The 52,027-nt window shown below is 69.9% G+C and carries 52 protein-coding genes and 2 pseudogenes; 31 read left to right on the top strand and 23 right to left on the bottom strand.

The genetic code is table 11. From position 1 onward, the window contains the following. Positions 1 to 210: pseudogene (locus VJ693_RS01225) on the top strand (HNH endonuclease); the annotation flags it as partial. Between the two features lie 11 nt (positions 211 to 221). Here VJ693_RS01225 and VJ693_RS01220 read toward each other — a convergent pair. Next, a pseudogene (locus VJ693_RS01220) lies at positions 222 to 545 on the bottom strand (sigma 54-interacting transcriptional regulator); the annotation flags it as partial. A 335-nt stretch (positions 546 to 880) separates the two neighbouring features. Between VJ693_RS01220 and VJ693_RS01215 the strand changes: the two are divergent. Then, positions 881 to 1,219: a hypothetical protein gene (locus VJ693_RS01215; protein WP_324151638.1), complete on the top strand. Its 339-nt coding sequence runs from the start codon at positions 881 to 883 to the stop codon at positions 1,217 to 1,219. 140 nt (positions 1,220 to 1,359) lie between these two features. On the opposite strand, the gene VJ693_RS01210 is transcribed toward VJ693_RS01215, so the two are convergent. After that, positions 1,360 to 5,412, bottom strand: coding sequence for a HEAT repeat domain-containing protein (locus VJ693_RS01210; protein WP_324151637.1), 4,053 nt, complete (start codon positions 5,410 to 5,412; stop codon positions 1,360 to 1,362). Positions 5,413 to 5,785: 373 nt separating this feature from the next. Between VJ693_RS01210 and VJ693_RS01205 the strand changes: the two genes are divergently transcribed. Then, positions 5,786 to 6,073, top strand: a complete 288-nt coding sequence (locus VJ693_RS01205) for an EthD family reductase (RefSeq protein WP_324151636.1) — start codon at positions 5,786 to 5,788, stop codon at positions 6,071 to 6,073. Positions 6,074 to 6,091: 18 nt separating this feature from the next. Here the strand turns inward: VJ693_RS01205 and VJ693_RS01200 are convergent, their stop codons facing one another. The 8 genes from VJ693_RS01200 to VJ693_RS01165 all read right to left on the bottom strand — a co-directional run bounded on the left by VJ693_RS01200 (position 6,092) and on the right by VJ693_RS01165 (position 12,095). Beyond that, positions 6,092 to 6,649: an AAA family ATPase gene (locus VJ693_RS01200; RefSeq protein ID WP_324151635.1), complete on the bottom strand. Its 558-nt coding sequence runs from the start codon at positions 6,647 to 6,649 to the stop codon at positions 6,092 to 6,094. A 58-nt stretch (positions 6,650 to 6,707) separates the two neighbouring features. Beyond that, positions 6,708 to 7,103: a GFA family protein gene (locus VJ693_RS01195; RefSeq protein WP_324151634.1), complete on the bottom strand. Its 396-nt coding sequence runs from the start codon at positions 7,101 to 7,103 to the stop codon at positions 6,708 to 6,710. A gap of 53 nt (positions 7,104 to 7,156) precedes the next feature. Beyond that, the gene (locus VJ693_RS01190; RefSeq protein WP_324151633.1) at positions 7,157 to 7,546 is read right to left on the bottom strand and encodes a nuclear transport factor 2 family protein; all 390 of its coding nucleotides are present in this window, start codon (positions 7,544 to 7,546) and stop codon (positions 7,157 to 7,159) included. A 100-nt stretch (positions 7,547 to 7,646) separates the two neighbouring features. Next, complete coding sequence (locus VJ693_RS01185) at positions 7,647 to 8,063, bottom strand: RidA family protein (RefSeq protein ID WP_324151632.1); 417 nt, start codon at positions 8,061 to 8,063, stop codon at positions 7,647 to 7,649. Between the two features lie 97 nt (positions 8,064 to 8,160). Continuing rightward, positions 8,161 to 9,414 (bottom strand): dienelactone hydrolase family protein, encoded by a 1,254-nt coding sequence (locus VJ693_RS01180; protein ID WP_324151631.1) that lies wholly within the window; start codon positions 9,412 to 9,414, stop codon positions 8,161 to 8,163. A 26-nt stretch (positions 9,415 to 9,440) separates the two neighbouring features. Next, entirely contained in the window at positions 9,441 to 9,977 is a 537-nt protein-coding gene (locus tag VJ693_RS01175) for a flavin reductase family protein (protein ID WP_324151630.1), read from the bottom strand. A gap of 2 nt (positions 9,978 to 9,979) precedes the next feature. After that, positions 9,980 to 11,257 carry a styrene monooxygenase/indole monooxygenase family protein gene (locus VJ693_RS01170; protein WP_324151629.1) on the bottom strand — a complete coding sequence of 426 codons (1,278 nt, stop codon included), beginning with the start codon at positions 11,255 to 11,257 and terminating at the stop codon, positions 9,980 to 9,982. Positions 11,258 to 11,306: 49 nt separating this feature from the next. Beyond that, positions 11,307 to 12,095 (bottom strand): SDR family oxidoreductase, encoded by a 789-nt coding sequence (locus tag VJ693_RS01165; protein WP_324151628.1) that lies wholly within the window; start codon positions 12,093 to 12,095, stop codon positions 11,307 to 11,309. A 199-nt stretch (positions 12,096 to 12,294) separates the two neighbouring features. Here VJ693_RS01165 and VJ693_RS01160 point away from each other — a divergent pair, with 199 nt between their 5' ends. Further along, positions 12,295 to 13,383 carry an AraC family transcriptional regulator gene (locus tag VJ693_RS01160; RefSeq protein ID WP_324151627.1) on the top strand — a complete coding sequence of 363 codons (1,089 nt, stop codon included), beginning with the start codon at positions 12,295 to 12,297 and terminating at the stop codon, positions 13,381 to 13,383. 180 nt (positions 13,384 to 13,563) lie between these two features. Here VJ693_RS01160 and VJ693_RS01155 read toward each other — a convergent pair whose 3' ends face one another. After that, the gene (locus VJ693_RS01155; RefSeq protein WP_324151626.1) at positions 13,564 to 14,028 is read right to left on the bottom strand and encodes an Lrp/AsnC family transcriptional regulator; all 465 of its coding nucleotides are present in this window, start codon (positions 14,026 to 14,028) and stop codon (positions 13,564 to 13,566) included. Positions 14,029 to 14,121: 93 nt separating this feature from the next. Between VJ693_RS01155 and VJ693_RS01150 the strand changes: the two genes are divergently transcribed. Beyond that, a complete protein-coding gene (locus VJ693_RS01150; RefSeq protein WP_324151625.1) occupies positions 14,122 to 14,754 on the top strand; it encodes a LysE/ArgO family amino acid transporter in 633 nt (210 codons plus the stop codon). A gap of 12 nt (positions 14,755 to 14,766) precedes the next feature. Here VJ693_RS01150 and VJ693_RS01145 read toward each other — a convergent pair whose 3' ends face one another. Continuing rightward, on the bottom strand, positions 14,767 to 15,618 hold the full coding sequence (locus tag VJ693_RS01145; protein ID WP_324151624.1) for a hypothetical protein: 852 nt from the start codon (positions 15,616 to 15,618) through the stop codon (positions 14,767 to 14,769). Positions 15,619 to 15,738: 120 nt separating this feature from the next. On the opposite strand from VJ693_RS01145, the gene VJ693_RS01140 reads away from it, so the two are divergent. Further along, complete coding sequence (locus tag VJ693_RS01140; RefSeq protein WP_324151623.1) at positions 15,739 to 16,860, top strand: FAD-dependent oxidoreductase; 1,122 nt, start codon at positions 15,739 to 15,741, stop codon at positions 16,858 to 16,860. A 14-nt stretch (positions 16,861 to 16,874) separates the two neighbouring features. Here VJ693_RS01140 and VJ693_RS01135 read toward each other — a convergent pair whose 3' ends face one another. Then, positions 16,875 to 17,759: a LysR family transcriptional regulator gene (locus VJ693_RS01135; RefSeq protein ID WP_324151622.1), complete on the bottom strand. Its 885-nt coding sequence runs from the start codon at positions 17,757 to 17,759 to the stop codon at positions 16,875 to 16,877. 93 nt (positions 17,760 to 17,852) lie between these two features. On the opposite strand from VJ693_RS01135, the gene VJ693_RS01130 reads away from it, so the two are divergent. Next, positions 17,853 to 18,461 carry a glutathione binding-like protein gene (locus VJ693_RS01130; RefSeq protein WP_324151621.1) on the top strand — a complete coding sequence of 203 codons (609 nt, stop codon included), beginning with the start codon at positions 17,853 to 17,855 and terminating at the stop codon, positions 18,459 to 18,461. A gap of 4 nt (positions 18,462 to 18,465) precedes the next feature. Here the strand turns inward: VJ693_RS01130 and VJ693_RS01125 are convergent, their stop codons facing one another. After that, the gene (locus tag VJ693_RS01125; protein ID WP_324151620.1) at positions 18,466 to 20,115 is read right to left on the bottom strand and encodes a rhodanese-like domain-containing protein; all 1,650 of its coding nucleotides are present in this window, start codon (positions 20,113 to 20,115) and stop codon (positions 18,466 to 18,468) included. A 246-nt stretch (positions 20,116 to 20,361) separates the two neighbouring features. On the opposite strand from VJ693_RS01125, the gene VJ693_RS01120 reads away from it, so the two are divergent. The 4 genes from VJ693_RS01120 to VJ693_RS01105 are packed head-to-tail and all read left to right on the top strand — an operon-like array spanning position 20,362 to position 23,974. Then, the gene (locus VJ693_RS01120) at positions 20,362 to 21,945 is read left to right on the top strand and encodes a hypothetical protein (RefSeq protein ID WP_324151619.1); all 1,584 of its coding nucleotides are present in this window, start codon (positions 20,362 to 20,364) and stop codon (positions 21,943 to 21,945) included. 13 nt (positions 21,946 to 21,958) lie between these two features. After that, entirely contained in the window at positions 21,959 to 22,507 is a 549-nt protein-coding gene (locus VJ693_RS01115; RefSeq protein ID WP_324151618.1) for a hypothetical protein, read from the top strand. A 33-nt stretch (positions 22,508 to 22,540) separates the two neighbouring features. Further along, complete coding sequence (locus tag VJ693_RS01110; RefSeq protein ID WP_324151617.1) at positions 22,541 to 22,936, top strand: hypothetical protein; 396 nt, start codon at positions 22,541 to 22,543, stop codon at positions 22,934 to 22,936. Positions 22,937 to 22,963: 27 nt separating this feature from the next. After that, the gene (locus VJ693_RS01105; protein ID WP_324151616.1) at positions 22,964 to 23,974 is read left to right on the top strand and encodes an XdhC family protein; all 1,011 of its coding nucleotides are present in this window, start codon (positions 22,964 to 22,966) and stop codon (positions 23,972 to 23,974) included. Between the two features lie 12 nt (positions 23,975 to 23,986). Here VJ693_RS01105 and VJ693_RS01100 read toward each other — a convergent pair whose 3' ends face one another. The 3 genes from VJ693_RS01100 to VJ693_RS01090 form a co-directional block, all read right to left on the bottom strand. Then, on the bottom strand, positions 23,987 to 25,069 hold the full coding sequence (locus VJ693_RS01100) for a hypothetical protein (RefSeq protein WP_324151615.1): 1,083 nt from the start codon (positions 25,067 to 25,069) through the stop codon (positions 23,987 to 23,989). Beyond that, positions 25,066 to 25,443 (bottom strand): hypothetical protein, encoded by a 378-nt coding sequence (locus VJ693_RS01095; protein WP_324151614.1) that lies wholly within the window; start codon positions 25,441 to 25,443, stop codon positions 25,066 to 25,068. The genes VJ693_RS01100 and VJ693_RS01095 overlap by 4 nt, the downstream gene beginning before the upstream one ends. Positions 25,444 to 25,565: 122 nt before the next feature. Then, complete coding sequence (locus VJ693_RS01090; RefSeq protein WP_324151613.1) at positions 25,566 to 26,687, bottom strand: substrate-binding domain-containing protein; 1,122 nt, start codon at positions 26,685 to 26,687, stop codon at positions 25,566 to 25,568. 216 nt (positions 26,688 to 26,903) lie between these two features. Here VJ693_RS01090 and VJ693_RS01085 point away from each other — a divergent pair, with 216 nt between their 5' ends. The 10 genes from VJ693_RS01085 to VJ693_RS01040 all read left to right on the top strand — a co-directional run bounded on the left by VJ693_RS01085 (position 26,904) and on the right by VJ693_RS01040 (position 34,324). After that, positions 26,904 to 27,380 carry a 4Fe-4S dicluster domain-containing protein gene (locus VJ693_RS01085; protein ID WP_324151612.1) on the top strand — a complete coding sequence of 159 codons (477 nt, stop codon included), beginning with the start codon at positions 26,904 to 26,906 and terminating at the stop codon, positions 27,378 to 27,380. Between the two features lie 19 nt (positions 27,381 to 27,399). After that, positions 27,400 to 29,247 carry an aldehyde ferredoxin oxidoreductase family protein gene (locus VJ693_RS01080; protein ID WP_324151611.1) on the top strand — a complete coding sequence of 616 codons (1,848 nt, stop codon included), beginning with the start codon at positions 27,400 to 27,402 and terminating at the stop codon, positions 29,245 to 29,247. Between the two features lie 9 nt (positions 29,248 to 29,256). After that, the gene (locus VJ693_RS01075; RefSeq protein WP_324151610.1) at positions 29,257 to 30,534 is read left to right on the top strand and encodes an NAD(P)/FAD-dependent oxidoreductase; all 1,278 of its coding nucleotides are present in this window, start codon (positions 29,257 to 29,259) and stop codon (positions 30,532 to 30,534) included. Continuing rightward, positions 30,534 to 30,788 (top strand): sulfur carrier protein ThiS, encoded by a 255-nt coding sequence (thiS, locus tag VJ693_RS01070; protein WP_324151609.1) that lies wholly within the window; start codon positions 30,534 to 30,536, stop codon positions 30,786 to 30,788. The genes VJ693_RS01075 and thiS overlap by 1 nt, the downstream gene beginning before the upstream one ends. A gap of 5 nt (positions 30,789 to 30,793) precedes the next feature. Then, positions 30,794 to 31,099, top strand: a complete 306-nt coding sequence (locus VJ693_RS01065) for a hypothetical protein (protein ID WP_324151608.1) — start codon at positions 30,794 to 30,796, stop codon at positions 31,097 to 31,099. 123 nt (positions 31,100 to 31,222) lie between these two features. Continuing rightward, positions 31,223 to 31,702, top strand: coding sequence for a YbaK/EbsC family protein (locus VJ693_RS01060; protein ID WP_324151607.1), 480 nt, complete (start codon positions 31,223 to 31,225; stop codon positions 31,700 to 31,702). 7 nt (positions 31,703 to 31,709) lie between these two features. Next, a complete protein-coding gene (locus tag VJ693_RS01055; protein WP_324151606.1) occupies positions 31,710 to 32,462 on the top strand; it encodes a Mut7-C RNAse domain-containing protein in 753 nt (250 codons plus the stop codon). Between the two features lie 126 nt (positions 32,463 to 32,588). Continuing rightward, a complete protein-coding gene (locus VJ693_RS01050) occupies positions 32,589 to 32,924 on the top strand; it encodes a hypothetical protein (protein ID WP_324151605.1) in 336 nt (111 codons plus the stop codon). A 102-nt stretch (positions 32,925 to 33,026) separates the two neighbouring features. Next, positions 33,027 to 33,893 carry a hypothetical protein gene (locus VJ693_RS01045; protein WP_324151604.1) on the top strand — a complete coding sequence of 289 codons (867 nt, stop codon included), beginning with the start codon at positions 33,027 to 33,029 and terminating at the stop codon, positions 33,891 to 33,893. An 11-nt stretch (positions 33,894 to 33,904) separates the two neighbouring features. Beyond that, positions 33,905 to 34,324: a hypothetical protein gene (locus VJ693_RS01040; protein ID WP_324151603.1), complete on the top strand. Its 420-nt coding sequence runs from the start codon at positions 33,905 to 33,907 to the stop codon at positions 34,322 to 34,324. Positions 34,325 to 34,369: 45 nt separating this feature from the next. Here the strand turns inward: VJ693_RS01040 and VJ693_RS01035 are convergent, their stop codons facing one another. Together VJ693_RS01035 and VJ693_RS01030 are read right to left on the bottom strand one after the other, a co-directional pair. Beyond that, positions 34,370 to 36,967: a LuxR C-terminal-related transcriptional regulator gene (locus tag VJ693_RS01035; RefSeq protein ID WP_324151602.1), complete on the bottom strand. Its 2,598-nt coding sequence runs from the start codon at positions 36,965 to 36,967 to the stop codon at positions 34,370 to 34,372. Between the two features lie 36 nt (positions 36,968 to 37,003). Beyond that, positions 37,004 to 37,876: a hypothetical protein gene (locus tag VJ693_RS01030; protein ID WP_324151601.1), complete on the bottom strand. Its 873-nt coding sequence runs from the start codon at positions 37,874 to 37,876 to the stop codon at positions 37,004 to 37,006. A 307-nt stretch (positions 37,877 to 38,183) separates the two neighbouring features. On the opposite strand from VJ693_RS01030, the gene VJ693_RS01025 reads away from it, so the two are divergent. Both VJ693_RS01025 and VJ693_RS01020 read left to right on the top strand, forming a co-directional pair. After that, on the top strand, positions 38,184 to 39,218 hold the full coding sequence (locus VJ693_RS01025) for an ABC transporter substrate-binding protein (RefSeq protein WP_324151600.1): 1,035 nt from the start codon (positions 38,184 to 38,186) through the stop codon (positions 39,216 to 39,218). 1 nt (position 39,219) lies between these two features. Continuing rightward, positions 39,220 to 42,000, top strand: coding sequence for a response regulator (locus VJ693_RS01020; protein ID WP_324151599.1), 2,781 nt, complete (start codon positions 39,220 to 39,222; stop codon positions 41,998 to 42,000). Here the strand turns inward: VJ693_RS01020 and VJ693_RS01015 are convergent. The 3 genes from VJ693_RS01015 to VJ693_RS01005 are packed head-to-tail and all read right to left on the bottom strand — an operon-like array spanning position 41,936 to position 45,148. After that, positions 41,936 to 43,465 (bottom strand): amidase, encoded by a 1,530-nt coding sequence (locus VJ693_RS01015; protein ID WP_324151598.1) that lies wholly within the window; start codon positions 43,463 to 43,465, stop codon positions 41,936 to 41,938. The two genes, VJ693_RS01020 and VJ693_RS01015, sit on opposite strands and share 65 nt — an antisense overlap. A gap of 7 nt (positions 43,466 to 43,472) precedes the next feature. Continuing rightward, positions 43,473 to 44,465: a tripartite tricarboxylate transporter substrate binding protein gene (locus VJ693_RS01010; RefSeq protein WP_324151597.1), complete on the bottom strand. Its 993-nt coding sequence runs from the start codon at positions 44,463 to 44,465 to the stop codon at positions 43,473 to 43,475. Continuing rightward, a complete protein-coding gene (locus VJ693_RS01005) occupies positions 44,462 to 45,148 on the bottom strand; it encodes a TetR/AcrR family transcriptional regulator (RefSeq protein ID WP_324151596.1) in 687 nt (228 codons plus the stop codon). The genes VJ693_RS01010 and VJ693_RS01005 overlap by 4 nt, the downstream gene beginning before the upstream one ends. 163 nt (positions 45,149 to 45,311) lie before the next feature. On the opposite strand from VJ693_RS01005, the gene VJ693_RS01000 reads away from it, so the two are divergent. After that, the gene (locus VJ693_RS01000; RefSeq protein WP_324151595.1) at positions 45,312 to 45,641 is read left to right on the top strand and encodes a hypothetical protein; all 330 of its coding nucleotides are present in this window, start codon (positions 45,312 to 45,314) and stop codon (positions 45,639 to 45,641) included. 35 nt (positions 45,642 to 45,676) lie between these two features. Continuing rightward, positions 45,677 to 46,279, top strand: coding sequence for a DUF938 domain-containing protein (locus VJ693_RS00995; RefSeq protein WP_324151639.1), 603 nt, complete (start codon positions 45,677 to 45,679; stop codon positions 46,277 to 46,279). Positions 46,280 to 46,402: 123 nt separating this feature from the next. On the opposite strand, the gene VJ693_RS00990 is transcribed toward VJ693_RS00995, so the two are convergent. Continuing rightward, on the bottom strand, positions 46,403 to 47,020 hold the full coding sequence (locus VJ693_RS00990) for a YdeI/OmpD-associated family protein (protein WP_324151594.1): 618 nt from the start codon (positions 47,018 to 47,020) through the stop codon (positions 46,403 to 46,405). 278 nt (positions 47,021 to 47,298) lie between these two features. Here VJ693_RS00990 and VJ693_RS00985 point away from each other — a divergent pair, with 278 nt between their 5' ends. The 6 genes from VJ693_RS00985 to VJ693_RS00960 form a co-directional block, all read left to right on the top strand. Further along, positions 47,299 to 47,859, top strand: coding sequence for a hypothetical protein (locus VJ693_RS00985; protein WP_324151593.1), 561 nt, complete (start codon positions 47,299 to 47,301; stop codon positions 47,857 to 47,859). A 15-nt stretch (positions 47,860 to 47,874) separates the two neighbouring features. Further along, positions 47,875 to 48,375: a hypothetical protein gene (locus VJ693_RS00980; RefSeq protein WP_324151592.1), complete on the top strand. Its 501-nt coding sequence runs from the start codon at positions 47,875 to 47,877 to the stop codon at positions 48,373 to 48,375. An 81-nt stretch (positions 48,376 to 48,456) separates the two neighbouring features. Next, positions 48,457 to 48,744: a ferritin-like domain-containing protein gene (locus VJ693_RS00975; protein WP_324151591.1), complete on the top strand. Its 288-nt coding sequence runs from the start codon at positions 48,457 to 48,459 to the stop codon at positions 48,742 to 48,744. Between the two features lie 36 nt (positions 48,745 to 48,780). Then, the gene (locus VJ693_RS00970; RefSeq protein ID WP_324151590.1) at positions 48,781 to 49,248 is read left to right on the top strand and encodes a hypothetical protein; all 468 of its coding nucleotides are present in this window, start codon (positions 48,781 to 48,783) and stop codon (positions 49,246 to 49,248) included. Positions 49,249 to 49,406: 158 nt separating this feature from the next. After that, positions 49,407 to 51,473: a PAS domain S-box protein gene (locus tag VJ693_RS00965; protein WP_324151589.1), complete on the top strand. Its 2,067-nt coding sequence runs from the start codon at positions 49,407 to 49,409 to the stop codon at positions 51,471 to 51,473. Continuing rightward, positions 51,470 to 52,027: response regulator transcription factor (locus VJ693_RS00960; RefSeq protein ID WP_324151588.1), on the top strand; the 558-nt coding region annotated here is incomplete at its 3' end. The genes VJ693_RS00965 and VJ693_RS00960, both read left to right, overlap by 4 nt.

Genomic DNA, 52,027 nt, shown 5'->3' with positions numbered 1-52,027 from the left:
CGCTGGACCTGGATGAACCTGGTCAGCGCCTGCGGTGCGTGCAACGGCCGCAAGGCCGACCGCACGCCGGAGGAAGCAGGCATGCCGCTGGTGTACCTGCCGTATGTGCCAAGCCGTTTCGAGGACTTTCTGCTCGAAGGCCGGCCCATTCGCGCCGACGTGCACGAGTGGCTGGCCGCGCGGCTGCCAAGGAGTTCTCGGCTGAGCTGACACATGGGAAGCGATGTGATGCGCCCGCCATCGGCGAGCGTCGCCAGGCGCGTCACGCTCGCCGAGAGGTCGCGGAAGTTGCCGCTCCACACCGCGTCGCCCGACTGGGCGAAGCGCAGGTACTGTGCTTTCGCTTCGGCATTGAAGCGCACCGAGCGGCCCAGTTCGACACTGGCGCGCGAGAGCAGGTGCCCGACATTCGGTTCCAGGTCTTCCGTGCGCTGCGACAGACCCGGCAGCGTGCAGGACCAGAGGTTGATCCGCGCGTAGAGATCTTCTCGGAAGCGGCCCTGCGCCACGTCGAGACGCAGATCGCGATTGGTGCCGACGATCATCGGGCGGGCCCTTGTCCGTGGATCTCCGTGTCCGCATGGCCGCCAAGCGCCGTGCCTGCTGCGTGACGGGGCTTCACGGACGACTGGTCGGTGGCCGTCGTCGACGTGCGCGACGAAGGGGCCGCGGCGGGCAGCGCGACCGAGAACACCCGCGCACCGCGACGCACCCAGCCGCAGCAGCCGCAGTGCAGGTCGCCGATGCAGTCACCAGATACTCCGTCGGCGTGGCGACTTCGACGGCCATCGTCGGCTCCAGCAGACCTTGACGCACCGGGCCCGCAGGGTTGGCGATTGTGGTGATGGCCTTCTCGGCTTGCCGGAAAATGCAATCCGCGATGGCCACCCGCAAGACCGCCCGCCACCATCACCACGTCTATGTCGTGGAGCTGTCGGATCGCGTGTGGAACCTGCCAGTGTTTCGCAGGGCCAATCCCGATCACGTTCTTGGCAAGCCATTCGTCTATGTCGGCATGACCGGTCTCGATCCCGACCTTCGCTTCGACCGGCACAAGGCGGGCGTGCAGGCCAATCGCTTCGTTTTGGAGTACGGCCTGCGGTTGATGCCGGAGCTCTACGAGGTCTATAACCCGATGCCTTACGAGGCCGCGCGCGAGATGGAAGTCGAGCTGGCCATCGGCTTGCGCGAAGCCGGCTATGGGGTCTGGCAGGCGTAACCCGCATGATCGACATCAGGTGGTTCTGCAGGTCTTGGGACCGTCTGACAGCCACCTAAGCGTTCACGAACAACGCCAGCACTCAGGCAGATGACGGGTGTCCCGCCGCCGGGGCGATGCGGCCCGCTGGTGCGACGGTCTCAGGCCGGCGCCAACGCCGCGGCGCGCCGGACACGCCGCCATGCGGACCACGCCGCCTGGCGCTCGTTGCCGTCGCGTGCGGCGTGAAGCAGGTCCTCGATTGCCGGCAGCGCCGTCGGGTCACCGATGGCGCCGAGGGCCTCGATCGCCGCGACCCGCAGCCGCTGGTCGTGCGCGACCAGCTCCAGCAGCTTCGGCACCGCCGTCGCGGCGCCCGCGCCGATGCTGCCCAGCGCGGCCACGGCAGCCGCCTGCACATCGGCGCGGCGGTCGTGCAGCAAGTCCGCGAGCCTGGGCACGGCCGCCTCAGCCGCGGGGCCGAGGCGGCCCAGCACGGGGATGACGAACCGACAGCGCACAGGATCGCCCAGGCCGGCGATCAGCGGCGCCAGGGCCGGTGCGCCGATGCCGGCCAGCGCCTCGATGGCCGCGTCGCGGGCGTCGAAGGAGGAGTACCCGAACGCCATCTCCACCAGCTTCGGGATCGCGGGCGCCGCCAGCGGGCCTAGGCCGCCGAGGGCACGGGCGGCGGCCTGGCGGACGGCGCTCGATACCTGCTCGGTGCGGAAGCTCGACCGTTCCTGCATCTGCTGCAGCGCGAGTTCATCCCTGTAGCTGGGGGAATAGCCGTCAAGCGGCGCAAACACCGGCTTGTAGGCGAAGTCGAGCATGGCGAGCAGCGGCGCGACGGGGTCCTCGGCGGTGCGCCAGATCGCCAGCAGGCCCTGCAGTGCTTCCGTGCGCTTGTCGTCGTCCGGCTGCTGCAGCAGCCGCTGCAGCATCGGTACGGCCGCCGGCGTGCCGATCCTGGCCATGGCACGAACCACCTCCAGCCCCATGTAGGACGTGGTGTAGCCCTCCAGCCGTGGCAAGGCCGCCGCAGCCAGCGAGCCCATCTCGCCCAGGGCTTGTGCAATGGCCGGGTCGGTGATCGGGCCGTGCCCGATGGCGAAGGCGTCGAGCAGTGTCTGCACGGCGCCTATGCGTGCCAGGGCATGGGCGGCCGTCCGGTCGTCCTCACTGTGGTTCCAGCGCCGTATCAGCGCCGCCAGCGCCGGCGCCGCGCGGGCCGCAGCCGGGCCCATCAGGCCGATGGTGCGCGCGGCCGCCTGCCGCAAATCGGCATTCGGGCACGCCAAAAGAGGCAACAGACTGTCCAGGGCCTGCACGCCCGGCGCGACGCCTGCCAGGGCGCCGATCGCGGCCAGCACGAGGCCGTCGTCGTCACTCGCCAGCATCGCAATCAGCGGCGCCGTGGCTGGCGCGGCGGCAGGCCCGATCGCGGCGATCACGCGCGCGGCGGCCAGGCGCACGCCGACCTGCGCGTGCGCCAGCAGCGCCACCAGCTGGTCCACGGCCGGCAGGGCTGCCGGGCCCACCGCCCGCAGGGCGTCGACGGCGCCGGCACGCACCGGCTCGGCGGCATCCGTCAAACATGACGCCAGGTTTGGCGCCGCCGTCGCGGCCGCGGCACCGATGCTGCCCAGTGCCTGCACCGCCGCCCGCCGCACCGCTTCGTGCGGGCTGCGCAAGAGTTCGACGAAGGCGGGCAGGTCGGCGGCGGAGGCTTGGCCGAGATGCACGATGGCGTCGGCCGCCGCGGACCGCACGCCGGGCTCGTCGTCGGCCAGCCGCGGCACGAGCGCCGGCAGCGCACACGCCGCGGCGACACCGACTCGCGCCAGGGCCGAGGCGGCAGCAGCGCGCCGGGTGGCGTCTCGATGGGCGAGCAAGCCCCCGAGGGCCGGGACGGCCGCTGCCGCCGCAGTGCCCATGCCTGCCAGGGCCGCCGCCGCGGCCACGCACACCGGCGTCGGCTCGTCGCCCAGCAGACGGGCCAGCTCGGGGACAGCGGCATTCGCCGACGCGCCCATGCTGGCGAGCGCCGACACCGCGGCCAGTCGCGTCGTCGTGTCCGCGTCGGCCAGATGGCCGATCAAGCCGACCAGGCAGTCGGCGGGCGGCATGCCGAGCCTGCCCAGCGCGAGGCCGACCTCGTGGCGCAGCGAGTCGCTGCCCTGCGCCAGCAGGGCGACGAGGTCCGGCGCACAGCGGGCCGCAGGCGGGCCGATCGCGGCCAGCGCCTTGACGGCGGCACTGCGCAAGCCCTGGCCAGGGCCCGCGAGCAGCTCGAGCAGGCGCGGCACGCTCGCCCCGGCGGCCGGACCGGCGCGTGACAGGCTACTCACGACGGCGGCGCGCACGGCCTCGTCGTCGAGCAGCAGCAGTTCGACGAGGGACGGCAGATCCGCCGGTGCAGGCGCCGTGCCGCCCAGCGCCTGCACCGCGGCCTGCCGCACCGCCGGATCGGCATGCGCCAGCAGTCCGATCAGTTGGGCGACGGGAACGGCACCCGAGCTGCCGATCTGCGCCAAGGCATCAGTCGCCGCGGCACGGACCTCGCCAAGCCCGTCCGCCAGCAAGGCGATCAGGGGCGGTACGGCCGCGGCGGCGGGCGCGCCGATCGACCCCAACAAGCGGGCGGTGTCGATGCGCACGCCCGGATCGGCGTGCGCCAGCAGCCTGATGAACCGTCCCGCGTCCGCGGCCACTGCCGGCGCCACCGTCTGCAGGACGGTCGTCAACTCCTGTCGAACCTCCGCGCCCTGGCTGCCCAGGAGCTCGACGCAACGTGGCAGGCCGGCGGCAAGCGGGGCACCGATGTTCTCGAGCACGATCGCCGCGGCGCGACGCAGGCCCGCGTCGGTGCTGGTCAGCAGTTCGATCAGCCGCGGGATCGCCGTGGCGCTCGATCCGGGGATCTGGCCGAGCGCTTCGAGCGCCGCGACGCGCACGGCGGGGTCGGCGAGCAGGTCCGTCAGTGCGGGCACGGCTGCCGCGCCCGGCGCACCGAGGCTGCCGATCACCTGGCAGGCGGCGGCGCGCACGGCGGCTTCGTCGTGCGCCAGCAGTGCGTTCAGCCGGGGCAGGGTCGGGACGCCTGGTGCGCCAATGTTCGCCAATGCCGTGTGGATGGCCGCGCAGCGCACGGCATCCGGGTGGGCGAGGCTTTGCACCAGCGCCGGTACGGCGTCGCCGGCCACCGGACCCAGGCGTCCCAGCGCCGTCACGGCAGGCACGCCGACGATCGGATGCTCGATCAGCGCGACGAGGTCCGGCAGCGCGCCGGTGGCGCCCGCGCCCAGGCGAGCGAGTGCGTTCACGGCCGCGATCCGCGCGCGATCGTCATCGTGCTTCAGCAGGCCGGTGAGCGCCGCTGTCGCGCTGGCGGCCGTCGGGCCGATCGCGCCGAGCGCGCCCGCCGCGGCGATGCGCACATCGGCGTTGTCGTCCACGACCAGGGCGACGAGCCTGGTCAAGGCAACGGCGGCGCTGCCGCCCAGGCGCCCAAGGGCGCCCGCGGCGGCCGCTCGGGTGGCGCTCGAACTGTCCGACAGGCGAGCCGTCAGCTGCGCGACGGCCTTGGCCACGTCCGGCTCGGGCACGATGGTGATGCGCCGGTGCATCGGCACACCGGCGATCCGCGCGTGGAAGGTGACGCCGAACGGCGCCAGGTCGGCGTCGGTGCGCTCGTAGCGAAACAGGCCGGTCGTGCCGTCGAAGGCCACGGCGCCGGCCGGTGCCGGCTCCAGTGCGAGCAGGAGCTTGTGTGCAAGCAGACCCGCGAGCTCGGCGACGGCCGCCGGGATCGACTTCGAGCGCACGATGGCTTCGTGAGTATGACGATGCTGCAGCTCGGCCAGCACCGGCCTGCTCTTGCCGCTGAGTTGCCGGAACTCGCGCAGCGGCTGCAGGGCATGCCGGGTGGCCGCCAGCGCCGCCTCGACGGCCTGGCGTGCCGGTGGGAGCGCTTCGAGCGCGTGGTCGAGTGCGCCCAGTTGCTGCAGCAGGCGCTCGCCCCGCGCTTCGAGTTCGCCCGGTTCGTGGACCATGGCGCTTGCGCTGTCCAGTGCCTGCTGAAGTTGTCCGCGCACTTGCGGCGTCAGCAAGGGGTCCAGCGGGGCGGTGGCCACCCGAAAGCCCAGTGTCGGCCCCGCCATCGAAATGTCCGGTATCGCGGTGAATGCGTACGTCGACGGCATGTCGCTCATGTCGATCTCCCTTGGCCTGCAGCGGCTCGCGAGCCTCGTGACATTCGCGAAATCGACTGCGATACCCTTCAGTCCCGCGGAGCTGATGGTGTGGCGGGGACGGGCACGGTAGGTTGCGATCGGTCAATCAAGCCGTGGCCTGCGGTCGGCATGGCAACGAGTGACAACAACGGCGTTCGTCTGTGCGCTGATCCGGCGCGATCTTCCCCGAAGCGTAACCCTCGGCCTGCCAACCCTTGGGCTCCTGAAGAGCCTCGGGTCTGTATCCGGTGTCCACGAGGACCTTTGCCAGCATCGGCTCTCGCGACGCCGGAGGCCGCCGCCATTGGAGGGCTGGAAGTGACCGGACTCGCGCAGCCAAGGTTGCTGACGATTGCCAGGAGGCGCTCGATTCGACCACGAGTACTACCGTGACAAGCATATGCCTCTTGTGAAGGAGCGCATGGGAGATAAATGCAAGTACTACACCATTGACAAGGGACTGGCTGGGGCAGAGCCTGGCGCACCAGCGACCTATGTGGGGATGTGCCACATCTTCTGTGACTCGGTGGAGGCCTTTCAAGCGGGCTTCGGCCCGCATGCGAAGGAGATCTTGGCGGACATTGCGAACTACACGGACCAGGAGCCAGTTCTCCAGATCAGCGAGGTAGTGGTTGGCTGAGGTCGCTATCTCGGACGGCTAGCGTTCTACGTGAGGGACAGCCGAAAGTGGGCGAAGCCCGCTTGGAGGCGTCCCCTCGAGGCAGGGGCTAGGCGGCACGTTGTGTGGCAGGACTTCGACGATCTCGGCGAAGCCTTCTTCGAGCGAGGGCGGTTCGAGATGCTCGAACACATGAAGGATGGCCTCCTCGCGAATACGGGCTAGACCGCGCCTGGTGGCATTGCGCGACTTGGCGAGCTCGAGTGGGGTATTGACCCAGACGGCGACGGCTCTGCAACCGACTTCGGAGGCAATGCCCAAGGCGCGACTGCGGTGACGCCGGGATGGAAGCGGGCCATCGAGAAAGATGGAGTTGCTGCCCATGAGTGGCGCGTTGCGGGCGACCCATGTGCTCTTGCCGGCACCCTGGAGGCCGAAGACAACGAACAAGGTTGCCCGCTCGCCCGCGGCAACGAGCTTCTGCCTCAGCGCGCCGTAGGCGAGTTCCCACGCGGAAGCTACCTGCTCCTTGGTGACGACATCAGCTTCCTCAAGATTGAGAAAGTGATCGGGACTGACGTGATTGGGATGGGGCATTTCAGGCCGCCTCACGTTGGACGTAAGGGGCGGACGGAGGGGTCAGGTGCCTGCGTGCTCATGGAATGCGCTCTGCCTCTGGAGGCGGAACGACCCACTGATGCTTCCTCTCTTCGTAGACGGAGACACTTGGAGGTGGGAAGCTTGGGTCGGCAAAGGCGCCCACAGGGATGGCCACGAATGCCTCCAGGCCCTCAGGCTCGTAGTAGACGGTGGAGCCGCAGCTGGGGCAGAAGTGAAACTTGACTCTTGAGCCTTCGTCTCCCACCCGAACATATTCGGTTGAGACACCCGAAATGGTCACGTTCTCGCGGGGAAACCTGGCCTGCTCCCCGAAGACGCTGCCGGTTCGGCGCTGGCAGGCCAAGCAATGACAGATTGAGACCCGAACAGGCTCACCGTTGACTTCGGCAGTGAGCTGACCACAACTGCATGAGGCAAGACGGTTTGGCATGCGAGTCTTTCAGGCACCCCACGTTCGACCTAACACGTGGCCTGTCGGCATTGCTAGCGCCCAGCCTGCAGCAGGGCTGCCATTTTCTCGTGGATCAGGTTGACCGCCTTGAGCGGGCGAAGCATGACCTTGAACTCGGTGACTTCTCCATTCTCGTTCCACTTGATCATGTCGACGCCGTTGATGCTGATGCCATCGATTTCGAGTTCGAATTCAAGGATCGCATCGCGATCAGCCTTCAGCTCTCGGACGTAGTGAAATGACTCGTTTCCGAAGACCTTGAACGCGGCGGCTAGGTACATCTTTGTGATTGCCTTGCCGACCTGGGGCTTGTGAACCACCGGCGAATGGAACACGGCATCGTCTGCCAGCAAACCATCAAGCCCTTGCACATCGTGCTGCTTGAGGAGCCTATGCCAGGTTGCGATGGGATCGGATTGCATGTGCTGCCTTTGGATCGGAGAACTGGGGCTCGTTGACACCTGGCGTTCGACGTGAGGGGCGGCTTGCGCGAACGCGCAAGGCGTCCGCCTGACCAAGTGCTTAGGCCGCCCTTTCGGCTGCAACCGACCTTCTCTTGGATGCTATTGCGTCCACTTCGACGAACCATGCTGGATCTACCAACTGAGAGACGAATACGGCGGTAGACGCAGGGCGGTGTGAACCCAAATGCTTGAGCCTTGCAGCGCGGACGGCATCGCCATCGTGACCGGCAACCATGAACGTAGTGAGCTTGATGAGGTCGGTAGGGCCCAGGCCATGCGCGCGCAGCAAGGCCACGATGTTGGAGAAGACTTGATCGGCTTGCTCCTCGATTGAGGTCGGAGTGCTTCCATCCGGGCGAACGCCAAGTTGGCCCGAAATGAAGAGAAGCTCGGTTCCTTCCGGCACGGATACCGTATGACTGTATAAGCCCAAAGGGGCGTGAACGTCGGATGGATTTGTGAGGGTCAGGCTCATTGCCTTCTTTCAAGGTGATAGGGCCGAAGCATGCCCCCAAGTGAGCCTTCTGCCGCGTAACGTCCGCTCGACGGAGGGGTTATACGCCGAGCCCGGCCTACCGCTGAGGCACTTCGGCCCTCCAGGCTGCCATCAGCCCGTTCGACGGCAGCGATTCGTCGACCAGCTTGCGCGCCGTTTGCACACCCGCCACCGGCAGCCCGCGCGGATCCAGCACGCCGATCTGCACGAGCACGCTCGCCTGGTCCCAGTAGATGTGTTCGTGGCAGAGTTTGTCGCCGCGGAACTTGACCACCGCGAGCAGCGGGATCTCGACGCGCCGCCCGGTCGGCGCGATGCCCGGCAGCATCCACGGGATTTCGGTGGTGTGGGTGAAGCAGAACAGCAGTTCGTCGACCACCTGCGTCGCGCCGACCGTGCGCGAGATCGGGGTCAGCGAGGTGTCGGGCGGGTTGCTGTCGACGAAGAAGTTCTTGTAGAAGCGGTGCAGGTCGCGGTAGCCGACGCCGCCGGTCATCGTCGGGATGTGGTTGACGTAGGGTTCGGCGACCATCGTCGCCATCGTCGCGTCGACGTCGCGGTGCACGAACTCGTGCTCGCAGTGCTTGTCCCACAGCGCTGAGAGGTCGTGCTGGGGGCCGATCGCGCGCTTGAGCGTCGCGATGCTGCGCTCGTGCGCAAGCAGCGCCGAGGGCTTGTGGAAATGCTCGCCGCCGCGGCGCGCGAACGCGTGGTCCACGGCGGGGTAGACGTGCAGTTCGATGCCCGGCCGGCCACGCAGCTCGGCGAGGATGCGCTCGCGCGCCTCGGGCGGGCAGAACTTGTCGTTCTCGGCGATGTGCAGCGTGAGTGGGCGGCCGATCTTGCCCGCCTCGGCGAGCGCGGCTTCGATGCCCACGCCGTAGTAGCCCACCGCGACATCGCAGTCGGTTCGGCAGGCCGCGAGGTACGCGAGCTTGCCGCCGAGGCAGAAGCCGAGGACGCCGACGCCGCCGCGCACGTCGGCGCGTGATCGCAGCGCCGAGATGGCCGCCTGCACGTCCTCGACGCCCTTCGCCTCGTCGAAGCCCTCGTACAGCGCGAACGCACGCTGCCAGTCTTCGGGCGTCGCCCCCAGCTCGACGCCTGGCTGCTGGCGCCAGAACAGGTCGGGCACGAGCGCGACATAGCCTTCCTCGGCATACAGGTCGGCCAGCTCGCGCATCGTCGCATTGACGCCGAAGATCTCCTGCGCGATCACCAGGCCCGGCCCGTGGCCGGATGCGGGCAGTGCGAGATAGGCGCCAAAGCGGCCGCTGCCGTCGCCGGCCGCGATGTCGATCGAAAGAGGGCGTGTCTTTTGCGCAGTCATCGTCGTTCCTTTCCGTGTCTCGCCGTTCAACGCAGCGCCGCGAAGCGCCCGCCGTGGAAGACCAACGGCTCTGCGTCGACATGCATGTGCTGCTCCACGCGGCCGATGAACAGCGTGTGGTCGCCGGCCTCGATCGCGTCGCGGCACTCGCAGACGAAGTGCGCCAGCGTGCCGGCCAGCAGCGGCACGCCGTGCGCGGCCGAAGGCTGCCAGGCCACGCCGTCGAACTTGTCGGCCACCGTCGGGTTCGCGAAGCTCCGCGCGAGCGCCTCCTGCCCCGCGCCGAGCACGTTGATCGCGAAGTGGCTCGCGGCACGGAAGGCGCGCCGGTTCGGCGAGCGGTTCGCCAGGCTCCACAGCAGCAGCGGCGGGTCGAGCGACAGCGAGGCGAACGAGTTGACCGTGAGGCCCACGGCGCGGCCGTCGGGGCCGCGCGTCGTGACGACGGTGACGCCGGTGGGGTAGGCGCCGAGCGCATCGCGAAGCCGGCGCGCGTCCGTCGCGGCGGCGGCCGGTTGCGCCGTGGAATTGGCCACGGCAGTCGAGGCGGGGGCGGGCTGCATCGTCAGGCTGCCTGCGCGGCCGGTGCCGCATCGGCCGAGGAGGCGAGCTTCGCCATCTGCGTCGCGATGAAGCGGTCGCATTCGACGGCGTCGGCCCACCACGGGAAGTACGCCGGCGGATGGTCGAAGTTGTTGGCTATCGCGGCCGCCAGCGGCGGGCACTCGCCGGCCGCACCGAGCAGCTTCAGGATGTGATCGGGCGGCGGCGCGAGCAGCATGTTGGTCCAGCGGGTCACGTGCTGCGCATAGTCCCAGTAGCGGTCGAAGGTGGCCTGCATCCACGCCGCGTCGAACGGCCGATCGCCGTGCGCGACGATCGCGTCGTGCACGATCTTGAAGCACTTGGTCGCGTTGTTCGAGCCCTGGCCGGTGATCGGGTCGTTGACCACGACGGTGTCGGCAATGCCGAACACTTGCGCGCCCGACGGCAGCCGCCCCACCGGCCGCCGCACCGTCGGTGCAAATCGACCGGCGAGGATGCCGTTGTCATCACTCAGCTCGACATGGCGGCAGCGTTCGGCCTCCCAGGGCAGAAAGGTCTCGAGGATGCGCAGGCTCGTCGCGAGGTGTTGTTCCGGTGTCTTCGCGTCGGTCCAGCAGTCCAGCGGACCGCCGGGGATGCCTTCGAAAACCATGATCTCGCACGCGCCGCTGGTGGTCAGCGCCGGGAACACGAAGTATTCGCCGACGCCCGGGATGAGGTTGAAGCACACCCGCGAGTACGGCGTACGCGGGGTCATGCCCTTCACGTAGGTCAGCGCCAGCGCGCGCTGCGGCTGCTCGTAGGGGCTGTTCGTCGTATCGCGCTCGAACAGGCGCGTCACTTCGCCCTTGCCCGCGGCGACGACGGTGAGGTCGTGGGTCGCGGCGAGCGCCTCGAGCTCGGCGACGCCCGCATCCTGCAGCACGAAGCTCCCGCCGCGTTCACGAAAGCGCTCGATCCACGCCGGCATCTTCAATCGCTGGTCCACCGCCTGCGCGGGCCGGTCCAGCCGCGCGGCCCAGTCGATCAACTTGGCGCCGGGCTGGCCTGGGTGCGGCACGGTCAGGCCGATGCCTTCGACCGGTGGGCACTCGCGCGCCCAGCCGTCGAGGCCGAACTCGTGCTCGATCGCGAGCGCCGTGCCGAACATGCACTGGCTCGACATCACGCGGCCGCCCCGGATGTCGTCGGGGCTGCGGTTGCTGACCAGCGTGACCTGGTCGCCTCGGGCCTGCAGGCTCAGGGCCAGCGGCAATCCGGCCTGGCCGGCGCCGACGATCGCGATGCGTCTGGACATGGGGTTCCTCCGTGCGTGGGGTGGTAGGGCGGGCCGCTGCGTGCGGCGTTCAATCCATCAACTTCGGAATCGCCGGCACCAGGCCCTCGGGGCCGAGCGCCGAGTAGCCGCCGTCGACGGCATAGTCGGCGCCGGTGACGAAGCTGGCGCGCGGCGAGCAGAGGAAGGCGACGACCTCGGCCACCTCCTCGGGGTGGCCGACGCGGCCGAGCGGATGGAACGGCGCGGCGATGCGGTCGGTCTTCGTGCGGTCACCGTGGGTCAGCTCGTCCATCAGCCGGCACCAGGTCCAGCCGGGCGAAACCGAGTTGACGCGGATGCCGTCGGCGGCCAGGTCCAGCGCCATACTGCGGGTCAGCTGCACCAGCGCAGCCTTGGACACCGGGTACAGCCAGCGGCCGGTCTGCGCCACCTTGGCCGAGATGCTCGTGAAGTTGACGATCGCGCCGCCGCCGCGTGCCTTCATCGACGCATGCACCGCACGCGCGGCCATCACCGCGCTGACGACGTTGACGTCGAGCGCTTGCAGCCAATCGGCGCGCGGCGATGCGAAGCCGTTGTCCAGGTAGCTGCATGCCAGGTTCACGAGGATGTCGATGCCGCTGAAGCGCCGCACGACTTCGGCGACCGCATCGGCGAGCGCGTCGTCGCGGGTCAGGTCCAGCGGCAGCGCGAACAGCCGCTCGCCGTCGGCGGCGGCGACCCTTGCCGCGCCGGCACCGTCGATGTCGAAGATCGCGACCTGGGCGCCTTGCGCGTGCAGTGCGTGCACCACGGCCGCGCCGATCAGCGTGGCACCTCCGGTCACGATGGCGGTCTTGCCTGCGAGCTGGGACATGCGGCGCTCCTGTGAAGAAGATGCGCCATGGTCTTCGCCGGCGCCCCGCGGCGCGATCCGCCGGCTGCAACGACTATCCAGAAACTGCAAGATTCCCGCGCCGTCTTGCGCTCGATCATCTCGCGCGCGCGGGCAGGTGGCGCTACATTGATGCACATCGAACGACCATCGAACAGTGGGGCCCGGCTTGCAGAGCGCCATGGAATCCCGGCGGGAAGGCGAGGCAGCACGGCTGCTCGATGCCGCCTGGGCGAGCGCGCGCCACCGGCAGCCACTGCTGGCTTCGTCAGACCGCGAGCAGGCCCAGCATGTCGTGGGCCGCGTCTTCCGGCCGCACCGGCTCGAGCCGGCGCTCGCGGCGACGCCGATGGCTGCGCGCATGAACCACCTGGGGGCCGGCTTGCTCGGCCTGATCGACCTTGAATATGGGCGCGCGGTCGACATCCTGCCCGGCCCGCTCGAAGGCTTTTACCTGCTCCAGATCCCGCTCACCGGCAGCGCGCAGATCGACGCCGGCGGGGAACGCTTCGAGTCCGATGTGACGTGCGCCAGCCTGCTTTCGCCGGCGCCGGACCTGCGCATGCACTGGCGCGCCGGCAACCACCAGCTCATCGTGCGCGTCGAGGCGCCTGCGATGCAGCGCTTCGTCGACTGCTGGTGCGGCGAGGAGGCCGTGCTGCTGCCGAGCTTTGCGCCGCAACTCCCGCTGGACCGCCACCCGGCGCTCGTGGACCTGCTGCTGTCGCTGATCGCGGTCACCGAGCGCCAGTCGGCGGCGAGGTCCGATGCCGATGCGCGCAGTGCGCCCGGTGCCGAGCTGTGGCCCCTGTCGACCGTGCAACTGCACTACCGACTGATGGCGACGCTGCTCGCGTCGCAGCCGCACGATGCGAGCGTGCGGCTGGCCGCTCGCGGCCTGCCTGTCGCGCCCCGCTGCGTGCGCCAGGCCGAGGATTACCTCGAAGCGCATTGCGCCGAGCCGATCACGCCGGAGGCGCTGGCCGCGGCGACAGGCGTCAGCGTGCGCAGCCTCTTCCTTGGCTTCCAGCGCTTTCGCGGCGTGAGCCCGATGCGCTGGCTGCGCGAGCTGCGCATGCACCGGGCCCGCCAGGAGCTGCTCGCGGCCGGCCCGGGCGTGCACGTCACCGATGTCGCGTTGCGCTGGGGCTTCTATCACCTCGGCCGCTTCGCGCAGGAGTACCGCGAAGCCTATGGCGAGTCGCCGGCGCAGTCGCTGGCCGCGGCGCGCGGCCACACCGAGGCCTGGGCCACTGCCGACGGCCTGTAAGCCAGGCACCCCCGCCCGCGACAAAACCCGCGGGCGCCGGCACGGCCCCGTCGGGCGCGATGTAGACGCAGTAGACCTTGTCGTCGGTGACATAGCGACCCGTCCACGGCGGAATAGCGGGTCAAGGGGCGGCTGCTTCGCCCAGGGGCGGCTGCTCCGCATCGGAGCGCCCAGACAAGCTCAGCGCGCCGCACCCGGCGGCACCAGCCCGCGGCGCGGGATGGGCGTGGAGAACACGATCGAGGTGCGCGTCTCGCCGTAGCCGTTGATCGAGGCGAGGAAGCGCTCCAGGTCTTCGAGGCTGCGCGCGACGACGCTCATCACGTACGAATCGGCACCGGCCACGTGGTGGCATTCGAGCACCTCGGCGGCGCGGCGCAGCTTGTCGAGAAAGACCTTCTTGCCCGGCTGCAGCACCGTGATGCCGACGATGGCGCGCACCGGGTACCCGGCCTGCGCCGCGTCGATCTCGGCGCCCACCGAGCGCACGACGCCGGCGTCCACCAGGCGCTTGAGCCGCTCGGCCGTGGCCGGCACCGACAGGCCGGCCGCCTGCGCCAGCGTCTTCAGCGGCGCGCGGCCATCGGCCTGCAGCGCGAGCAGCAGTTGCCAGGCCTTGGTGTCGAGTTGCAGTGTTTCGGTCATGGTGGCCCCTCGCCTGAAAAATCGAAACCGGATTCGATTCTGACCTGACACCGCCTCTGGCAGGCAGCGAAGCCGCCCCGCAGAATGACGGTGATGGACACCCTCTCGTACTCGCCCGCGCTGGTGCTGTTCGCCCAGTCGCTGCTGATCGGGCTGTCGATCGCCGCGCCAGTGGGCCAGATCGGCGTGCTGGCGATCCAGCGCACGCTCGACCATGGGCGCGCCGCGGGCCTGGCCACCGGCCTGGGCGCCGCGTTCGCCGATGCCGTCTATGGCGCGATCGGCGCCTTCGGCGTCACCACGCTGATCGCCTGGTTGCTGGGCATCAAGACCTGGCTGGCGCTGTTCGGCGCGGCCTTCCTGCTCTACCTCGCGTGGCGCATCGCGAGCCGGCCCGTCACCCGCCGCGCCGGTGGCCACGCGCCGCCCGGCACGCTGCTGCGTTTCGTCTCCAGCACCTTCGTGCTGACGCTGTCCAATCCTTCGACCATCCTGTCGTTCATGGCGGTGTTCGGTGCGCTGGCCGGGCGCGCGCCGGCTGCATCACCCTGGGCCATGGTCACCGGCGTGCTGGTCGGCTCGGCGCTGTGGTGGCTGATCCTGGCCGGCATCGTCGGCTGGCTGCGCGACCGTTTCGACGAGCGCTGGCAGCGTGCCGTCAACCTGTGCTCGGCCGCGCTGCTCGCGGCGCTGGCCCTGTGGCAGCTCGCGCAACTGGCGGCCTGACGGCGACGCGGCTCACATCTCGCGCCGCTTCAGCGCGAGGTAGTCGTCCAGATCCATCTCGTGCAGCTGCAGCGGGTAGCGCTCGGTCTCGGCGAACCACTCGCGCAGGCGCTTGTCGGTCTGCCGTTCGCGCGGCACGCTCAGTGCGTCGAGGTGGGCATCGACTGCGAGGAAATAGCGCATCGCGTTGCGTTCGGCCACGCCCTGGATGCCCGTGACGTAGATCGGCTCGCCCGAAGGGTCGCGCCCGACGATGCTGAAGCCGACCTTGCGCCGGCCGAAGGTCGCGAGGTAGGCATCGGTGGCCAGGCGGGCTGCCAGGCCGTTGGTGTACGCGTAGGACAGGTGGATGAAGCTGTGCCCGGTGTCGACCGGCACCGCCTGCAGCGTGAGGCGGTAGTCGCGCGTGCCGAGCGGCCCCTCGCCCGCGCTCATCTGCACCGAGAGGTAGTCGGGCTGCGCTGCGAGCACGCTGTAGACGAACCGCAGGGCGAATGCGTCCTTCACCGGCTGGTCGGCCTTGCGGCCCACGGCCAGTTCCAGTGATTCGTGCGGCGGCTGGCCGCCGGGTGCGCAGCGCTTGATGTTGAACTGCAGCATCAGCATCTGGCACCAGTGGGCCGGGCCCTGCAGGGCCGGGGCGACCCGCGTGAACGGGTGGTCGACCAGCGCGTAGACGTCGCCCTGCGCCCGGGTCGACGAACTGCCCGCCTGCAGCAGCAGCGGCCGCCCGAACGGGCTCGCCGCCAGCGCAGGCTGCAAGGCTGCGTAGCGATCGCGCAGCGCGAGGGCGCCCTCGCCCCAGCACGCCGCGCCCGAAAGTGCGGCGAACAGCATGATCGCCGCACGCAGCATCGTTGTCATCGGCGTCGTCATCGGCTTCGGCACATCGGGCCCATCGAGACACAATGAAGCCAGCTTAGGCAGCCGCCGGGCCGGCGCGTGTCGGTGCCCCCCGCGGGTGCTTGTCGGACGGGACGCCAGATGAACGAGTGGGATGCGATCGTGGTCGGCGCCGGCATGGCCGGTGCCTCGGTGGGCTACTTTCTCGCGCCGCATGCGCGGGTGCTGCTGCTCGAGCGCGAGGGCCAGCCGGGCGTGCACTCGACCGGCCGCTCGGCGGCCATGTTCTGCGAGGGCTACGGCTCGGCGCAGGTGCGGGCGCTCACGCGGGCGAGCCGCGATTTCCTCGCCGCCGCGCCCGCTGGTTTCGCGCAGCACCCGCTGCTGCACCGGCGCGGCATGCTGATGATCGGCTCGGCCGAGCAGGCGGCCGCCGTGCAGCGGGTGTACGCCGAGCTCGGTGCCCATTCCGGCGAGCTTCGCCTGCTCGACACGGCCGCGCTGCAGGCGATGGTGCCGGTGCTCGAGCCCGCGGCGGCACGCATCGGCATGCTCGATCCGGCGGCCGCGGACATCGACGTGAACGAGCTGCACCAGGGTTTTCTGCGTGGCCTGCGGGCACAAGGTGGCGCGCTGCGGTGCGATGTGCAGATCGATGCGATCGAGCGTGTCGGCTCGCAGTGGCAGGTCCGTGCCGGCGACGAATCCTGGCGCGCGCCGCTGCTCGTCAACGCCGCCGGCGCCTGGGTCGACCAGCTGGCCGCGCTGGCCGGCGTCGCACCGATCGGCATCGAGCCGCGCCGGCGCTCGGCCTTCCTGTTCACGCCGCCCGAGGGCCTGGCCACGGCGGATTGGCCGCTGGTGATCGATGCCGACGAGAGCTTCTACTTCAAGCCGGATGCCGGCTTGCTGCTCGGCTCACCCGCCAACGCCGACCCGGTCGAGCCGCAGGACGTGCAGCCCGAAGAACTCGACATCGTGCTGGGCATCCACCGCATCGAGCAGGCCACCACGCTGCGCATCCGCCGCCCGAAGCGCACCTGGGCGGGGCTACGCTCCTTCGTCGCCGATGGTGACCTGGTCGGCGGCTTCGCGCCCGACGCGCCGGGCTTCTTCTGGGTCGCCGCCCAGGGCGGCTACGGCATCCAGACCAGCCCGGCGATGGGCGAAGCCTGCGCCTGCCTCGCGCTAGGCCGGCCGCTGCCGGCGGCGTTGAGAGACGCCGGGATCAGCGAGAGCCTCCTCGCGCCACGCCGGCCCTGACCATCAGGTCGCGCTCAGGCCAGCGCCAGCGCCTGGGCCAGGTGGGCGTACACGGTCGACACGCGGCGCAGGTGGCGCGATTCGGGGTGCGCCAGCAGCCACAGCTCGGTCTGGCATTCCGCGATCTCTTCGGTCAAGGGCAGCAGCTCGCGCCGGCCCTCAGCGAGGAAGATCGGCAGCACGCCGACGGCCAGGCCCTGGGCGACCAGCTCCATCACCGTCAGGATGCTGTTGACGCGGTAGGCCGGCTGCACCTTCGGAAAGTGGCGCTTGCGCCAGACCACCGAGGGATGGTCGGGCAGGGCATCGTCGGGCCCGGCCCAGACGGCCCGGCCGGCCTCGACATCGGCATGGCGCTTGACCGGCCCCTTGCGGCCGGCGTACAGCGCGACGCGGATCGGCCCCAGCGGCCGGCCCACCAGGTGTGGCGGCGGGCGCCGCGTGGCGCGCACGGCGATGTCGGCGTCGCGACGGGTCAGGCTGGCCAGCTCGTTGGCGGCGTGCAGCTCGAAGCCCAGCAACGGGTGCTCGGCGTGCAGCGTCTTCAGCGCCGGCGCGACCAGGCCGTGCAGGATCGTGTCGGTGGTCGTGATGCGCACCGTGCCCGACACCTGCTCGGGCTGCGCCTGGGCGGCCGAGCGGGCCGACTCGAGCGCGGTCTCGATGCGCTCGGCCTGCTCGGCCAGCGCCTGCGCCAACTCGCCGGCGCGGTAGCCGCTGCGTGAACGCGCGAACAGCGCCTGGCCCAGGCCCCGCTCGATGCGCTGCAGCGAGCGAAACACCGTCGACGCATCGACACCGAGCCGCTCGCCGGCGGCGGCCAGCGTGCCGGTGCGGGCCATCGCCAGCACCACCTCGAGGTCCGGCGCACTCAGCCGGTATTGCGTCGATGCATTCATTGATTTCATCCATGCCTATTTCGTAGGCGCCGGCGCAATCCTACAGTGCCGCCACCCCACCTCTTCCCGAAACCCCTGTCACGAGGAAACCGCATGAAGCTCTACTACGCTCCCGCCGCCTGCTCGCTGGCCGTGCACATCGCGCTGCACGAGGTCGGCGCCCGATTCGACACCGCCGCCGTCGACCTGGCCACGCACCAACTGGCCGATGGATCGAGCTACCTCGACATCGCGCCGCGCGGCTACGTGCCGCTGCTCGAGCTCGACGACGGCACGCGCCACACCGAGGCTGCCGCGCTGCTGCAGCACGTGGCCGACCTGGACCCGGCGCAGGCCCTGATCGGCGAACCTGGCACCGCGCGCCGGCTGGCCGTGACCGAGTGGCTGGCCTTCGTCAGCACCGAGCTGCACAAGGTCTTCAGCCCCTGGCTGTGGCACAAGGAGACGGCCGATTCGACCCGCCGCGCGGTGAAGGACAAGCTTGCGCAGCGCTTTGCCGAGCTCGACGCGCGGCTCGCGCACACCAACTTCCTGGCCGGCGACTACAGCGTGGCCGACGCCTACGCCTACACCATCGTGAGCTGGAGCGACTACCTCGGCATCCCGCTCACGCCGTACCCGAGCCTGAAGGCCTACCTCGCCCGTGTCGCAGCCCGCCCGGCGGTGCAGGCGGCACGGCGCGCCGAGGGGCTGGATCGCTGAGCGCTCAGTTCACCCACACCTTCACGTCCGGCCAGCCCATCAGTCGGAAGACGTAGTAGTTGACCGCGGCCTCCGCCGCGTCGTCGGCAAAGAGGACGATCTCGGCATAGCGCGGCACCCCTGCCTTGCTCATGATCGTCCACAGCTCGGCGGCCGGCCTGGGCGTGCCGTCGGCCTTCAGCAGCTCGGTGTAGGGCAGCCGCACGACAGGCCCCTCGGGCAGAAGCGCCGGTACTGCCTTGCCGGAGGCGACGAAGACCTTCGGGTACTCGCCGCGCGTGCCCTTGGGGTCGGCGACGATCAAGCCGGTGCGCGGCCGGGCCGCATAGGTCGCCGCCGGCACCGCGATGTCCTTCGGCGACTTCGGTGCGCCGACGGCCGTGGCCTGCCGGGTCAGCTCCGAGCCTCGCAAGCCCCACTCATCGACCGAGTCCATCAGCACCGACACCTTCTGGTGCCCGAGTTGCTCGAAGGCCAGGAAGGCCAGCGCCGCGCCGGGGGTCAGCCCGCTCTCGGCCATCACGACCACTTCGTAGGCCGGGTTGACGCCCGCCGGGCCCAGCAATGCGGCCAGCTCCTCGGGGCGGCCGAGGTGGGCGCGGAAGGTGTCGGCGCCGATGTTCAGCGCGAAGGGCACGTGGCCCTGCGCATATTTCTCGGGCGAGCGCACGTCGATGAGGTTCATCTGCGCCGCGCCGAACATGCGCAGCATCGGCGCGTTCCACCCGGCCAGCCAGGCCGGCGCGCGCTCGAGCTGCGGCGCGTCGTAGGTCCACAAGGGCAGCCCACGCTCGTCGCGCAACCATTCGCGCTGCGACTCCAGGTACAGCTTGACCTTGGGCTGCTCGGCGATGAACCGCAGTGCAAACCACGGCACGGCCGCGGCCACGCCGCCACCGCAGTGGCTGTGCACCACCTGATCGGGCCGGATGCCGACGTACCGGGCGAGGCGCCGGATCTCGTCGGCCGACTTGAAGGTCTTGTCGGCGTTGAAGAAGTCGGCGTGCGGCAGCAGGATCGCGTTGGGCACGTGGCCCGCCCGGTCGAAGAACTTCGTGGCACCGAAGTGGGAGTTCGGCTCGAGCGCCTCCACCAGCGCGTTGGCACCGGGGTCGCCCGAGGCGACCAGGAACTCCGGCAGCCGCGAGCGCACCTCTTCGCGCACGGCGGTGATGCGGTAGCTGCCCGGCGCCGGCGCGGGCGTCGGCTCCTGGGTGACGGCGCCGCCATGAGCGCGCCAGCCGGCGAGCCCGCCATCGAGCACGAACAGGTCGTCGGCCGGAACCCCGTTGTAGTAGAGGTCGTAGAACAGCCGCGCCGCCATCATGTCGGCGCCCTGGTCATAGACGACGATGCGCCGGCCCGGGCTGACACCCCAGGACTGCAGGCGCTGTTCCATCGCGGCCCGGGTCGGCTCGTTGGGGCCGTAGCGATACAGGTCGGCACTGACCGCGCCGGGGATGTGCCCGGCCCGGTGCTGCGGCGTCACCGAGGCGTCGAGCACCAGCACGTCGGCCTGGTGCTGCTGCAGCCAGGCCGCGTCGACCAGGCGGCTGGGGTGGCCCGGGTCCGCGTTGGCCGGCAACGCGCCCAGGAGCCAGCACAGGCAAGCCGCCATGGCCAGCGGATGCCAACGGCGCAGGATTCGAAGCATGGTGTCTCCTCTCGCAAAGCCCGACCGGACGCGGCACTGTGCCGCCGCCGGTGTGGCGCAAGCGAGCGGAAAGCGACGAGCCGCAGCCTGGGGTTGCCGAGCCACGGCGCGCCGCGCGCGAGCGGCGCCGGAGGGTGCGGCTCGCCCATCCTCTCGATTGACGACGTGCGGCGTGGACGCGCGAGGCAACCCGTTTCAGAATGCGTCCGCGAGCGCCTTCCGGGTGGCTCGATGCGGAGGGAAACCATGAAGCAGTACATCCGCAGTGCCGGTGCGATGGCCGCCGTCGTCGCGCTGTGCAGTTGCGCGACATCGCCCTTCTACAACGAGGCGCGCGACAAGCAGGGCCAGGCCTTGACGGAGGCCACGGCCAAGCTGGATTTCAGCGGCGTCGTCGACGAGCTGGACAAACGCTTTGCCGCGCTGCGCGCCGTCGAGCTCGAGACCCTGCGCGCGCGCGCGGCCACGCAGCGCCAGCTCGAGATCGCGAAGGTGGCCAGCCGCGGCCCGGCGGGCGACGGCACGCTCGAAACTCGCTACGTGGGCCCCTTGCTGGATACGCGCATCGAGCGCCTGGTCGGCCGCCGGCTCGACGCACCGGCGCTGGATGCCGTGCTGGCGGGCGTGGTGGAGGACGAGCACGCCGACAGCCAGGTGGCCGGCGCGCTACGGACCTTCAACAGCACGGCGCAGATGAAGCTCGCCGACTGCGCGAGCGCGCGGGCCTCGGTGGACAGCCACGGGGTCATCAAGCCCGAGATACTGGTCACGGTCGCGACCGCCAAGCGGTCATCGGCCCAGTTGCTGATGAACAACCTGATCCAGCGCTGCAAGGCTGCCGCGGCGGTCCAACCGGTCACCGGCGAAACCGGCGGCGAACTGCAGCGCGTGGCCGGGCTGCAGGATCAGGCGGCGAAGAGGGCGCAGGGCTATCGCAGCGCCCTGGCGCGCCACCGCGACGCACTGGACGAAGCCGCCCGGATCTACCAGGCCGAGGTCGAAGCCGCCACGCCGAAGAGCGGCGATGCGACCGCCAGTGCGCGGCTCGCCACTGCGGCGGCGACGCTGCAGTCGGCCATCGGCACGCTGCGCGAGGGCGCCGGGCTCAGCCCCGATGCGTTCGGCCACGCCGAGGCCTTGACCCGGCTGCAGGCGCTGGATGCCGTGGTCGGCGCCCTGGCGACCGGCAGCGCGGACCTCTCCACCCTCAGCCCGGAGCAGACCCGGGCGGTCGGGCTGGTGCGCCTGATCCCCGCGGTGGCCGACGATGCCGATGCGCTGATCACACGGGTGCGCAAGCCCCGTCTGGCGCCGATGCTGCTGGCGCTGGAGCAGCAGCGCCTGGCGGTCGAGGGCTACGAGGCCCGGGCGGCCTTGCTCGAGCGGCGCGCCGCCTTGCGCCAGCAGCAACTCGAAGCCGTTCGCGGCGAGCTGCAGGCCCTGGCCCGTGCGCGCCGCGCGCTCGGCCCGCCAGCGGCGAACACCAGGGGCGCCACCGTCGACTTGAATCGCAGCCTCGGTGAAGCGGTGGCCGACAGCGAAGAGGGCAATCGCCGGCAGGCGGCGCTGTACGAGTCGCTGGCGCTGTACTTCGACGTCGTGCTGCACCAGCGCACGCGGGCCGCCGAGCTCGAGCTGGCTTACAACGGCACGACCGACGAGCTGGTCATGCTGGAGTCCCGCAGCGCCGCGGCGCAGTGGGGCAGCCTGATGAAGAACATGGCCGCGGTGATCGCCGAGTACCACGCCGAGGGCATCAAGCCGGGTGAGCTGGCCGAATTCCTCAAGGGTTTCGGGCTGGTCATGATCGGCGTGAACGTGGGCAACTGAGGAGGCGCGCCAGATGAACACCGTTCGGATTCCGTGTTTCGCGGCATGCGTCGTCATCGTGCTGCTGGCCGGCTGCAGCACGCCCCGGCCGGCGCGCGAGCTGGCGCTGCAAGGGGCGGTCATGGCCGACAAGGCCCAGGCCGAGACCAGCGCCTTCGTCGACCGCGCGACCCAGGCCTATCAGCGCCGCGAGGCCATCGTGCGCGAGTTGGCCCGCGGCGAGATCGAGGACGTCAGCGCCGGCGACTTCCGCGCGTTCATCGCGGCCAGAGCCGGGCTGCCCAGGGAGCAGCAGCAGATCGAGCTGATCAACGAGCTGGCCGATCGAAGCCGCGAGTCGCGCGAGCGTGCCGAGCAGGCCTTCGAGGCATTGCAGGGCAAGCTCGTCGACGCCGCCGGCCCGGCCGTGCAGGCCAACGTCACGAACCTGGCCGAGACGCGCAAGGCCTTCCTCGTCCTGTCGCAGGAGCTGACGCCGGCCGAATGGCTGGCCTTCACGCAGGCCTACCTGAAGCAACTCAACCAGGAGCTCGCGGCACTGCGCGCGGCCGAGAAGCCGTAGCGAGCCGCAGCGAACCGCCCCAAGGAGCAGCCCATGGCCACACGAGACGCCGTTGCCGCGCTGGACACCGCCACGCAGGAGGAAAACGAGCGCATCACCAACGCTTTCATCGCCACCTCGAACGCGCTGGGCGATGCCATCATCGCGCTCAAGCGCATCCAGGCCGTGACCTTCGACCACGACAGCCTCGACGAACTCGTCCTCGAACGCCGGCGGCTGGAAGACGAGGCGGCTGCCAACGAGCGGGCTTTCCTGGCCTACATGGATGGCACGATCGGCATGCATCCGCCGGAGCCCGAGGACGTCAGCGCCATCGTGGCCCTGGCGGGTGAACTGGCGATCCTGACGCAGCAGAAGGCCACCGCCGCCGCGGTGCTGGCGTTGGCGAACGACGTCAACGCCAGATTTCAGGCCATCAAGGTGGCGTAGTTGCCGGTGGCACTACAGTGCCGCCGCATGGACAACGTCGATCTGAACATCCTGCGTCAGGTGGTGGCCTGGCGAGCCGAGGGGCGGCGCGTGGTGCTGGGCACTGTCACCCGCACCTGGGGCTCGGCGCCGCGGCCGGTGGGGGCGCTGGTGGCCGTGCGTGACGATGGCGCCATCGCCGGCTCGGTCTCGGGCGGCTGCATCGAGGATGACCTGATCGACAAGACCCGGGCCCACGCGCTGGCGGCCGAGGCGCCGCAGGTGGTGCGCTATGGCGTGTCGGGCGACGAGGCGGTGCGCTTCGGCCTGCCCTGCGGCGGCACGCTCGAGCTGGTGCTGGAGCCGCTCTGGGCGCACAGCGAGATCGAGGCCTTGCTCGCCCGGCTCGTGGCCGGCGAGCGGGTCCGGCGGACGCTGGAGCTGGCGAGCGGGCGCGTGACCCTGGCGCCGGCCGACGGCGCCGCCGACGTGGTGGTGCTCGACGACGAGCGCCTCGTCACCACCCACGGCCCGCGCTGGCGCCTGCTGATCGTCGGCGCCGGCCAGATGAGCCAGTACCTGGCGCAGATGGCGCAGGCGCTGGATTACGGCGTCACGGTCTGCGACCCGCGCGAGGAATACGCGCTGGCCGAGCCGCTGCCGGGGGTGCGCCATGTGCGCGACATGCCCGACGATGCGGTGCAGGATTTCGCCCCCGATGCGCACAGCGCGGTGATTGCGCTGACGCACGACCCCAAGCTCGACGACCTGGCGCTGATGGAGGCGCTGCGCTCGCCGGCCTTCTACGTCGGCGCGATCGGCTCGCGGCTGAACCAGGCCAAGCGCAAGCAGCGCCTGGCCGAGCATTTCGGCCTGAGCGAAGGCGAGCTGGCCCGGCTGCACGGGCCGGTGGGCATCAAGAACGGCGCCCGCACGCCGCCGGAGATCGCGGTGAGCATCCTGGCCGAGCTCACCGCCGTACGCTATGGCTGGCGCATCCCCGAGCCGGTGTTCATCGGCGCCGGCGGGCTGCCCCCGCCGGCCGGCTGCGTGGCCTGAATCGGCCCGGTGTCACTTGGGAGTGCCGTTCCCGGCGCCGCCTTGCACCGAGCACATTCTTGCCAGGCCATCCAGGAACGCGTTGCGTGCGGCGGTTTCGGTGATGGACTTCGCCGTGTCGAACCCGCTGGCGATGCAGCGGGAACGAGCTTCGATCTTCACGGCTTCGGTGAGATTTTGCGAGGCGAGCCCAGTCGAAAAGACCTTGCCGACAAGCAGACTGGCGCTGCCGTCCTTCGAGCTGCCGGTCCCGTTGCTGTCGAACCGACCGTAAACCGACATCGCGTCGGTCTTGTTGGTCTGCGACAGGCCGGCAACACGGATCGCTTCGGTCTTTGCCTGCAGTGCCTGATCGGCCCTTGACTGCCGTTGAGCCTTGAGTTCCGGCAATGCGGCCTCGGCATCTGCCTTGGCCTTGACCAGCGCGCCGATGCGCTCGTCCAGGGCGATGAGCACCTGCTTGGTGTTGAATGTTCCATCGGCGCTCTGAACGAGTGCCGTCACGTGGGCGCCCTTGTCCGCATTGAGCCGGTCGAGATCGGCGGCGCGCTGCTTCAATGCCTCGACCTTCGGATTGGGGGCCGGGACGGCGCTGTCCGCCGAAGGGGGAGGCTCCAGCATGCCCTGCGCTGTCACAATGCCGGACTTTAGTGAGTCGAGTTGGGCCACGAGGCTGGTAAGACCCGAGACCTTGTTCTCGGCAGCCGTCTGGGCCGCGGCAGCGGCGTCGGCGGCCTGTCTTGCAGCGAAGTAGGCGTCGATCTTTCGATTTCGTTCGGCGGTGGTCGCTTCGTCGGACGTCTCGGGTGTCGTGCCTTCTCCGTAGCGGGCTTCGATGAGCCGGATCTCGAGCGTCTTCTCTTGATCCTGGCCCTTCTTGTCGATTTCCTTCGACACTGCGACAGGCACATAAGCCGAATCGATCGATTTGATGCCGATGTTGACGGATCCGCCCTGGTTCTCCGCCACGTTGGCGGACACATCGACGCCCACGACGAGTTTCGACGAATAGACCAGCGGGGCCTGCTGAAGCGGCGCGCACGCGGACAGCCCGCTCAGGACGGCAATGCCGGCGGTGAGATGGCGATGGCTCATGTTGGCTCCCTGTTGATGACACACATGCGAGAAAGTTGTGGCTGCTGCTCCAGGGCATGGCGCAACTCGGCAGCTTCCTGCGGGCCTGAAACGATCAGAAAGGCGCGGCAGGCGAGGCCATCCGGAGCCAGGAAGGTGGTTTCAGCCAGCACGCCGAGCGTCGCCGAGCGAAGCCCGAAGATCAGGCCGATACCCTGCGTTACGACGACGGACGCCAAGTCCTGCCCTGGCTCGATCTTCAGCACCACGACACCGAAATGGCTGGTGCTGGTGACCGATGCGTTGCTCACCGTGACCGTAGTGCAGGCGCCCAGGCCGACCCAGGCGAAGGCTGCCGGCAAGAGGGCGGTGAAGGAGCGAATCGAAAGAGGCATGCCATAGCCTGTCCGACCTGTGGGCGGCCAGCATCCTCAAGTTGGTGGAAGCCATCGGATGGGCTCGACCGGAACCCACCTATTCGAGTGGGTGCCTGCGTGCCTCGGCTGCCCAGGGCTGTCTAGGGCGCCCGGTGCGCCTTCGGCGACCGGTAGTGCCACCACGGCAGCGCCTGCGTCAGCGACAGCACCTGCCCCGCCACGCCGACCGCCTCGTAGCCGGGCAGGGCGGCCAGGGCCGCGCGCCAGCCGGGGCTGGCCAGGGCGCTGCGCAGCTTGACGACGCCGGGGTGCTCCAGCGTGTCCTTCAGGCAGACCAGGAAGTAGTCCTCGGTCACCAGCGGCACGAAATCCAGCCCGAAGGCGGTGGCGGCCGCCTGCACCCCGATGCCGGCATCCGCTTCGCCGCTGGCCACCGCGGCGGCCACCGCGTTGTGGCTGTCTTCCGGGCCCTGGGTGGTCGACGCGAAAGCGGCCGCCGGCAGGCCCTGCTGCGCCACCAGGTGGTCGGTCAGCAGGCGGGTGCCAGAGCCGGCCTGCCGGCCGACGAAGCGGGCGTGCAGCGCGGCCACGTCGGCCAGGTCGCGCAGCCCCAGCGGGTTGCCCGGCGCCACCATCAGCCCCTGGGTGCGGCGGGTGCAGCCGATCAGCTTGTGCCGGCCGGGCTTGAGCAGCGGCTTCAGGCCGCGGGCGAACAGGTTGCCGCCTTCGGCCAGCGGCGGCACGTGAAACCCCGCCGCCAGGCAGCGGCCCTCGGCCAGAGCACGCAGCGCATCCATGCTGCCGGCGAAGCGCAGGTCGATGTGCAGCCGCTCGGTGGTGTTGGCGTGCTCGCGCAGCAGCGGCAGCGCGAGGTCGTGGCTGGCGTAGACGGTCAGCACCTGCTGGCTGCCGTCCAGCGCCTCGGCCAGCACCCGCTCGAGCTCGGCGCGCAGCGCCTCGATGTGCGGGGTCAGCCGGGCGCGGGCGCGGGCCTCGGCCCACAGCAGCCGCTCGGCGAACGGCGTCAGCCGCGCCGGCTGGCCGCGCACCCAGACGACCAGCGGCTCGCCCAGCACCTCTTCCCAGCGCTTGAGGGCGCCCCACACATGTCTATACGAGGCGCCCATGGCCTTCGCGGCATGCTGGATCGAGCCCTGCTCGCGCACGGCGGTGAGCAATTCGAACAGGGGGTTGTCGAGCGCCGCGCCGCGCTGGCCGGCCGATTCGAAGCTGTACTGGAGGTGAACGCCACGTGCACGCATGCAGGCCGCCGATGCCCTGTCTTTCGAGGGTATCGACCATAACCGATGCGTCGGCGACGGCCGTCAGTGCACGTCTGTTCCAGCCTGGAACAACCCGCGGGCCCGACTAGGGTTAGGCCTAGGTATCGGCGGGGAGCCGGTATGAAGATGATCACATAAGTGGGGTGCCAATCCCGGCGGCCCTGCGCCTGTCAGCAATCGCAAAGAGGCGAGGTCATGCAGAAGAGCCTTCACATCAATCCGGACAAGTGCACCGGTTGCCTGCAGTGCGAAATGGCGTGCTCCTACGAGAACTACGCCGTCTTCGCCCCGGCCAAGTCGCGCATCAAGGTGTTCGACTTCCATGAGACGGGCCGCAAGGTGCCCTACACCTGCACCCAGTGCGACGAAGCCTGGTGCCTGCATGCCTGCCCGGTGGAAGCGATCACCGTCAACGCCCTGACCGGCGCCAAGGAGGTCAACGAGACCACCTGCGTCGGCTGCAAGGTCTGCACCATCAGCTGCCCCTTCGGCACGATCAACTACGTGCAGGAGACCGGCAAGGTGCAGAAGTGCGACCTGTGCGGCGGCGAGCCCGCCTGCGCCATCGCCTGCCCGACCGGTGCCATCACCTACGTCGATGCCAACTGGACCGGCCTGAACAAGATGCAGGCCTGGGCCGACAAGCTGGGCAACCAGCCGGCTGCTTCCTGATTTCATAGGAGGAACACACATGTCCTGGGCTGGAAAGATCCTCCGCGTCAACCTGACCGACGGCACCGTCAAGAGCGAACCCCTCCGCATGGATTGGGCCAAGCTCTACCTGGGCTCGCGCGGGCTGGCTTCGAAGTACCTGATCGACGAGATCGACCCCAAGGTCGACCCGCTGTCGGTCGACAACAAGATCATCTGGGCCACCGGCCCGTTGACAGGCACCATGGCCTCCACCGGCGGCCGCTACACGGTGGTCACCAAGGGCCCGCTGACGGGTGCCATCGCGTGCTCGAACTCGGGCGGCTACTGGGGCGCCGAGTTGAAGATGGCCGGCTGGGACATGATCATCTTCGAGGGCGCCTCGCCGAAGCCGGTCTACCTGTACGTCAACGACGACGTCGCCGAGCTGCGCGATGCCTCCGCCCTGTGGGGCCACAGCGTCTGGGAAACCGAAGAGACGCTGAAGAAGCTGCACCAGGATCCGCTGCTGCGCATTTCCAGCATCGGCCTGGCCGGCGAGAACAAGGTGCTGTTCGCCGCCGTGGTGAACGACCTGCACCGCGCCGCCGGCCGCTCGGGCGTGGGCGCCGTGATGGGCAGCAAGAACCTGAAGGCCGTGGCCGTGCGCGGCACCAAGGGCGTGGGCAACATCGCCGACCCCAAGGCCTTCATGCAGGTCACTGCCGAGAAGAAGAAGATCCTCGCCGAGAACGGCGTCACCGGCCAGGGCCTGCCGACCTACGGCACCCAGGTGCTGATGAACGTGATCAACGAGATCGGCGCGCTGCCCACCCGCAACCACCGCGACGTGCAGTTCGAGGGCGCGAAGGACATCTCCGCCGAGGCCATGGTCACCCCGCGCGCGACCGACGGCAAGAAGCACCTGGTGACCAACCAGGCCTGCTTCGGCTGCACCATCGCCTGCGGCCGCATCAGCAAGATCGACAAGGGCCACTTCACGGTCGAGAACAAGCCGCAGTACTGGGGCGCCTCGGGCGGCCTGGAATACGAAGCGGCCTGGGCGCTCGGCGCCGCCAACGGCGTGAACGACCTCGAAGCGCTGCAATACGCCAACCTGCTGTGCAACGAGCAGGGCATGGACCCGATCAGCTTCGGCGCCACCGTCGGCGCGGTGATGGAGCTGTACGAGATGGGTGTGCTGACCGCCGAGCAACTCGGCATCGATGCCAAGTTCGGCTCGGCCCAGGCGCTAGCCCACTTTGCCGAGATCACCGCCAAGGGCGAGGGTTTCGGCAAGGAGATCGGGCAGGGCTCCAAGCGCCTGACCGCCAAGTACGGCCACCCGGACCTGAGCATGAGCGTCAAGGGCCAGGAATTCCCGGCCTACGATTCGCGCGGCATCCAGGGCATGGGCCTGGCCTACGCCACCAGCAACCGCGGCGCCTGCCACCTGCGCGGCTACACGGTGGCCAGCGAGGTGCTGGGCATCCCCGTCAAGACCGACCCGCTGACCGCCGAGGGCAAGCCCGAGCTCGTCAAGGCCTTCCAGGACGCGACGGCGGCCTTCGACTCGGCCGGCATCTGCATCTTCACCAGCTTCGCCTGGGGCCTGGCCGACGTGGCACCCCAGGTGGCCGCCGCCTGCGGCGACGAGTTCACGCTCGAGAACATGGAGAAGATCGGCGAGCGCATCTGGAACATGGAGCGCGACTTCAACAACAAGGCCGGCTTCACCGCCAAGGACGACTCGCTGCCCAAGCGCCTGCTGACCGAGCCCGCCAAGACCGGACCGGCCAAGGGCCTGGTCAACAAGCTGCCCGAGATGCTGCCCAAGTACTACGCCGCGCGCGGCTGGACGAACGAAGGCGAGTTGACGGCCGAGACGCGCACCCGCCTGGGACTGTGACGGGCTGACATGAAACACGTGATCCTCGGTGCCGGCCCGGCCGGCGTGATTGCCGCCGAGACCATTCGCAAGCACGCGCCGAACGACGTGATCACCGTCGTCGGCGACGAGCCCGAGCTGCCGTACTCGCGCATGGCCATTCCCTACCTGCTGATGGGCCACATCGGCGAAGAGGGCACCCACCTGCGCCGCGGGGCCCGTGCCCACTACGACAAGCTGCGCATCACGCTCAAGCAAGGCCGCGCGGCGCAGGTCGACACGACCGCGCGCCAGGTGATCCTCGACGATGGCAGCAGCCTGCCCTACGACCGGCTGCTGGTCGCCACCGGCTCGTCGCCCGCCACGCCGCCGATCCCCGGCATCGACGGCCCCGGCGTGCACACCTGCTGGACGCTCGAGGACGCCCGCGCCATCATGGCCTTGGCCGGCCCGGGCGCGCGCGTGCTGCAGCTGGGCGCCGGCTTCATCGGCTGCATCATCATGGAGGCGCTGGCCGAGCGCGGCGTGAAGCTCAGCGTGGTCGAGATGGGCGACCGCATGGTGCCGCGCATGATGGGCCCCACGGCCGGCGGCATGATCAAGCACTGGTGCGAGCACAAGGGCGTGGCCGTCCACACCGGCGCCCGCGTCGAGGCCGTGGACCGGCCGGGCCCCGACGGCGCGCCGATGGGCGTGCGCCTGTCCACCGGGCAGAACCTGCCGGCCGACCTGGTCATCAGCGCCACGGGCGTCAAGCCCAACATCGGCTTTCTCGAGCACTCGGGCGTCATCTGCCTGGTCGGCGTGCTGACCGACGAGCACCTGCAGACCAACGTGCCCGGCATCTACGCCGCCGGCGACTGCGCCGAGGCCTTCGACAAGGTCAGCGGCCAGACCATCGTCAGCGCGATCCAGCCCAACGCCGCCGAGCAGGCGCGCGTGGCGGCGCTGAACATGGTCGGCAAGACCACCTCGCTCAACGGCGTCACGCAGATCAACGTGCTGGACACGCTGGGGCTGATCTCGGCCAGCTTCGGGCTCTGGCAGGGTGTGCCCGGCGGCCAGCACGTGGAGCTCACCGACGAGGCCGCCGGCCGGCACCTGAGCCTGCAGTTCGGCGGCGAGCGGCTCGTGGGCTGCAACGCCATCGGCTGGACGAACCATGTGGGCGTGATGCGCGGCCTGGTCGAGGGCCAGGTCAAGCTGGGCGCCTGGAAAGAGAAGCTGCTCGAAGACCCGACCTTGCTGATGGAAGCCTACCTCGCCTGCGCCCAGGCCCAGGGTGAGCAGGCACACTTGAAGGCCTGATGCACATCACCTTCAAGCTCTACGCCAGCCTGACCGACTACCTGCCCGCCGAGCGCCGGCCCGGCAACGCCATCGAGCTCGACGTGGCCGCGGGCGCGAGCGTGGCCGAGATCATCGCCCCGTTCAACCTGCCGCTGAAGATGGTGCACCTGGTGCTGATCAACGGCCACTTCGTGCCGCCCGACCAGCGCGCGAGCCGCACGCTGGCCGAAGGCGACGTGCTGGCGATCTGGCCGCCCATCGCCGGTGGGTGAGGCCGGTGGCCGAGCCACCCGCCGAGTTCGAGCGCGAGCACGGCTGCACCGAAGCCGAATGGCTGCGCTGCCTGCCCGGCGCGGCCGGGCCGAACGCGCTGACCTTGCCGGCGCCGGGCAGGGCGCAGGTGGCGCTGGTGGGCGGGGGTGAGCTGGCGCTCGAATGGAGCGCCTTGCCCGAGCGGCAGATCGCGCTGATGCGGATGCCGCGGATGCGGGTGCGCTACGCCTTCAGCGCGGATGTCTCGCCGCAGGCCCGCGAGGCGTTCATGCGCCACTTCGACCTGTACACCCGCCGCGGCGGCGGATAGTCGGGGCAGGTCGGCGCTGCCATACAGCCTGGCATGGTTGCCCGCGCAGGAGCAGACTGCTCACTCGTCCGGGCGGCAGGCGTCGCCCCGGGCGGAGCTGGAGCCTTTTCCATGGAGGCTGTCATGACCATGTCCACCCGCCTTTCCATCTACCTCGACCTGCGCGGCGCGCACTACGAGGTCTGCACGCACGGCCACAGCAGCAGCAGCGCCGAGACCGCGCGCAGCGCCCACATCCCGCCCCAGGAGCTCGCCAAGTCGGTGATCGTCGAAGACGATGCCGGTTGCGTGATGGCCGTCGTGCCGGCCGACCGGAACGTGCAGCTCGGCCGGCTCTCGCACCTGCTCGAGCGCCAGCACCTGCGGCTCGCCGACGAGGCCCGCATCGCCGCGTTGTTTGCGGACTGCGAGCGCGGCGCCGTGCCCGCGCTGGGCATGGCCTGGGGCCTCGAAACGGTCGTCGACGACGAGCTCGAGGCTGCGCCGGTCGTCTACATCGAAGCGGGCGACCATGAGCAGCTGCTGCGACTGTCGCACGACGAGTTCCACGAGCTGATGCTGGCCGCGCGGCACGGCCGGTTCTGCGGCGAGCGGGTCCATTGACCGGGTCATGCCCGCGACCGCGACGTTCCGCTTCTACGAGGAGCTGAACGACTTCCTCGCTCCCGCGCGGCGTGGGCGGGAGTTCAGCTGCCGGTGCGCGCGCGCGGCGACTACCAAGCACATGATCGAGGCGCTGGGCGTGCCGCACACCGAGGTCGAGCTCGTGCTCGTCAACGGCGAATCGGTGGGCTTCGAGCGGGTGCTGGGCGACGGCGACCGCGTCGCCGTCTACCCCAAGTTCGAGGCGTTCGATGTCACGCCGCTCGTGCGCGTTCGCGAGCGCGCGCTGCGCGAGACCCGCTTCGTGGCCGACGCCCACCTCGGCGGTCTCGCCCACCTGCTGCGCATGACGGGCTTCGACACCCTGTACGACAACCACTTCGCCGACGACGAGATCGTGCGCATCGCGGCCGCGCAGGGGCGCATCGTGCTGACGCGCGACCGCGAGCTGCTCAAGCGCCGCACGGTGACCCACGGCTGCTACGTGCGTGCGCAGCGCAGCGAACTGCAGTTGCGCGAGGTGTTCGACCGGCTCGATCTTGCCGGCACGGTGCGGCCGTTCACGCGCTGCCTCAGCTGCAACGCGCTGCTGCGGGCGGTCGACAAGGCACAGATCGCGCCACGGCTGCCGCCGGCCGTGCGCGAGCGCTACGAGCGCTTCGCGGTCTGCGATGGCTGCGAGCGCGTGTTCTGGGAGGGCATGCACTGGCGGCACATGCGCGAGATGGTCGACGCGCTGCTGGCGCCGGCTCTCAGTTAGGGGGCTGATCGACGTCGCCGGCGCTTTCGTTCATGCGCAGCCGCGCCTAATATTCGTGCGTCGATGGCGTCGATGGCGTCGATGGCGTCGATGGCGCCCGAGGCCGTGGAACGAAGGGAGGTTGCGATGGTGCACCTGAAGGCGAGCCTGCGCCCGGCGCTCCTGGCAGTGCTGTTCAGTGCGGCCTTGGGGCCGGCCGCAGCGGCGACGATCTACGGCAGCGTGTCGGAGAATCAACAGCCCGCTGCCAATCGGCCGATCGAGTTGCTGTGCCCTGGCCAGAAGGCGGTGCCGGCCACGACCGATGCGCGCGGCTCCTACCGTTTCACCGTCGGTACGGTCGGCGGCTGCACCGTGCGCGTGGGCACGGCGGAGGCGCCGGTGATCCTGTCAGTCAACCCGGCGCAATACAACTTCGAGCTGCGCAGCGTGAACGGGCGCCTCGTCCTTGTCCAGCGCTGAGGTCACGAGGTGCGCATGAGCCCGAGACAAACAGAGGTTCGCGGAAGCTCGCGCCGGAAATTCGCCACGTCTCGATCTTGGCTCAGTGACAACGTCAAGTGGATGATCAGCACCCTGGCCATCCCGGTATCGCTGGCGGGGTCGACGGTGATCTATAACGTGTGGGCCGCGAAGCGGTCCGACGCCGAGAGCCGGCTTCGGCTGTACACCGAGCTCGTCAACAAGCGCGAGGAGGCCGACACCAACCTGCGCCGCGAGATCTTCGCCAAGCTGATGGAGAAGTACCTCGACCCGGGGCAGAAGGACCTCGACCGGCGGCTTGCCGTGCTCGAGTTGTTGACACAGAACTTCAATGAGTCGCTCAATCTGAGCCCGTTGTTCTGGCAGCTCGAGCGCCAGATCGTCGACGAAGGAGGCAAGCGCGCGCCCGCATTTCGCGCACAGCTGATGCGCATTGCCGACACCGTCAAGCAGCGCCAGCTCGATGTGCTGCAAGTCTACGGCGGTGGCGGCGAGGCTGATCCTGTCTTCAAGCTCCCTGCCGACAAGCCCATTCTCGATCGCGACCTGACGCTGGAACTGCCATCCTCCGACGGCGCGAAGCGGCGCATCGGCTGCCACTTCATCGTCGAGGCGCTCGAGCCCGATGAAGCCAGCCACAGTGTCCAGGTTCGGGTGCAGTCGATGCCGCTCGAGCGCCGCGCCGCGCAGGGTGTGCATGTCGACGACAGCCCGAGCTGCGTCGGAGGCTTTTCGCGCCAGTGGATGTTCAGCGTCGATCCGTTCGACTTCCCGTTCGTCAACTACACGCGCATGTCGGCGGACGAGCGCTTCGCGATCTTCTTCAGCCCGCACGAGGGCGGGTTGTACAGCTTCAAGTTCGTCTACTTTCCGAGCTCGCTCGGTGGCGTACGCGACAAGCCGTTCATCGACGACGTGATGAACAAGCTGCGCAGTGCTTCGAAATAGATCCTGTGGAGATGCCGATGCGCTTCATGTCTTTGTGCGCCGGCGTGTGCACCGCTGTTGCGGCTGCCACGGCGCCGGCGGCTCAGCCTCCCCCCGCCGCCGCGAGCGCCCCGCCGCAGCCGCCATCGGCGGCGGCTCCTGCGCAGAGTGCTCGGGTACTCGTGCAGGTTCGCTTCGGCGTCGAAGGGCCCGGCATGCCGGCGCCGGCGCGGCTGCAGATACCAGCGATGCGCCTCGACATCGACACCGACGAGCACGGCGAGCGTGCGCTACCCGGGGTGCCCAAGGGCAAGGTTCGCCTGAGAATCTTCGTCGCTGGGGCCGACCCCTGCACCGTCGACTTCGTTGCCGCAGGAGACAAGGCGACGACGGTGAAGGTGTTCGTGCCGAAGCGCGGGCGCGGCGACAAGTGCAATCGCCTGACGGACTGATCCCGCAACGACGATAGCCGCCGTCCGCGTCGCTCGCGGAACCCGTCACACCGCCAACTGGCGATAGCGTGCCGCCGCCTGGCCGCGCGATTGCACGCCGAGCTTGCCCAGGATGTTGGCGACGTGCCGCTTCACCGTGTGTGGGCTCAGGCCGAGCTGGCGGGCGATGACCTTGTTGCTGTCGCCGGCGGCCAGCTGGGCCAGCACCTCCAACTCGCGGGCGCTCATCGCCTCGCCGCCATCGGCGGGCGCGGCCGGCGCGGGCGCCGGGCTGGCACCGGCCGCCGACTCCAGCAGCGTGCGCTGCGCATCGCCCAGCGCACGCGCGGCGCGGCTGGCGACCAGGCGCTGCAGCCGCCCGCGGCCGGCAAACAGCATCGACATCTCGAAGCCGCGCTCGGGCAACCCGCCCAGGGTCTGCACCAGCGCCGTGGCGGCGGCCGCGTCGTCGCCCTCGTCCAGCGCCAGGCCCGCGCGCTGCAGGCCGAGCGCGGTGACGAGGCCCTGCGCGTCGTTGGCCCCGTAGTAGCGGCGCGCGTCGTCCATCAGCGCGGCGGCGCGTGCGGTGTCGCCATCGAGCCAGCAGTCGTAGGCGTCGACCACGCGGGCAACGCCGGTGTGGCTGCTGTTCATCGTGCCGGGCGCCGTGCGCCGGAGCGACGCCAGCGCCTGGCGCGCCAGATCGTCGCGCTCGGCCATCAGCGCGCAGCGCAGCTCGTACCAGTGGAAGTACCAGCCGGGGCCGCGGCCATCGGCGCCGAACAGGCCATCGACGCGCTGCAGCGCGTCATGCAAGCCCGCCACCGCGGCGTCGATCTCGCCTTGCACCGCGCGGCACAGCAGCCAGCCGGTGAGCGCGTAGGTGGCCAGCGTTTGAGGGTGGTTGCACCACGCCCACAGCGACATCGCCTCGTCGAGCGCCGCGCGCGCGGCGGCGGTGTCGCCCCGCCACAGGAGCTGGCAGCCGCGCACGGCCAGCGCCGTGCCGCGCAGGGCCGGGTAGTCGTCGCCCGCCACGCGCAGCGCACCATCGGCGAAGCGCAGCAGCAGCGGCTCCAGGGCGCGGTTTCCGAAGTAGGCGTTGCCCGGCGTCACCTGGTACCACAGCGCGGGGTCGCGCTCGCGCGCGAGGTGATCGAACACCTCGCCGTAGTGGCGGTTCGTCGCCTCGAAGTCCGACAGATCGAAGGCGTGCCAGGCCAGGTGCAGCGCGACGATGACGCGCGTGCGGTGCGGCGTGGCCGGTCCAATCTCGACGTCGTACGCCGGCTCGCGGCGTGGGTTGCCGATGGGGCTCAGCGCGTTGATCGCGAGGGCGGCGTAGGCGCGCGCGAGATCGCGCCCTTCGGTGTCGCCCGCATCGTCGTACAGCGAGACCGCGCGCTTCATCTGGTCGCACATGGCCTGTAGGTCCACGGCCTCCCAGGCCAGGATGCCGCGCAGCAGCGCGATCCGCGGTGAATGCTCGACCAGCGCGGGCGGCAGCCTGGCGAGCATCGCCAGCACGCCCTGCAGCCCGCTGGCGGCCACCAGCGTCGGCGCCTCGGCGCACAGCGTGTCGGCCGCGCCCCCGGGGTCGCCGGCCTGCAGCAGGCTGTCGAAGCGGCGCGCCACGTCCGGCTCGGTCTCGGCGGCGCGGTGCCACAGCGCCTGTTGTTCGCTTGGCGGCAGCAGGCGCCGCTCGGCATCGAGCGCACTGCGGAAGATGTCGTGCAGGCGCAGCGTGCGCTCGGCGTTGTCGACCTCCTGGTAGAACAGGCCGCGGCGCTCGACCTCGTCGAGCAGGCGCACCGTGTCGGCCCGCGCGGTGACGGCAGCCGTGCGCATCGCCGTCAGTTCCGGCAGCACCGAGGTGCACACGAGAAAGTCGCGCAGATCGGCGGGCAAGGCATCGAGCACCTCGCTGCGCAGGTAGTCCACCGCGTGGCGTTCGCTGCGCACCGGCTGTGCGGCCGCGGCGTTGCCCAGGGCCAGCGTCACGCCCACCGGCCAGCCTTCGGTGCGCGCCAGCAGCGCCGGCGCGCTGTCGCCGGCCAGCGCCTTCACCTCCTCGGCGCTGAAGCGCAGATCGTCCTGGCGGAACTCGGCGAGCTCGCCGGCGGCGCGCAGGCGCGCCAGCGGCCAAGGCGGGTCGACGCGCGCCAGCACGGCCAGCCCCCACGCGGGTGGCAGCGCCCAGGCCAGCGGCGCGAGCAGCTCGTGCACCGGTTCGTCCGTCAGGCGGTGCACATCGTCGAGCACCAGCACCGCGCGCTCCACCTCGGTGACGGCGAGCGCGTTGACGAGCGCGTCGCGAAACGCGCGCGGCCCGTCGGGGCGTTCGATCGTCGCGACCAGGGCCTCCGGGTCCTGCCGCCAGGGCAGGTCGAACGGCTCCAGCGCAGCGGCAATGGCGGCGGCCAGGCGGGGCAGCCTGTCGTCTACGTCGCAAGACACCCAGGTGTGGGCGAGCCTGCCCTCGGCCAGCGCCTGCAGCATCGCGCTGCTTTTGCCGAAGCCACCGGGCGCCGACACCAGCGTCAAACGGCAGCTTCGCAGCGCCGTGGCCAGCCGCCCCGCCAGCGCCGGCCGTGCCAGCAAGCCGGCGCGCAGGCGCGGCGGCTGCACCTTGGTGCGGGCGAAGCCGAAGGCGTCGTTGGACATGGCCGCGATGTTAAGACGCAGCGGCCCCGCGCAGCCTCAGGGCCAGGCGGTTTCGTAGACGTCGAACAGCGCTGTCGGGCCCGCGCCAGGGGTGGAGGCGAAGCGCAGCGAGCGCCCGTCCGGGCTGAACGCCGGGGTGATCTGCATCGCGCCGAAGCTGAAGCGCCCGGGCAGGGCGACCGGCTCGGTCCAGCCGCCACCCGACCGCTCCGTCCGGTGCAGCACCAGCTGGCGGTCGATCAGGCGCCAGAAGACCAGCGTGCGCCCGTCCGGGCTGAAGGTGGGGTCGCCCTCGCTGGCGGCGCTGTTGACCGGCGCCGGCAGCGGCTGCGCCGAGGCGAAGCCGCCGTCGCGCTGCTCGGCCGCGTAGAGGTCGAGGCCGCCCAGGCCGCCGGGGCGGTTGGAGCCGAAGTAAAGGCGCCCGCCGTGCAGCTCGGGACCCAGCTCCTCGGCGGGGCTGTTGACCTCGTCGCCCAGCGGCTCGGGCCGGCCCCAGCCTTCGGGGCCGAGGCCCGCGCGCCAGATATTGAGGTCATGGCCGTCGGGGCGCGCAGGCACCGGCCGGTCGGAGACGAAGTAGAGCGTGCGCCCGTCCGGCGTGAGCCACGGGTCGGAATCGCGCCAGCGTGTGTCGGAGAACGGCAGCTCGCGCGGCTCGCTCCAGCCGCCGGGGCCGCGCTGCGATTCCAGGATGTGCGCACCGGCGAAGTTAGCTTTGGAGCGGGCCCAGACCCGCCGCTGGCCGTCGGCGCTTTCGCTGAGGTTGTAGTCGCTCAGCGGGCTGTTGACCTCGCCGACGGCGCGCGTGGGCGTGGGTGCCACCTCGGTGGTCAGGCCGCAGGCCGCCAGGGCCGCGGCGGCGAGGCCAGGCAGAAGCAGGTGGGGTCTCGGGCAGAGGCGATCAAACATGACGCGGGGCGAGGGCTGCGATGGCGCATTGTTTCCGCCCCGGTGCCGCAGCGCAGCCCCCAAGGCGACGAAACCCGCAAGGCGGTGGGCGAGTTTCGGCGTGCGGGTGACGTGCCGGTCGTTCGCGGGGCGCAGGCCGGGGGGCGGGTCGGCCCGCGTTGTGAGGCCCTGTCGGGCGTGGTTCAATTCATTCGTATCCAGCCCGGTGCCCCGTGGCACGGGGCTGCGAGGAGTGCACATGCATCGCCGAAGTGCCTTGATTGCCGGTGCCGGGCTGTTGTCCGCGGCTTGGCCGGTGGCGGCTCAAATGGCTGCGCAAGGGCCGGCACCGCGGGTGGTCTTCCTCAATCCCGGCGAGCCCGTCGAGCGGGGCAAGGGGCCGCACTGGCGCATGACGGCCCGCTTCATGGCGGCCGCTGCCAAGACCTTCGGAATGCAGCTCGAGGTGCTCTACGCCGAGCGCGACCACCTGCTTATGCTGCGCCAGGCCGAAGAGCTCGCCCTGCGCCCGAACGCGCCCGACTACGTCGTGATCGTCAACGAGAAGCTGGCGGCGGTCCAGATGCTCAAGACCCTGGCGCGCACGCCGGCCAAGGTGCTGATGATCCACAACGACCTGACGCCGGAGCAGCGGCGCGAGGTCGGCAACGAGCGCGAGCAGATGCGCCACTGGATCGGCACGGCGACGACCGACGAGGCGCACGCCGAATATCGCCTGATGCAAGAGCTGTATCGCCAGCTCGGTGATCGCGAGCCCCAGGTGATCGGCATCACCGGCGATCGCAGCACGCCGGTCTCGATGGAGCGCGCGCAGGGTGTCAGCGACTTCATTTCGCACGCCGGGCGGGGCCGCACGCTGCAGCTGGCGTTCGGCGACTGGAGCGACGCCGACGGCGAGAGCAAGGCCAGCGTCCTGCTGTCGCGCTACCCGCAGGCCAACATCATCTGGGCCGGCAACGATTCGATGGCGCTGGGCGCGCTGCGCGCCGTGAAGGCGCGCGGTGCCCGGGTGCTGGTCGGCGGCACGGGCGGCTGGCCGAGCGCGATGGCCAGCCTGGCCGAGGGCGGCCTGGCGGCCACGGTGGGCAGCCACTTCTTCATCGGCGCCTGGGCGATGGTGCTGCTGCACGACTATCACCATGGGGTGGATTTCGCGCAGCACGGCGGCCCGTCGCTGAAGCTCGACTACATGTCCGTCGTCAACCGCGACAACGCGCCGCGCTTCGACCATGTCGTCTACCAGCGGGATGGGGCGCTGGATTTCAGCGTCTATTCGAAGGCCCTCCACCCCAAGCCCGGCCCCTACGACTTCAACCTCGCGCCGTTGGTGCGCAACCCGTGACATGCTGCTGCCCAAGCGCCTGATTCCGCAGGCGACCAGCTTGCACACGAAGCTGGTGCTGGCGCTGGCGGTGCTGGTCGCCGTGGTGGCCGCCGGCTCGGCCTATGTGCTGATCGAGGGTGAACGCGAGCGCCGCTTCCTCGAGCTGGAGGGCCGCGCGGGGCGCATTGCCGAGCTGTTCAGCCGTTCGCTGGCCTATCCGCTGTGGAACGTCGACCGCGATGCCATCGACAGCCAGCTCGCTGCGCTGGCGCCGAACCCCGAGGTGGCGCAATTCAGCATCACGGCGGTCGGCTACGGCACCGTGTCCGAGGTGACCAAGCTGCGAGGGGCCGACCTCGCGAACTCCATCGTGCGGGTGCGGCCCATCGAGTACACGCCGGCTGGCGGCACCGAGCCACAGAAGGTCGGCGAGGTTCGCGTCGTGCTGACCCGTGCGCTGGTCGAGCGCGCCGTCGCCGTGGCCCGCCGGACCACGCTGGCCCTGGTGGCGGCGATGGTGGCGGTGCTGTATGTGGCCACCTTCCTGCTGCTTCGCCGCATGGTGAGCAGGCCGATCCAGCGCCTGGAGGCGACGGTCGACCGCATCGCCGTCGGTGACCTCGACGCCCGCTGCATCGTCGAATCGGGCGACGAGCTGGGCCGCCTGGCCGGGCGCGTCAACGGGATGGCCGACCGGCTGCGCGACTCCGCGCAGCGCCTGCGCGACAGCGAGGCGACGTACCGCGGGATCTTCGAGAACGCCCTCGAGGGCATCTTCCGGCTGGATCGGCAGGGCGGCCTGCACGATGCCAACCCGGCCCTGGCGCGGTTGATGGGCTACGCCACGCCCGCCGAGCTGATGGCGGCGGCCAATGGCCATGCGGCCGGCCAGGCGGCGCCGGGGCACTCGCCGCTGTTCACGCCGGACCAGATCGATACCTTGTTTGCCGCGCTGGCGCGCGATGGCCAGATCGCCGGCATGGAGCTGCAGCTCACGCGCGCCGACGGCAGCCCGATCTGGGTCCAGCTCAACGCTCGGCAGCTCGGCGGCGGGCAGGTGGCGGGCGAAGCGCCCGGGCTCGACGGCCTGGTCACCGACATCACGGCGCGCAAGCAGGCCCTGGAGGACCTGCGCCGCCACCGCGACCATCTGGAAGACGCCGTGCGCGAGCGCACCGCGCAGCTCGAAGAGGCGATGCAGCGCGCCGAGGTGGCGAACCAGGCGAAGAGCGAGTTCCTGGCCAACATGAGCCACGAGATCCGCACGCCGATGAACGCCATCCTGGGCATGTCGCACCTGGCGCTGGAAACGGGGCTGAACCCGCAGCAGCGCAACTACGTGCAGAAGGTGAACCGCTCCGCCGAATCGCTGCTGGGCATCATCAACGACATCCTCGATTTCTCGAAGATCGAAGCCGGCAAGCTCGACCTGGAGGCCATCCCCTTCCACCTCAGCGACGTGCTGGACGACCTCGCCAACCTGGTCGGCATGAAGGCCGAGGAGAAGGGCCTGGAGCTGCTGTTCGCCTTGCCGCCCCACTTGCCGACGGCGCTGGTCGGCGACCCCTCGCGCTTGCGCCAGGTGCTGCTCAACCTGGGCAACAACGCCGTGAAGTTCACCGAGCGCGGCGAGATCACCGTGGCGGTCGATGTGCTGGAGAGCGGGCGCGATTCGGTGCTGTTATGGTTCGGCGTGCGCGACACCGGCATCGGCATGAGCACCGAGCAGCAGCAGCGGCTGTTCCAGCCGTTCTCCCAGGCCGACGCATCGACCAGCCGGCGCTATGGCGGCAGCGGGCTGGGCCTGGCCATCAGCCAGCACCTGGTGCGCCTGATGGGCGGCGAGCTCGCGGTCGACAGCGCGCCCGCCCAGGGCAGCCACTTCCACTTCAGCCTGCGCCTGCCCTTGCAGACGGAGCCGGGCGACCGGCCCCGTGCGCTGCGCCACGAGGGTCTGCGCGGCACCCGCGCCCTGATCGTGGACGACAACGCCGGTGCGCGCGAGGTGCTCGCTGCCATGACCGTCGCGCTCGGCCTGGCCGTCGACACCGCCGCCGATGGCCAGGACGCGCTTCGCCGGGTGGAACTGGCCGATGCGAGCAACCGGCCCTACGACCTCGTCCTGCTCGACTGGATGATGCCGGGCATGGATGGTGTCGAGTGCGCGCGGCGGCTCGGCCAGCGCGAGCCGGGAAACCACCCGACCCCGACCGTGCTGATGATGACGGCTTTCAGCCGCGACGAGGTGGTCAGCCGCCTGGACCAGCACCACCTGCACATCGGCGCGCTGCTGACCAAGCCGGTCACGCCCTCGGCGCTGTTCGATGCCTGCGTCACGGCGCTCGGCGTGGTGGGGCGCCCGCCGACGCGCGCGGTCCGCCGCGAGGAAGCCCTGCAAGACCAGCAGGCCAGCCTCGCCGGCGCGCACATCCTGTTGGTGGAGGACAACGCCATCAACCGCGAGCTGGCGCTGGACGTGCTGAGCCGCGCGGGCATCGTCGTCAGCGTCGCCGGCGACGGCCAGGAGGCGCTCGACATGCTGGAGCGGGAGACCTTCGACGCCGTGCTGATGGACTGCCAGATGCCGGTGCTCGACGGTTATGCCGCGACCCGCCTGCTGCGCCAGCGACCCGGCCTGGCGGAGCTGCCCGTCATCGCGATGACGGCCAATGCGATGGTCGGTGACCGGGCCAAGGTGCTCGAGGCGGGCATGAACGACCACATCGCCAAGCCGCTCAAGTTCCAAGACCTGTTTGCCACCCTGGCCCGCTGGGTGCGCCCGGCAAGGGCGGGTGTGTGACGATGGATTTCAGCTCGGGCCGCGGGTCGCGCAGCTTCTGCAGATCAGGCCGCGGGCGGGCCAGCGCCGGCTCGGTGGCAAATGCCTGTTCCAGCGCCCGCGCGGCAGCCAGCAGCGGTCCTTCGCCGCGCAGCCGGCCCACCACTTGCAGCCCGAAGGGCATGCCGGCTTCGTCGCGACCGCAGGGCAGCGCCAGCGCCGGGTTGGTCGCCAGCGTCACCACATAGGTCAGGCCCAGCCACTGGTAGTAGTTGCGCATGGCCTGGCCGTCGACACGCTGCGCGTACAGCTCGGTCCACGGGAACGGGGTGACCGGCGTGGTGGGCGCGAGGATGATGTCGTAGCGCTCGAAGGCCTGCGCGAACTGACGCGCGATGCGCGTCTGCTGCACGTGCGCCCAGGCGCGATCGGCCAGCGTGATCGCGGCGGCCATCTCCACGTTGGCCCGCACATTGGGCCCCAGGGTGTCGGGCGCGGTGCGGTAGGTGTCGGCAAAGGCGGCGACGAAGCTTTCCGCGCGCAGCACATCGAAGGCGCGGTCGGCGTCGCCCAATGCCAACTTCACCGGCTCGCAGCACGCGACCCAGGGCCGGATCGCCTCGATGCGCTGGTCGAAGACGCGCCGGATGGCCGGGTCGACCGCGCACAGGCCGAAGTCTTCGGTATGGCCGATGCGCAGCGTCGACAGATCGACCTCGGGCAGCGGCCACACGGCGCCGGCCGCTGTGTCGTAAGACAGCGGGTCGCGCGCATCGAGGCCCACGCTGGCCGAGAGCAGCAGCGCGGCATCGTCGACCGTGCGGGCCATGGGCCCGAGCACCGAGATGACCGACCAGCCCAGCAGCCGCGCATCGTTGGCCACCAGCCCGGGCGAGGGGCGCAGGCCCACCACGCCGCACAGCGCGGCGGGAATGCGCAGCGAGCCGCCGGTATCCGAGCCGGTGCAGATCGGCAGCATGTCGACCGCCAGCGCTGCGGCCGAGCCGCCGGAGGAGCCGCCGGCATTGAGCACCGGGTCGAAGGGGTTGCCGGTGGCGCCCCACACGGGGTTGCGGGTGTTGGCGCCGGCACCCATGTCCGGCACGTTGGTCTTGGCCGTCACGATGGCGCCGGCGGCACGCAGGCGCGCGACCTGCGCGTTGTCGGCTGCGGGCACGTGGCCGCGCAGGCCCACGTTGCCGCAGGTCGTGAGCAGCCCGGCCGTGTCCTGCAGGTCCTTCACGCCCAGCGGCAGGCCATGCAGCGCGCCCAGCGCACCGCCGGCCATCACGCGGGCCTCGGCTTCGCGGGCCTGCGCGCGGGCCCGATCGAAATCGGTGGCGGCAATGGCGTTGACCGCGGGGTTGAACGCCTCGATGCGCGCGATGCACGCGTCCATCAGCTCCACCGGCGACACCGCGCGGCTGCCGATGAGGCGGCGCAGCTCGACAGCGCTCAGCTCGGGCAGGGAAGAATCAGCAGGCATGGTCAGCTCAATCGATGGTGAGGCCGGCCTTGTGCACATAGGCGCGGATGAGCGGCAGCTCCTTGGCCACCTTGTCATCGTAGGCCTGGCCGCTCTGGTAAGCCACGTCGAGCCCGGCCTTGTCCAGATCGGCGCGAATGGCCGGGTCGGCCAAGGCGCCGGCCAGGGCCTTGGACAAGGTGGTGCGCACGGCCTCGGGCAGGCCGCGCGGCGCGACCACTGTGATCCACGGCACCATCTCGTAGCCCGGGTAGCCGGCCTCGGCCAGCGTGGGCACGCCGGGCATCGAAGCCGAGCGCCTGGCCGAGGTCAACGCGATGGCCTTGACCCGCCCGGCCTGCACCATCGGGATGGCCGCCACGTTGGTGTCGAAGCTGAGCTGCACCTGGCCGCCGATCAGGTCTTGCATGGCCGGCGCGCTGCCCTTGTAGGGCACGTGCGTGATGTCGACCCCGGCCATCACCTTGAACATCTCGCCCGCGAAATGCGAGGTGGTGCCATTGCCGAACGACGCGTAGCTGAGCTTGCCGGGCTTGGCCTTGGCCAGAGCGACCAGCTCCTTGACCGAGCTGGCGGCGACCGAGGGGTGGGCCAGCAGCACCAGCGGCGAGGTGCCCAGCAGGCCGATGGATTCGAAGCTCTTCAGCGGGTCGTAGGGCAGGTGGGCCTTGAGCCCGGGGCTGATCGTGAAGGTGGTGTTCGAGCTGATCAGCAGGGTGTAGCCGTCGGGCGCCGATTGGGCCACGGCGCCGGCACCGATCGCCGTGCCCGCGCCGCCCTTGTTCTCGACCACCATGGGCTGGCCCAGGCGCGGCCCCATGCCGCGGGCGACGATGCGGGCCAGGGTATCCGTGGCACCACCGGGCGGGTAGGGCACGACCAGCGTCACCGGCTTGTCGGGGTAGCCGGCGGCCAGCGCGCCCAGCGGCGCCGCCAGCGCGGCGGCCAAGCCGGCGCCCAGCAAGGCCCGGCGCGCAGCGGGAGCAAGGTTGGGGTTCATGACGGTCTCCCTGTGGGTTTGGCCCGGCGCACGCGGCGGGCCGGCCGGGTGGCCGGTGCTTGGGCGACCTGGCACCGCTGCACGATGAGCCCGGCCAACTCATCCAGCTGCGCGGCGCAGGCTTCGGGCTGCGGGCCGAACAGCCGCACCAGCCCCAGGCCGCGCAGGCTCGACAGCACCAGGTCGACGAAGGCGCCGATGCCGGGGTCGGCCGCCGCCTCGGGGAAGACGCCGAGGAAGCGCTCGCGCAGCGCGAGCGCCAGGCTCGCGCGCTGCTCGGCGATGTAATCGCGCAGCTGCGGGTCACTGCTGCAGCCGAAGTAGACATTCCACGCCACCAGGAAACGCGGCGGCTCGTAGGCCCGCGCCCACAGCGCCTGCACGAAACGCTTCGCGCGCTTCTCCAGCGGCAACCGCGCATCCGGCCAATCGATGCCCGTGGCGCCGCTGGAGCGCAGGATCTCATCGACCACCCGCATCATCAGCACGGCCTTGGAGCCGAAGTGGTGCTGCAGCGCCCCGGGCGTGACCCCGGCCGACTTGGCCACCTCGAAGACCGAAGCGCCCTGGTAGCTCTTTTCGCGCACCACGCTGATGGCGGCGGATATCAGCTGATCGCGCGTCGACTGGCTGCGCTCGGCATGGGTGCGGCGCGCTTTCGCGACCGGAGACAGAGTGGGCATGCCGAAACCATAAACATTACAGGCATAACGTATAACGGTACAAACCCGGTGGCCGTGGCCGGATGAACACCAGGTGAACGGGACCTTCAGCGTCGATACATCGAGGGGCGCACAGACTGCACGCACAGTCAATGCCGACTGGGCCCCCTTGGAGGACATCATCATGAAGTCGCCCCTTCTCTTCGCATCGATCGCAACGCTCGCGGTCATCGGTGGTGCCTCATCGCTGGCGTACGCCGATGAATCTCACCGGGACGGTGCCAATGACCGCCACGACCGCGCCCACACCGAGCGCCGGTCCCACGGCGGCGGCATGGATCACGGCATGCAGGCCGTGCCCACGTCCGCCAGCCCGGGCGAACCCGCCCACGGGTGGCGATACTTCTCGGACCCGGCAGCGACGAGAGCCGTCGTGATCAGCCCGCAAGGCGAGTACTACTTGAGCCGCGGCAGAGGCCTGCGCCTGGTCGCCGTGACCCAGCCAGGCTCGTAGCGGCGGGCCAGGCAGAAGCGGTGTACGCTGTGCCGATGCCCGACACCCCCCTGCCTTTCAGCCCCGCGGCCGAGCGCAACCAGGGCCCCATCCTCGACGTGCTGCGCCGCCTGCTGCCCGCCGAGGCGGCGGTGCTCGAAATCGCCTCAGGCACCGGCCAGCATGCCGCTCACTTTGCGCGCCAGCAGCCTGGCTGGCAATGGCAGCCCACCGACGCCGACCCGATGGCACTGCCCACGATCGTCACACGCTGCCAGGGCCAGCCCAACGTCCGCCCGCCCGTGCTGCTGGATGTGCTCGCCCCCTGGCCCGAGGCCCTGGGCCGCTTCGACGCGGTGTACTGCGCGAACATGCTGCACATCTCGCCCTGGGCAACCTGCGCGGCGCTGATGCGTGGCGCGGCGGCGAGGCTCGGGGCGGGCGGTGTGCTGGTGATCTACGGGCCGTTCATCGTCGAGGGCCAGCCCACAGCGCCGAGCAACCTGGCGTTCGACGCGGACTTGCGTGCGCGTGATTCGCGATGGGGTTTGCGAAGGCTGGACGATGTGGCGCGGGCGGCGCGGGCCGAGGGGCTGGAGATCGAAACGCAGGTCGATATGCCGGCGAACAACTTGGTGGTGTTGTTTCGGCGAAGGTGACAAAGGCGACATGCCGGGGACTGCTCACGACCCTGAAGAGACGTTCGCTGCCCTTGCCCCGTCGCCGCATCGTGGCCGCGCATCAAGAGGGGCGGCCCGGGAGACCACGCATGAACCTCGCGGTCATGCCTTGGCACTGGGCTTGGAGATGTGGATGGTCTCGCCGCGCGCGAGCATCTCCACCAGCTGGGCGATGCGCCTGGCGCGCGTCTCGGCCTTCACGGCCGTCTGTATGCGCCACAGTACCGCGTAGCGGTTGGCCGCGTTGATCGTTGCAAAGAAGGCCTTGGCCCTCGGCTCGGCCTCCAGCGCCGCCAACAGGTCTTCGGGCACCGCGGACGTGCGCGCTCCGTCGTAGGCCTGCGCCCAGCGTCCGTCGGCCTTGGCGGCCTCGATCTGCGCGTAGCCCGGTGCCTGCATGCGGCCCGCCTCGATGAGCGCCGCGGCCTTCTCGACGTTGATCTTCGACCAAATGCTGCGCGCGCGCCGCGGCGTGAAGCGCTGGAGAAAGTGCTGGTCGTCAAGGCCCTTCTTCTGGCCGTCGATCCAGCCCCAACAGAGCGCGATCTCCACCGCCTCGGGGTAGGTGACGCTGGGTTCATTGGCGCTCCGCTTGGCGATCTTGAGCCAGAGGCCATCGGAGGTGGCGTAATTCTTCTTCAGCCAGGTCTCGAAAGCCTTGGCGCTCTTGAACAAGGTCGGGGAGGAGTCGGGTTGGATGGCGGATTTGGCGGCGGGCATCGCATGGAGTGTGCCGCATGAGAGCCAGCGGGGCTCGCCGCACGGTGGCATGGGGACCAAGGGAATCAACTCACCAGATCGATCAAGCCCTCGCCAGGGCTGGTCTTGCTTCTTCGAGCCATTGCCGCTTGCCCGTTGGCGTGACCTCGCGCTTGTGATCGGGTGGGGGCCAACGTTTCCGGGGATTACCGAACGAATTCACGAGTTGGCGGCGCCATTTGACGCCGGCCAACACGGCCACAAGAATCGAGCCCCTCAGCCACCCCAGGAAACCTCAGATGCTGCGCACCATCAAGCTTGCTTCTTTCACCGCCGCCGTCGCCCTGTTGGCAGGCTGTGCCGCCTCGGTCATGCAAACGCCGACTTCGGCCACCGCGCCCTCGGCGGCACCGCGCGCGCAGGCGCCCAGCGGTGCGCTCGTTGCCGTCGTCTCCGGCAGCACGGCCATGCAGACCAGCAGCGATTGGCCGGCGTTCGTGGAAGAGTGGCAAACGTCCATGGCCAACTCGGCCTCGGGGTCGAAGATGGCCTTCGTGTTGGCGAAGGATGAGGCCACCGTTCCTGCGAACGGGGCGGTGCTGGTTCGGCTGACCGTCAACGATTTCAAGTACGTGTCGACGACCAAGCGTTACCTGCTCGGCATCATGGCCGGCAATGCCTACATGGATGTGGATGCCGAGTACCTCGAACTGCCGTCGAAGAAACCCTTCGGTGCCAAGAAGTTCAACACCTCGTCCAGTGCCTGGCAGGGCATCTTCTCGGCCGTGACGCCCAAGCAGGTTCAGGCCGTTTCCGATGTGATCGTCAAGGAAGTGGTGTCCACCGCGCCGGCGAAGTAACGAGCTCGAGGCGCCATGCGTTTGCTGATTCTCCTGGCCTGGCTCCTCGTGGCCGCCCCGTGTGTGCGGGCAGCGGAGCCCCTGACCAACTTCAATGTCGTTCTGCTGCAGCCGAGCGCCGTCCTCGAAGAGCGCGTGCCGAGCATCGATGCCATGGCGGAGTACATCAAGGCCGTTGAGGCGGCCTCGCGAGAGGCTGTGATCGCCAGCGGGGCGAAGCAGTCGGTGGGCGGCTTCATCGTGGTTGCGGTGCGGCCGGAACTGCGATCGAATGTCTGGCTCGATTTCGATTCCTTGCTCGACCTCGAACTCAGAAAGCAGCTCATCACCAAGGTCAAGGCCGTCAAGCCGTTCGAAGCACGCAAGGGGCCCGTCGTGTTCGCCCTCAAGGTGGCCACATGGAATGGCAAGGAGTCGAAGCGAACGGCTCCCTTTCCGCCCGAGTGGAAGGGCGTCACGCGCAGCGGAACTCCCCTCGAGGTGGGGGACCTGGTGGAGAGCATCTGGGAAGATTGACGCTCCGCTTCACCCTCTTACCCTATGAGCTCCGGCCCTGGTGCCGATCGGCATGGATCCTGAAACCACGAGGAGAACGAGATGTCCAGTGTTGGCTATCACGAACCCGTTGATGAACTCTCCGTCGAGACGCGCGACATGCACCGCGCCATCGTGTCGTTGATGGAAGAGTTGGAGGCCGTTGATTGGTACAACCAGCGCGCCGATGCCTGCAAGGATCCGGAACTCAAGGCCATCCTCGAGCACAACCGCGACGAAGAGAAGGAGCATGCCTCCATGGTGCTGGAGTGGATCCGGCGGCGGGATTCAGCCTTCTCGGCGCAGCTCAAGAACTACCTCTTCACCGAGAAGCCGATCGCGCATCGCTGAGGGGATGCGCCAGCGGCTTCTCCTGGCCTGCTCGTCGTGGCCGCCCCGTGGGCGCACGCGGCGGAAGCCCTGACCAATATCGACGTCGTCCTGCTTCAACCGAGTGCCGCGCTCGAAGAGCGCGTGCCGAGCGTCGATGCCATGGCGGCGTACATCAAGGCCGTGGAGGCGGCCGCGCGAGAGGCCGTGATCGCCAGCGGGGCGAAGCAGTCGGTCGGCGGCTTCATCGTGGTTGCGGTGCGGCCGGATCTGGGGTCGAACGTCTGGCTGGATTTCGGTTCGCTGCTCGACCTCGAGCTCAGAAGGCAGATCACCACCAAGGTCAAGGCCGTCACGCCGTTCGAGGCACGCAAGGGGCCCGTCGTGTTCGCCCTCAAGGTGGCCACGTGGAATGGCAAGGAGTCGAAGCGAACGGCGCCCGTTCCACCCGAGTGGAAGGGCGCCACGCGCAACGGAACTCCCCTCGAGGTGGGGGAGTTGGTCGAGCGCATCTGGAGTGATTGACGCCTTGCGCCGACGCCACCGCTCTGCGGTGTGCGTGCGCGGGCACCCACCCGGCGGCATCGGAACATTCCGATGGCCGAGGGGGTGTCCCCCGTGAATACACTGTGGGTCGACCAACGAAGGCCCGCCCGTCGCGCCGCGCACGCAGTACAGAACAGATGCCCTCCAGCGAAACGATCGGCCTGCCTCGCCCGCTGCGCTTTGGAATGCGCCCGACACGGGCGGTGGCGTTTCTGGCCGCGATCACCATCGCGGCGATCGTGGCTTCGGTCGGGGCGCTGCTGTGGCAGCTCCGCGAGCGCGATCTCAACCATGCGCTGCTCGAAACCGAGAGTGCGGCGCGCATGCTGATGGACCAGACCTCACAGGCGCTGGACGGGCCCGACATGGCGCTGCGAGCGCTGCAGGAGCGGCTCGACACGCCGTTCGGCCGCGCCCTGGAGCTGGACAGCCAGGCGGTGCACCTTCTGCTGGCCGCGCGTGCGCACGGCATGCGCCAGGTGAAGTCGATCTTCCTGCTCGATGCCCAGGGCCGCACGATGAATTCGTCGCTGCAGCATCCGGCGCCCGACATCTCGGCCGCCGACCGGGACTACTTCCGGGCCTTCGCGGTCGATGGCGCCCAGGGCTTGTACGTGGACAAGGTCGTGCGCGGCAAGGGCGACGGCGAGTGGACGCTGCACATGGCCCGTCGCATCGACGATGCCAACGGCAGGTTGCGTTGCGTCGTCGTGGTCAACCTCGGCCTGCTGTACTTCGAGCGGCTGTTCGACCGCCTGACGATCGATTTCGTGCGGCCGATCGGCTTGTACTCGGCCGACGGCACGCTGGTGGTCAGCCTGCCGCACCGCGGGGGCGACATCAGCCGCCAGGCGGACGAGTTGCAGGGCGTCGACCTGCCGCAACAGGCCGGTGAGCTGCGCACGATCGTCCGCCCGCGCCGGGACGGGACGACGCTGCGCTTTGCCATCGGCCGGCTGGACGGCTATCCGCTGCTGGCCGGCGTCAGCGACGACGATGTCGAGACGCTGGCCACCTGGCGCGAAACCGCCGTGATGATCGCGCTCAGCTCGTTCGTGGTCGTCCTGTTCGTCATGACGGCCGCCGGCGCGCTGGTGCTGCAGCTTCGGCACGACGAGCGCCTGTCGCGGGCCCTGCTGGAGGCCGACGACCGGTTCCAGAAGACGCTCGAGACCGTGATGGACGCGATCGTGTCGGTGGACGAATCACAGAGCGTGGTCATCTTCAACCATGCGGCCGAGCGCATGTTCGGCGTGGCGGCGGCCGACATCGTCGGCAAGCCGCTGGGCAGCCTGCTGCCGGCGCTGTCTCGCGACACCCACGAGCGATACATCGGCCACTTCATGGCGCAAGAGGAGCATGCCCGCGCGATGTCGCCGCAGAGGGAGGTGCGCGGGCGGCGCGCCGACGGGAGCGAGTTCCCGGTCGAGTCGAGCATCTCCGCGACGCGCATCCGCGGCCGGATGCAGCTGACCGCCGTGTTGCGCGACATCACCGAGCGTCGCCAGGCCGAGGCCGAGCTGCGGGCGCTGAACCAGGAGCTGAGGCGCCTGTCGGCGACCCTGCAGTCGGTGCGCGAGGAAGAGCGCGGGCGCATATCGCGCGAACTGCACGACGAGCTCGGCCAGCAGCTCACGGTCATCAAGCTCGACCTGTCGTGGCTGACGATGCGGCTCAAGGAGGGCCGCCGCCTGGAGGTGGCCACGCTGGAGGGCATGCGCCAGAAGCTCGACGCTGCGATCGTCAGCGTGCGCCAGATTTCGTCGGAGCTGCGACCGAGGATTCTCGACGAGCTCGGCTTCGGCGAGGCGGTCTCCTGGCAGGCCACGGAGTTCACGCGCCGCAGCGGCATCCAGGCCGATCTCGACCTCAGCGCCGCCAACCTGGTCAAGCGTCCGGAGCTGGCGACGGCGTTGTTCCGCATCGTCCAGGAGTCGCTGACCAACGTGGCGCGGCATTCGGGTGCGAGCCGGGTGCGCATCGAGCTGTCGAACGACGCGCATCGCGTGTGCCTGCGCGTGCGCGACGATGGACAGGGCTTGCAGGCGGGGGAGGGCCGGGGCATCGGCCTGCTCAGCATGCGCGAGCGCGCGAACGCGCTGGGTGGCAGCTTCCGCGTGGCGGCGACGCCTGATGGTGGCACGGTGGTCGAGGTGTCCGTGCCGATCGGCGATGTCGTGCAGGTGGGGGAGCAGACGGCATGAAGCGCATCGAGGTGCTGCTGGCAGACGATCACGCGATGATCCGCAACGGCCTGCGCAACATCATCGGCGAGACGAACGACCTGTGCGTGACGGGGGAGGCCTCCAACGGCAACGCCATCCTGGAGATGCTGCGCGAGAACGAGTACGACGTCCTGGTGCTCGACATGACCATGCCGGGGCGCAACGGGCTCGAGCTGATCAGGCTGGTCAAGCTCGAGCATCCTCGGCTGCCGCTGCTGGTGTTCACGATGCACCAGGAGGAGCAGTACGCGGTGCGGGCCATCCGCGCCGGGGCGGCGGGGTACCTGACCAAGGAGGCCGATGGCGACGTGCTGCTGGCGGCCATCCGCAAGGTGGCCGCAGGGGGCGTGTATGTGAGCCAGAAGGTGGCCGAGCTGCTGGCCACCGATGTGTCGCGCTCTGAACTGGTCCAGCCGCACACGCTGCTGTCCAACCGCGAGTTCGAGGTGTTCAGCCGCATCGTCGACGGGCTGAGCCTCACCGCCATCGCCGACGAGCTGTCGGTGAGCATCAAGACGGTGAGCACGCACAAG

This window comes from Ideonella sp. (genome assembly GCF_035254525.1).
Classification (GTDB): domain Bacteria; phylum Pseudomonadota; class Gammaproteobacteria; order Burkholderiales; family Burkholderiaceae_C; genus Ideonella.
Note: the sequence above shows the minus strand (reverse complement) of the source record. Positions and strands in the feature narration are given on the sequence as shown.

Excerpts from the sequence above, each read along its gene's own strand:
- VJ693_RS01215 (WP_324151638.1), top strand. The coding sequence starts at position 881 with ATGGCCACCCGCAAGACCGCCCGCCACCATCACCACGTCTATGTCGTG.
- VJ693_RS01210 (WP_324151637.1), bottom strand. The coding sequence starts at position 5,412 with ATGAGCGACATGCCGTCGACGTACGCATTCACCGCGATACCGGACATT.
- VJ693_RS01200 (WP_324151635.1), bottom strand. The coding sequence starts at position 6,649 with ATGCCCCATCCCAATCACGTCAGTCCCGATCACTTTCTCAATCTTGAG.
- VJ693_RS01195 (WP_324151634.1), bottom strand. The coding sequence starts at position 7,103 with ATGCCAAACCGTCTTGCCTCATGCAGTTGTGGTCAGCTCACTGCCGAA.
- VJ693_RS01190 (WP_324151633.1), bottom strand. The coding sequence starts at position 7,546 with ATGCAATCCGATCCCATCGCAACCTGGCATAGGCTCCTCAAGCAGCAC.
- VJ693_RS01185 (WP_324151632.1), bottom strand. The coding sequence starts at position 8,063 with ATGAGCCTGACCCTCACAAATCCATCCGACGTTCACGCCCCTTTGGGC.
- VJ693_RS01180 (WP_324151631.1), bottom strand. The coding sequence starts at position 9,414 with ATGACTGCGCAAAAGACACGCCCTCTTTCGATCGACATCGCGGCCGGC.
- VJ693_RS01175 (WP_324151630.1), bottom strand. The coding sequence starts at position 9,977 with ATGCAGCCCGCCCCCGCCTCGACTGCCGTGGCCAATTCCACGGCGCAA.
- VJ693_RS01170 (WP_324151629.1), bottom strand. The coding sequence starts at position 11,257 with ATGTCCAGACGCATCGCGATCGTCGGCGCCGGCCAGGCCGGATTGCCG.
- VJ693_RS01165 (WP_324151628.1), bottom strand. The coding sequence starts at position 12,095 with ATGTCCCAGCTCGCAGGCAAGACCGCCATCGTGACCGGAGGTGCCACG.
- VJ693_RS01160 (WP_324151627.1), top strand. The coding sequence starts at position 12,295 with ATGGAATCCCGGCGGGAAGGCGAGGCAGCACGGCTGCTCGATGCCGCC.
- VJ693_RS01155 (WP_324151626.1), bottom strand. The coding sequence starts at position 14,028 with ATGACCGAAACACTGCAACTCGACACCAAGGCCTGGCAACTGCTGCTC.
- VJ693_RS01150 (WP_324151625.1), top strand. The coding sequence starts at position 14,122 with ATGGACACCCTCTCGTACTCGCCCGCGCTGGTGCTGTTCGCCCAGTCG.
- VJ693_RS01145 (WP_324151624.1), bottom strand. The coding sequence starts at position 15,618 with ATGACAACGATGCTGCGTGCGGCGATCATGCTGTTCGCCGCACTTTCG.
- VJ693_RS01140 (WP_324151623.1), top strand. The coding sequence starts at position 15,739 with ATGAACGAGTGGGATGCGATCGTGGTCGGCGCCGGCATGGCCGGTGCC.
- VJ693_RS01135 (WP_324151622.1), bottom strand. The coding sequence starts at position 17,759 with ATGAATGCATCGACGCAATACCGGCTGAGTGCGCCGGACCTCGAGGTG.
- VJ693_RS01130 (WP_324151621.1), top strand. The coding sequence starts at position 17,853 with ATGAAGCTCTACTACGCTCCCGCCGCCTGCTCGCTGGCCGTGCACATC.
- VJ693_RS01125 (WP_324151620.1), bottom strand. The coding sequence starts at position 20,115 with ATGCTTCGAATCCTGCGCCGTTGGCATCCGCTGGCCATGGCGGCTTGC.
- VJ693_RS01120 (WP_324151619.1), top strand. The coding sequence starts at position 20,362 with ATGAAGCAGTACATCCGCAGTGCCGGTGCGATGGCCGCCGTCGTCGCG.
- VJ693_RS01115 (WP_324151618.1), top strand. The coding sequence starts at position 21,959 with ATGAACACCGTTCGGATTCCGTGTTTCGCGGCATGCGTCGTCATCGTG.
- VJ693_RS01110 (WP_324151617.1), top strand. The coding sequence starts at position 22,541 with ATGGCCACACGAGACGCCGTTGCCGCGCTGGACACCGCCACGCAGGAG.
- VJ693_RS01105 (WP_324151616.1), top strand. The coding sequence starts at position 22,964 with ATGGACAACGTCGATCTGAACATCCTGCGTCAGGTGGTGGCCTGGCGA.
- VJ693_RS01100 (WP_324151615.1), bottom strand. The coding sequence starts at position 25,069 with ATGAGCCATCGCCATCTCACCGCCGGCATTGCCGTCCTGAGCGGGCTG.
- VJ693_RS01095 (WP_324151614.1), bottom strand. The coding sequence starts at position 25,443 with ATGCCTCTTTCGATTCGCTCCTTCACCGCCCTCTTGCCGGCAGCCTTC.
- VJ693_RS01090 (WP_324151613.1), bottom strand. The coding sequence starts at position 26,687 with ATGCGTGCACGTGGCGTTCACCTCCAGTACAGCTTCGAATCGGCCGGC.
- VJ693_RS01085 (WP_324151612.1), top strand. The coding sequence starts at position 26,904 with ATGCAGAAGAGCCTTCACATCAATCCGGACAAGTGCACCGGTTGCCTG.
- VJ693_RS01080 (WP_324151611.1), top strand. The coding sequence starts at position 27,400 with ATGTCCTGGGCTGGAAAGATCCTCCGCGTCAACCTGACCGACGGCACC.
- VJ693_RS01075 (WP_324151610.1), top strand. The coding sequence starts at position 29,257 with ATGAAACACGTGATCCTCGGTGCCGGCCCGGCCGGCGTGATTGCCGCC.
- thiS (WP_324151609.1), top strand. The coding sequence starts at position 30,534 with ATGCACATCACCTTCAAGCTCTACGCCAGCCTGACCGACTACCTGCCC.
- VJ693_RS01060 (WP_324151607.1), top strand. The coding sequence starts at position 31,223 with ATGACCATGTCCACCCGCCTTTCCATCTACCTCGACCTGCGCGGCGCG.
- VJ693_RS01055 (WP_324151606.1), top strand. The coding sequence starts at position 31,710 with ATGCCCGCGACCGCGACGTTCCGCTTCTACGAGGAGCTGAACGACTTC.
- VJ693_RS01050 (WP_324151605.1), top strand. The coding sequence starts at position 32,589 with ATGGTGCACCTGAAGGCGAGCCTGCGCCCGGCGCTCCTGGCAGTGCTG.
- VJ693_RS01045 (WP_324151604.1), top strand. The coding sequence starts at position 33,027 with ATGATCAGCACCCTGGCCATCCCGGTATCGCTGGCGGGGTCGACGGTG.
- VJ693_RS01040 (WP_324151603.1), top strand. The coding sequence starts at position 33,905 with ATGCCGATGCGCTTCATGTCTTTGTGCGCCGGCGTGTGCACCGCTGTT.
- VJ693_RS01035 (WP_324151602.1), bottom strand. The coding sequence starts at position 36,967 with ATGTCCAACGACGCCTTCGGCTTCGCCCGCACCAAGGTGCAGCCGCCG.
- VJ693_RS01030 (WP_324151601.1), bottom strand. The coding sequence starts at position 37,876 with ATGTTTGATCGCCTCTGCCCGAGACCCCACCTGCTTCTGCCTGGCCTC.
- VJ693_RS01025 (WP_324151600.1), top strand. The coding sequence starts at position 38,184 with ATGGCTGCGCAAGGGCCGGCACCGCGGGTGGTCTTCCTCAATCCCGGC.
- VJ693_RS01020 (WP_324151599.1), top strand. The coding sequence starts at position 39,220 with ATGCTGCTGCCCAAGCGCCTGATTCCGCAGGCGACCAGCTTGCACACG.
- VJ693_RS01015 (WP_324151598.1), bottom strand. The coding sequence starts at position 43,465 with ATGCCTGCTGATTCTTCCCTGCCCGAGCTGAGCGCTGTCGAGCTGCGC.
- VJ693_RS01010 (WP_324151597.1), bottom strand. The coding sequence starts at position 44,465 with ATGAACCCCAACCTTGCTCCCGCTGCGCGCCGGGCCTTGCTGGGCGCC.
- VJ693_RS01005 (WP_324151596.1), bottom strand. The coding sequence starts at position 45,148 with ATGCCCACTCTGTCTCCGGTCGCGAAAGCGCGCCGCACCCATGCCGAG.
- VJ693_RS01000 (WP_324151595.1), top strand. The coding sequence starts at position 45,312 with ATGAAGTCGCCCCTTCTCTTCGCATCGATCGCAACGCTCGCGGTCATC.
- VJ693_RS00995 (WP_324151639.1), top strand. The coding sequence starts at position 45,677 with ATGCCCGACACCCCCCTGCCTTTCAGCCCCGCGGCCGAGCGCAACCAG.
- VJ693_RS00990 (WP_324151594.1), bottom strand. The coding sequence starts at position 47,020 with ATGCCCGCCGCCAAATCCGCCATCCAACCCGACTCCTCCCCGACCTTG.
- VJ693_RS00985 (WP_324151593.1), top strand. The coding sequence starts at position 47,299 with ATGCTGCGCACCATCAAGCTTGCTTCTTTCACCGCCGCCGTCGCCCTG.
- VJ693_RS00980 (WP_324151592.1), top strand. The coding sequence starts at position 47,875 with ATGCGTTTGCTGATTCTCCTGGCCTGGCTCCTCGTGGCCGCCCCGTGT.
- VJ693_RS00975 (WP_324151591.1), top strand. The coding sequence starts at position 48,457 with ATGTCCAGTGTTGGCTATCACGAACCCGTTGATGAACTCTCCGTCGAG.
- VJ693_RS00965 (WP_324151589.1), top strand. The coding sequence starts at position 49,407 with ATGCCCTCCAGCGAAACGATCGGCCTGCCTCGCCCGCTGCGCTTTGGA.